Here is a 57,671-nt window from a genome sequence, read left to right as displayed (position 1 = left end):
CAAATACATGTCCAAGATGACCGTTTGTGTTCTTTGTTCTAACCTCAGTTCTTATCATACCGTGAGATCTGTCTATTTTCTCTACAATCAACTCTTCATGCACAGGCTTTGTAAAACTTGGCCATCCTGTACCAGAGTCAAACTTGTCAAGGGATGAAAAAAGGACATCACCATTTACAATGTCCACATAGAGTCCATGCTCTTTGTTGTTCCAGTAGGCATTCTGAAAGGGCTTTTCAGTTCCACCCTGTCTGAAAACATAATACTGCTCTGGAGTTAATTTTTCATCTTTCATGACTCCTCTCCAATTTTTTCAACTTTACAGTAAAAGCTTCTTCCTGAAGGCGTACATGTAATAGGGTCTCTTTCAAAATCATCGGTAAGAAAGTTAAGATTCCATTCATCAGAAACTTCGCCCCATCCCCATGCTATTCTTATTACTCCTTCGGCAGTTACATCCGATATTCTTGCTTTCATCTCAATTTTACCCCTCGGTGTGGATACTCTAATAAGGTCACCATTTTTTAATTTGAGCTTTTCTGCATCCAGAGGATTAACATCCACATAAGGTTCACTCTCCATTTTTCTCAATTCAGGGATATTTCTGAACTGACTGTGTGTAAAGGCATTAACTCTTTCACCGCTTATTCCAATAAATTTGAATTCATCTTCATCTGAAAAGCTTATTACTCTCTCTGGAAAACCGTTTATAAAAGGTAATGGATCAAAATCAGTGTCTGCCAGAATCTCTGAGAAAATCTCAACTTTTTTTGATGGGGTTTTAAAGCCTTCTTTTTCGTATTTTCTGAATCTTGGCTGTTCATACCAGATACCACGGGGATTTTTCCTTAAGTCTTCAATTGTTATCCCGGTAGAAGAAAGTTGAAAATCAAGGGCTTCTTCAACAGTCCTCCAGGGGAAGTATTCACCAAGACCTACTGCCCTTGCAAGCTCAAATATTATCTCAATGTCAGATTTACTCTCACCCAATGGCTCTATAACCTTTTTCTGTAACATTATAAAACAGTTCCTTATGTATGCCCTGTTAATCTGGGTTTTCTCAAAACAGCTTGTAGCAGGTAAAATTACATGGGCATACTGGGAAGTTTTATTTCTGAACATATCAATCATTACGAGACAGTCAAGCTTTTCAAAAGCCTTCCGAACTCTCGCAGAATCCATCATTGTAACTGCCGGATTTCCTGACTGGACAAAGAGAAATTTAACAGGATAGGGTTTTTCATCAAGTATGGAGTCAATAAGACAGGACTGACCATGCAATCCCCATGTGGGATGGAACTTTTCAAAATGAGGGTAATTGAGCATAACCGAAGGAACAGTAGCTACTTTTTCTCTTAACTGTATATTTTTTAACGGCACAGGCTGGGGGATAAAATCTCCGCCCTGAACATCAATATTGCCGGTGAGAGCTCTCAGGATACATACTGCACGGGTTGCCTGGAAAACCTGTGTTTGCATATCTATTCCATTACCATCAATAATACAGGCAGGCTTTGTACTGGCATAAATTCGGGCAGCCTCTCTAATCTGTTCTATGGGAACCCACGAAATTTCAGATAAATGATTAAGATTCAATTTTGATAATAACTCACAGAGTGCATCAAATCCTTTACAGAATTTTTCAACAAATTCTCTCTCATAGAGCTTTTCTTCCACAATAACCTTCATCATCGCCATTGCCAGAACTCCGTCATGGGCTGGCTTTACCCTTAGCCATAAATCTGCCATATCGGTAAAGAATGTCTTTACTGGATCAATGACTACTAATTTTGCACCCTTTTCCTTTGCATGAATTATAGCCTCTGCCATGCCCGGAGCAGTGTTTCTATCATTTTTACCCCATACAACTATGCACTTTGAGTCTCTTATCTGCGGAATTGTTATGGCACCATAAGTATAGGTATGTGCCATCTCTCTTGCGACAAAACATACAGAACCATTACCAATGGCATTGGGTGAGCCAAGAGCACTCATCAATCTTACTGCATAATCCCAGGGAGTACCCCAGTCAGCAGCCATTCCCCTTAAAAGTGCTATTGATTGAGGAGAGTATTTTTGCCTTGTAACATTGATTTTTTCTGCAATAAAATCGAGGGCTTCCTGCCATGTGACCTCTTTAAAATCGTCTTTAAGAGTCTCTCTCAAAAGTGGTTTCAAAACTCTATCCTTTGAGTAAATAATACTCTTCGCATTAGCTAATTTAGGACAGATAATCGTTTTTTCAAAGGGAGTAATTCTTTTTGCTGAAATAAACTGCCCCTCATGGACATCAACCTCTACAGGGCAACAGGCTGAACAGAGTCTACAAACTGTAATATCTTTCATAAAACCTCCAGCTATCTTATTGCCTTTATATAAAGACTTTTTATCAACTCTGAATGGTTTCTGTGATTTCTTATCTTCCAGTCAACTTTTCCTCTTTCTATGATTTTCCATGGTGGGATTATGTGCTCTCCATATCCTTCAAGTATTCTTGCCACATTATCATGACCAAATCCGCTGAAATCTCCTTCATTCTTTCCCCCAAGCCATTCACTAACTGACGCTACCTCTTCAGACCAAGAAAAAGGATCAGATATAAGAATTTCTGCATCCTTATCCCTGCATACTCTATTCATCTCTTTTAGATGTTTCATTGGATTTGGAACTTTATCAAGGATATTAAGTGAGGCTACCTTTGTGAAAAAACTCTTTGGAAAAGGTACATTCAAAGCATCTGCTACGATGAATTCAACATTTTGAAGATTCATAGTCTCTGGAAGTCTTATCTGGGCAGTTGAAGTTATGTAACCCTCTTCAGTAAGCTCAAAGGTTAAACCTCTCTTTTTCATCAACTCTCTTGCAGTTTTTATGAATGTAAAAGATAAGTCAAAGCCTATGGAGTAATCACTTTTCCCAGTCATTTCAAAGGTAAATCTTCCGACAGCACAGCCTATGTCAAGAAAGTAGCCTTTATTCTTGCTCATTAATTTTGACCAGTTGGGATAGGCAGGAAGCCAGTCTCTGTCACCTAAAAGATCACCGTAGTGAGACCATAAATAGGAAGATACAACCCTTGGATTTTCATATTTGTTTTTAATATCAGGTTGCCAGTCTGGATAAGGAGTGAGTACCGCCACTCCTTCTTCAATTCTGTATTTCAATCTACATTTTTTGCAAATTAAAAAACCAGATGTTACATCCTCATCCTCTGATTCATTGACTTCTAAATTTAACCCTATCTCCTTCGGCAAACAGGCTGGACATATAAGAAAGTCGGCTAAAAAATTTTTCATAGATCCTCCTATTTAAGTTATTGATTTTGATTATAAAAAATTAAGGCATTGACAATCAAAATTTTATTTGCTAATATTGATTATAAAAAATTTTTAGGAGGTCAAGATGACCTATCAAGCAAAGGATTACTCAAAATTAATCGGGATGGAAGGTTTCAGCGAGACACTTCTCAAAAATCACTTTACTCTCTATCAGGGTTATGTTACGAATGCAAACAAACTTCTTGATACTCTCAAAGCGATGCTCAATGAAGGGAAAACAGCAATACCTGAGTATGCTGAACTAAAAAGAAGGCTTGGATGGGAGTGGAACGGAGTAAGACTTCATGAACTATATTTTGAAAATCTTGGTGGTGATGGAAAATTCCCTGAAAGTGGCAAACTGGCAAGTCTAATCAAAGAAAACTTTGGAAGCTTTGAAAACTGGCTTAAGGACTTCAAGGCAACCGGTACAATGAGAGGAATTGGTTGGGTAGTTCTCTATCAGGATACTTTAACCGGAAATCTTATTAATTTTTGGATTAATGAACACGATGTAGGACATCCTGCAGGTTGTAATCCTCTTCTTATAATGGATGTTTTTGAACATGCATTCATGATTGACTATGGACTTAAACGTGCTGACTACATTGAAGCATTCTTTAAAAATATCAACTGGCAGGAAGTAGAAAAAAGATTAAAATAGGAGGATTCAATGGCTTACACAATTGATGATTTAAAAAACAAAATTCTTGAGATGTATCCTGAGGTTAAAGCACAGGGATTTACTGTTAATATTTATTACAGTGAAGAAAAACAGGCATACATAATAAGATTTCAGAAAGGCACATCAGAACTAATAACCCATCTTGACAAGCAGGATGCCGATGATTGTATGAACAATGTGAAATGCGTTTATCTTGGTGTTCAAATAGGACAGTTTATTAAGAATTTCACCGAAAGAGAAAGATTTGAAAGAGAAAAACCTGAAGAAGTCTCTGAATATAAGGCAGTTGAAAAATCAGTTGCCTTTGATGAAGAGGGTTATCTTAAAAACATAAATGACTGGAATGAGAAAGTTGCTCAGGCAATTGCTCTTAGGGAAGGACTTGGAGTTCTAACCAAAGATCAGCTTGAGATAGTAAAATTCATAAACGAATATTACAAAAAATACAATTACTTCCCTGTATTAAACTTTGTATGTAAAAATTTAAATCAGCCAAAGGAGTGTGTGGCAGAAAAATTAATAGATCCTCTTGTTGCATGGAAGATTGCAGGACTTCCAAAACCTGATGATACTCTGATTAATATCGTTAAATACGGTGTGACTCCAACATAATGGACTACACTATTAAAATTGGTGGTGAGGCAGGCCAGGGTATCCAGACAGTAGGTGATACCCTGGCTCATATTTTTGCCCGAGCTGGCTACTATGTATTTACACATCAGGACTATGAGTCCCGCATAAGAGGGGGGCATAACTTTTATCAAATAAGAATATCAGACAAACCTGTATCAGCATCAAGAAGCAAAGTTAACATACTTGTTGCCCTTGACAGAGAAAGCATCACCCAGCATGAAATTGAACTCGCCGATGATGGTCATGTACTTTACGATGCTGACTTTTTAAAGGAAACCTTTGATAGGCCAAACTTTCTCAATGTTCCCCTATTTGAGCTTGCATTGTCTCATGGTGGAAGCAAAATAATGGCAAATACTGTTGCTGTAGGTGCTGTCATAGGAATGCTTGGAATGAATCCTGAGATTATGTATGAATTGGTGAGAAAAACCTTTAAGAAAAAGGGCGAAGAAGTCATAATTTCCAATCTTAAATCAGCACAGGCTGGCTATGAATATGCCCGTAAACATTGTCTAACCTGTTCTTTTATGGTTTCAGGCTTTGTCTCTCCAAAACTACTCATCACAGGAAATGAAGCAATAGGATTTGGCGCTATTGCCTCTGGTCTTAAATTTTACTCAGCCTATCCAATGACGCCATCAACAGGCATATTCAACTTCGTTGCTGAAAATGCAAAGGACTTTGGAATTGTTGTTGAGCAGGCAGAGGATGAGATCGCTGCAGTAAATATGGCAATTGGCGCATCCTATGCTGGAGTAAGAGCTATGACTGGAACTTCTGGTGGCGGCTTTGCTTTAATGGTTGAAGGAGTATCTCTCGCTGCCATGACCGAGACACCCCTTGTAATTGCTCTTGCCCAGAGACCGGGTCCTGCCACAGGACTTCCCACAAGAACAGAACAGGCAGACCTGCTTTTTGCTCTTTTTGCAGGACATGGAGAGTTTCCGAGGGTTCTTTTTGCACCGGGAACACCTGAACAGGCTATTTATCTTACCAATAAAGCCTTTGATATGGCTGAAAAATATCAAATTACAGCTATAATACTTACTGATCAATATCTTGCAGACTCTCAATGGAGTTATGAAAGCATTGATTTGAACAAACTTAAATACAGTGATTATCGTCTGAGAGGCGAATCCCTCAAGGCTTTAAAACAATACCTTCGTCACTCTTTTACAGACACAGGAGTTTCACCTCTTGCAGTACCTGGTGAATCAAATCATCTTGTTGTCACAGACTCTGATGAGCATGATGAAGAAGGACACATAATTGAGGACGCAGAAACAAGGATTAAAATGGTCGAAAAGAGACTTTTCAAAAAGTTACCTCTTATAAAGAGAGAAATTGAGCCTCCCCTTATATATGGAGAAAAATCAGCTGATATTGTTCTTTTATGCTGGGGGTCAAACTACGGAATTGTAAGGGAAGTTGTAGATGAACTATCAGATAAATTCAAAATTGCAATGCTTCATTTCAGTGAGCTCTATCCATTTCCTGAAGATATGAAGTGGTTTGAGATGTTGAAAAATGCAAAAATTTGTATAAACATTGAACAGAACGCAACAAGCCAGTTTGCTAAACTGCTAAGAATGGAGACAGGTTTTAGCATCAATCATCACATAAATCGTTTTGATGGAAGACCCTTTACTGTTGATGAATTAAAGGAGAAAGTATATGGCTACATTGGAAGACTATAGAGGAAGAAAACCTGCCTGGTGTCCGGGCTGTGGAAATTTCATGATTCTTAAAGCTTTTAATGAGGCAATGGTTGAAATGGGGATTGAACCCTATGAGTTCGTAATAGTCTCAGGAATTGGACAGGCAGGAAAGTTTCCTCACTATACAAAATGTAACACCTTCAATGGACTTCACGGAAGAACCCTTCCTGTGGCAACGGGAATAAAACTCGCAAATCACAAACTAAAAGTTTTTGCTGTAGCCGGTGATGGCGATTGCTATGGTGAAGGAGGAAATCATCTTATGCATGCAATAAGGCGAAACATTGACATAAAGCTATTTGTACATGACAACCAGATTTACGGACTCACCAAAGGACAGGCATCACCAACCTCAATGAAGGGAATTGTTACAAAAACTCAGCCCTTTGGAGTTTTTTCAGAGCAGTTTAATCCCCTTGCTATGGCAGTAGCTTTAAACTGCTCTTTTGTTGCAAGAGCCTTTGCAGGAGATATAGAGCATCTGAAATCTATAATAAAAGAAGCTGTCAATCACAAAGGCTTTGCCCTTGTTGATATACTTCAGCCCTGTGTGAGTTTCAATAAAATTAACACCTTTGAATGGTATCGTCAGAGAGTGTATAAACTTGAAAATGATTATGATCCATCTGATAGAACCAGAGCCTTTGAGAAAGCCCTTGAATGGGGAGACAGAATTCCCACAGGTATCATATATAAATCAGAAAGACCCACCTTTGAGGAACATATACCTGTAATTAGAGAAAAATCTCTTGTGGAACAGGAGTTTCAGTTTAATGTTAAAAAATTAATTGAAAAATTTTTATAAGTAAAAAGCTTTCAATTAATTTTTTAACAGGAATTTGCTATTTTTAAAAATAAAATTCAACATTTTCAATAAGTTAAAAAATTTAATTGATAAACTCAGGAAAAATATTTCAAGATTGAAAAAATCAGGATAAAGCTTCCTCAAAAAGATGAACAACAGGAAATTGTTGAATGCACTGAATGTGGAGAGCTTCAACCCAAGAACTTTACTGTTGCTGTAAATGGAAAAATTCTATGCCAATTATGTTCCAGAAAAAGTTATTTTGAAAAAATTTAGTTTTTTCCTCTAAAAATACTTAAATAATTTATAAATACTTGAAAAATCCTCCTCTGAAAGGTGTTTTGCAATAGCCATTGCAAAAAGCTCCTTAACAATGCTTCCAGTAAAAATTGGTTTTTTCATGTAATAACAGAGTTCCTGCAGATACTGTAAATCTTTGTAAATAAGAGAGTTTGAAAAATGAGGAGAAAAATCCTCATCAAGAAGTTTTTGCTTCTTCACATTGAGAATCATTGAATTACCAGCACCTGATTGAAGTATTTCTATTACCTGAGCTTTGCTTATTCCGCAGTGCTCTCCTATGGCAATGGCTTCAGAGAGAGTTGCCATGAAAGAACCGAGAACAAGGTTATTTATTAACTTCATTTTAGTTGCAAGCCCTTGTTTTTCAAGATAGAAAATGTTCTTGCCTATTTTTTCAAGTAAGGGTTTTACCTTTTCAAAAGCTTCTCTGTCTGCACTCACTAAAACAGTAAGAAGTCCCTGTAATGCAGGAATAACGCTTCCAAGAACAGGTGCTTCCACATAGTATGCTCCACTTTCTTTTACAAGACTGTGAAACTGAGTCACCTTTTCAAAATGATTTGTTGTTGTATCAATTATTAATTTGCCTGTGCAGTTGCCTTTTAAAACTCCTTTTTCATCTGTTAGAACCTTCATTACCGCATCACTGTCAGTAAGATTTAGAAAAAGTGCTTCCACTTCAGATATAAGTTCTGCAGGGTCTTTTGCTGTTTTTACTCCGAGATCCTTTGCCTTTTCTAATGTTCTATTCCAAACAATCAGCTCAACTCCTTCGCCAATTAATCTTTTTGCCATAGCTTTACCAAGATTTCCTAACCCTATAAATCCTGTTTTCATATAAAGTTCCTCCTAATTTTTATTTGAATGCTACATCGAGAATCATCATTAGAGTAAAACCAATAATTAAACCTGCGGTTGCAATATCAGAATTACCACCTCTTTGAGACTCAGGAATCAACTCCTCAACTGTAACAAAAATCATTGCACCAGCAGCAAATCCTAAGGCATAAGGTAAAAGACTATGCATTATATCAAGAACAAGAACACCTATCAGAGCAAACACAGGCTCAACAAGCCCTGAAAACTGTCCAATTAAAAAACTCTTTTTTCTTGATAATCCCTCACTTCTTAGAGGCATTGATATGGCAAATCCTTCCGGAATATTCTGAATTCCTATACCAATCGCTAACATTATAGAAGACAAAAGTGTTACAGATTCCGGATCAGTTCCGTGAGCACCAAAGGAAACTCCAATAGCAAGTCCTTCTGGAATATTATGAAGTGTTACTGCAAGAACAAGAAGTGTTGTTCTTTTAAAAGATGTCTTTATTCCCTCTGCCTCATTTATGGGTGCTTGAAGATGAAGATGAGGAAGAATTATGTCAATTAATCTGAGAAATAACGCACCAATCACAAAACCAGTTGCTGGAGGTATCCATGGTGGAATATTCATTCTCTGAGACATCTCAATTGCAGGTTCAAGCAAGGACCAAAAACTTGCTGCAATCATTACACCTGCAGCAAAACCCAAAGCAACATCAAGAAGCTTTTTATTTACAGCTCTTACAAATAAAACAAATGAAGCTCCAAAGGCAGTTAATCCCCATGTTAACATTCCCGCAACAAGTGCTTGAATAGGAGGCGATAGAGATTGAATGTAAGTTTCTATCATTTTTAAATTATAATATAAAAATGGCAAAGCCCAAAATAGTCATTAGCAGATGTTTTTTTCAACCAGTTAGATATAATGGAGGAATTGTTATTGATCAATTTGTTGAAAAATTAAAACCCTATATTGAATATTTAGATTTCTGTCCTGAATCTGACATAGGGTTAGGAGTTCCCCGGCAAAGACTAATTATCGTTGAAGATGGATTATCAAAGAGATTAATTCAGCCTGAAACAGGAAAGGATTTTACTGAACCAATGATTGATTATGCTAATAAAACTGTTTCTTCAATAGATGAGATTGATGGCTTTATCTTAAAGGCAAAATCTCCTTCCTGTGGAGTTGGGTCTACAAAGCTCTACAGAGATGGTAGCATAGCAGGAAAAACTGACGGTTTTTTTGCTGAGGCAATAAAGAAAAGCTTTCCCCATCTACCGGTTGAAGACGAAGGAAGACTCAGAGATGAAGGAATAAGAAAACATTTTCTTACAAGAGTATTTGCTTTTTCTGAATTAAGACAGTTGTGTAAAGATCCAAAACCAAAGTATCTTGTAGATTTTCACTCAAAATATAAGTTTTTAATCATGTCTTATAGTCAGAAACATCTACAAGAACTCGGACAAATAGTGGCAGATGGAAAGATGTCTATTGAGGATAAAATAGACAAATACAAAGAGAAGTTTTATCAGGCTTTTGCAAAAAAAACAAACAGAAAAAGAAATGTAAACGTGTTTATGCACATCCTTGGATATGTGTCTAAAAATCTTAATGAAAGAGAAAAGAAACATATTCTTCAATTAATTGATAGATACAGCAAAGGTAACATAGAAATGAAGGTGATAACAGAGCTTTTTAAAAGTCTTGCTTATAGATTTGAAAATAAGTATATTCTCTTACAGAAGTTTCTTGAACCCTATCCGCCAGAGTTAGAGAGCTAGTTCATCAATAGAGAAAACATCTGACTTTCCTATTTTTCACAATCTTCAACTCTGGAATACTGTTTTCACAGATAGCCATTTTATAATTACATCTATCAAAAAATCTGCAACCTTTCAGATTCCATGCGAGATTTTGTTCTGCCGATATCTTCAGAGTTTTTTTTCTATTCCTTCTGTGAAATCCTGGAATACTACTTATTAGAAGGCGTGTATAAGGATGAAGAGGCTCTGTAAAGACTTCATCTGTCTGCCCCTCCTCAACTATTCTTCCAAGATGCATTACTGCTACTTTATCACTTACTGTCTTAACAATATTTAAGTCATGAGTAATTAATAAAATTCCCATTTTCTTGTTTTCTTTCACTTTAAGCAGTAACTGCAAAAGAGAAGCCTGTAAAGAAATATCAAGAGCTGAGAGTGGTTCATCAGCTATTAAAATCTCTGGATTAAGTATCAAAGCCCTTCCGATTGCCACTCTCTGCCTTTGTCCACCACTAAGTTGATGGGGGTATCTGTCAAGAATGCTCTCATCAAACCCCATTTCTTTTACAATTTCAATAACTTTTGTTTTTATTTCATCTAAGGCGTATTGGTTATGAATTTTTAAAGGTTCCTCTATAATACTCTGAATTTTCATCCTTGGATTCAAAGATGCATAGGGATCCTGAAATATTATGCCTATTGACTTTCTGAAGTTTAATAGTTCTGGATTTTTCATCTGCCATATGTCATAATCTTTAAAAAGAATATACCCTGAATCTGGTTTTATCAATTTAGTTAGAAGTTTTGCTACTGTGGATTTTCCTGAACCACTCTCTCCAACAAGAGCGAATATCTGATTTTTTGTGATTTCTATGTTTAAATTGTCTACTGCAGATATGTTTAAATTTTTAGTTTTGAAAGTCTTGTTTAAATTGACTGATTTTAAAATGACCAACTATGTCTCCCAGATACTGAACTCTTCAACTATTCTGATGCCTGTGTAATAGCAACACATTTCATGATCAAGATTATTGATAAAGGACCTTTCTATTCCATCTTCAAAAATAATCCTTACAAGGCATAATCCGCCAGGCAGGTGTGAATTTTTTTCCTCAATAACCTCTCCTATGCCCCACCATGTATAAGTGAGATGTCTAACTTTATCACCAAGCTTTAAGTAAGTTCTGGCACGCATTTTTTAATTATATCCCATTTGCAATGGGAGAACAAATACCTTTAAAATACCTGTATGGATAATATCCTGATTCGTGGTGTCAACTGGCTCGGAGATACTGTAATGAGTTTGCCAGCAATAAGAGGGATTAGAAAGCTTCATCCAGACTCATCCATATCAATCCTTGTAAAAGAAAAACTTGCTGATTTATTTAAATGGGAAAATTCTGTTAATGAAGTAATTATCTATAAAGAAGGCTTTACCGGAAAAATAAAGACTATAAGGGAATTAAAAAAGAAAAAATTTAAAAGAGCTTACCTTCTTCAAAATGCCATAGATGCTGCTCTGATAAGCTTTCTTGCAGGGGTTCCAGAGAGAGTTGGATGGAACAGAGATATGAGAGGACTGCTTCTTACCCATCCTGTGCCCTATCATGGAGAGGACAGAAAAATCCATCATATTGATTATTTTTTTGAAATCCCAAAAAGATTTAATCCGTCTCTTACACCAGATTATCCATGGATAAATCCGCCCCTTGAGGAAAGATTAAAAGCAAGAGAAGAATTAAAATATCTTAAAAGACCTATTCTGGCAGTTGCTCCTGGTGCAAAATATGGACCTACAAAAAAATGGGAAACTGAGAAATTCATTGAAATAGTCTTAAGATTTACTGAAATAGGGTCAGTGGTTATTTTTGGCAATGACCAGGAAGGATTAAACATAGATAATCCCTATATTTATGACTTTACAGGAAAAACTTCTCTAAGTGAACTAATTTGTCTTCTTTCAGAATGTGACTTACTTTTATGCAATGACTCGGGAATTATGCATCTTGGATATGCCTTGGGAGTTCCTCTTGTTGCCATATTTGGTTCTACATCTCCACAGCTTACAGGACCTCCAAGATTGGCAGGAAAAATTATGAAGGCAAATTTAGAGTGCAGTCCATGTTTTAAGAGTAAATGCGATGAAATAAAATGTATGAAGTCCATTGATGTAGATGAGGTCTGGCATGCTATTTTAGAACTTTTACCTTTAAATCGGGCAGTTTTTTTTGACAGAGATGGAACACTCTGTAAAGATGCTCACTACCTTAGCAAATGGGAAGATTTTGAAGTATTCCCGGAGATTGAAAGCATTAAGGAGTTGAAAGATTCAGGATTTCTTCTAATTGGAGTTACAAATCAATCTGGAATTAAAAGAGGAATTGTTGATGAAGAGTTTGTAAAGGAAGTTAACAAATTTTTTATTGAAAAATACGGGTTTGATGATTTTCTTTACTGTCCTCATCATCCAGATGATGGATGCTTTTGCAGAAAACCAAATCCTGCAATGCCTTTGATTGCAAGATATAAATATAAAATCGATTTTAAAAAATCCTATGTTGTGGGAGACAAACAGATAGATATTGAACTTGCACAGATGATTGGTGCTAAGGGTATTCTTCTTGGAAAAGATGTAAAAGACTTGAAAGAAGTGGTAGAGATTATAAAAAGGGATGTAGATGCTTGAAAAAACAAAAAAACTTCTTCTTGTTAAACCAAGCTCTCTTGGAGATATTGTCCATAGCTTAGCCTTTTTAAAGACAGTAAAAGAAAATTTTCCAGATATCAAAATTCACTGGGTTGTTTCAAAGGAATTTGAAGAGCTTTTGACTGAACATCCCTTGATTGATAAAGTTATTACAGTTAATAAAAACAGATGGAAGGAACTGAAAAACATTGCAATCACTGTTAGAGAATTTCAAAGTTTAAGAAGGCTGTTGAAAAATGAAAACTATGATATTGTTGTTGATCTTCAGGGACTTCTTAGAAGTGCAGTTATAACATGGCTAAGTGGTGCTCCGGTTAGAGTAGGCTTTAAGGAAGCAAGAGAGCTAAGTCCAATTTTTTACAATAAAAAAATCTCTGTTTCGCCTGACATACATGCTGTTCTGCGTTATCTTGAAGTGGCAAAAGAGCTTGGATGTAAAATCAACTCTATAGACTTTCCCCTTCCTCATGGCAGAAAGCCTGAATGGCTTAATGAGTTTGAGGATTATGTTGTAATAATTCCTTCAACAAGATGGCAATCAAAAAATTGGCCTACACCTTACTTTGTTGAACTTATAAGGATGTTACCCTATAAATTTCTGATTGTTGGTTCTAAATCTGATGAAGAGGAAGCAGCTAAAATTGAAGAATATACCAGAGGTAAGGCAAAATCTGTAGCAGGAAAAACAACACTTAAAGAGCTAATTGCTGTATTTGAAAAGTCTCTTTTTGTAATAACTCCTGATACTGGAACCATGCATCTTGCTGTGGCATGTGGCAGGAAAGTTGTTGCCCTTTTTGGTCCAACATCGCCTCAAAGAACCGGACCTTTTGGCGATGGACATTTGATTATAAAATCAGATCTGCCATGTAGTCCCTGTTTTAAGAAAAAATGCGAGGAGGTAAAATGCATGAGAGAGATAACACCTGAATTTGTATATAACAGAATAATTGAATGGAGGAAAGCATGAGATATCAAAAAGGCAACACAGGAAGAGTTTTTATAGCAAAATTTGAAGATGGCGAAAATCCTCTCAGTGAGCTAATTGAAATGGCAAAAAAGGAAAAAATATTTTCTGCTGTATTCTGGTTAATAGGTGGATTGAAAAATGGAAGATTTGTTGTAGGTCCTGAAAGTGATGCTTTACCGCCTGTTCCTATATGGCGTGAAATAAAAGGAAATCACGAAATAGTTGGAATTGGAACAATTTTCTGGTATAAGGATGAGCCCAAAATTCATCTACATGGTGTTTATGGCAGAGAAGACTCTGTTAAGATGGGATGCTTGAGAGAAAATCCTGAGGTATTTCTCATTGTTGAAGCAGTAATAATGGAAATTATTGATGTAAATGTTGCAAGAGATTTTGATGAAAAATCAAAGATGATTCTTCTTAATATATGATTAGAGTGAAGATCTGCGGGATAACTAATCTTGAAGATGCTTTGTGGGCAGCAGAATGTGGAGCTGATGCAATTGGATTTATTTTTTACAAAAAAAGTCCGAGATACATAGAACCTCAAAAGGCAAAGGAGATAATAAAAACCCTTCCACCATTTATAAATGTAGTTGGCGTATTTGTAAATGAAACAGTTGAAAAAATTCAAGAAATCATAGAAATTACAGGAATTGACACAGTACAGCTTCACGGAGAAGAACCTCCTCAGATCTGTGAAAACTTTCATAGAGTGATAAAAGCATTTAGAGTTAATGAGTCTGGAAACTTGCCAGATGGAAGATCCTTAGAAGAAGTATTACCAATTTACAGAGTTTCTGCTTTTCTTCTTGACAGTTTCAGTAAAGATGCGTATGGGGGTACAGGAAAAACTTTCAATTGGGAATTTGTAAAAGTAGCAAAAAATTTCGGTAAAGTCATACTCTCTGGCGGATTGAATGTTTTTAATGTAGAAGAAGCAATAAGAAAAACCTCTCCATACGGAGTTGATGTATCAAGTGGTGTAGAACTCTATAAGGGCAAAAAAGACCATGAACTTGTAAAAAAGTTCATTGAAAAAGCAAAATATAAAAAATCATAAGGAGTGAAAAATGATTGAATGGTTACCTTACGAAGAAAGCTCATTTAAAAAGGCAGAAATTGAAGACAAACCAATTTTTCTTCACATAACAGCAAAGTGGTGTAACTACTGTAAAAGCATGAAAGAGCAAATCCTTGATGATTACGAATTAGCAGATATAATAAACAAAAACTTTATACCAATTCACATTGACAGGGATGAAAGACCTGATCTCGATATGTTCTATCAAAAAGCCTCCTACATTATTGGACAGGGAAGTGGCTGGCCCCTTAATCTTTTCTTAACTCCAGATGGTAAACCCTTTTCTGGTGTTAGTTACAAAATTAATGAAGGAAAAAATTATTTTAAAACAATGATAGAGAAAGCTCTTGATCTTTATAAAATGAACAGAGAAAACATTTTAACCCGTTCTCAGACAATAATTGATGCAATAAAGCCGACATTGTCTGTCCCATCTGAAATTAGAGAAGAACTACTTCAAAATCCTGAAGAAGACATAGTCAGAGAAATTGATTTTGAATTTGGTGGACTTAGTAAAACTCCTAAATTTCCAATTTATGCCCATATTGATTTGCTTTTATGGAGATACTGGATAAGACCAAAACCATGGGTTAAAAATGCAATTGAGTTAACTCTTAAAAGCATGGTATCTGGAGGCATTTATGATAATGTAGAAGGCGGTTTTCATAGATACTCAACTGACAGAGCATGGTTATTACCGCATTTTGAAAAATTAGCAGTAGATAATGCATGGCACATCATAAACTATCTTGATGCATACAATATCTTGAAAGACTCTTTTTATCTGGATATAGTAATGGAAATAGTTGACTATATGAAGAATAATCTTTTTTCAAAAGAAGGTTACTTCTATTCAAGTCAATTTGCTGATTCATTTTACTATACATGGCAGGAAAACGAACTCAGAGAAATTTCTGATATGACAATTGCTCTTGTAGATGGGAAGGCAATGGTTGATGAAAGATTTGTTCTTATAGGCAGAGATAGAGAACTTATTAAACAATTAAGAGATAAACTCATTTCAAAAAGAAAACAAAGGCAGGCACCTCAAATAGATAAATCAATATATTGTTTTGTAAACGGAGTTTGTGCTGAAGCATTTATCAAAACATGGAGAGTTATTAAAGATAAAAAATTGCTTACTATAGCTTTGTCAGCCATTGATAAAACTTTTGAAACCCTGTATGATGGAGAACACCTGTATAGAACAACAAAAAAAATAAATGCTTTACTTGACGACTATGCCTATATCACTTCAGCTTTGATTTCAGCATATGAGGCTACTTCAAACAATGATTATTTGGATAAAGCAGTTTCTATTACAGAAATGGCAATAAATAAGTTGTGGGATGAAGAAAATGGCGGATTTTATGATTCTGAAGAGCCAATTCTATCAAACAGATTTAAAAACATTTATGATACACCCTACCCTTCAGCAAATTCAATAATGATAATTAATCTGTTAAAACTACATGCTATAACGGAAAATGAGAGATATTTTGAGCTTGCAACTTCGTCTTTAAAAGCCTTTTCAAACTTAGCTTCAGCATATCTTTCACCTTACTATGTGAGAGCATTACTCAGTTATTTTGATTTACTGACATTGAACTTCTATACCTCTTTAGAGTCTAATCTTGGAAAAGCAGCGATTCATCAGATAACTCCATTTATAGTTATTGCTCATAGAAAAAAAGACAGCAATTACATAGTTCCTTCAGTTCTTTCAAAACAATTCGAACCAATTTATAAGCCAGAGGAATTGACAAAATTTCTGAGATTGTAGTAATTTAAATAAAAAAATTTTTATGGGAGGGTATTATGGAAATAAAAATTCTTGGACCTGGATGTGCAAACTGTTACAAAGTTGAAGAGACAGTAAAGAAAGTTGTCTCTCAACTTGGAATTCAGGCTGAAATCAGTCATATCAAAGATATAAAGGAAATTTTTAAATACACTCAGGTTACACCTGGCTTGCTTGTTAATGGAAAGCTTAAGCACGCCGGTTTTCCTCTCCCTTCAGAAGATAAAATTAGAAATATACTGATTGAAGAGCTCAGTTCAAAATAATTTTATTTGATAATAAGAATTTTTAATTTGTCATATGTGAGGAAATTTAATAAAATTAAGTATGTTAGATTTCCTCACATATACATTTCCCATATCAGGTGTTACGACCAATATTCTTATTCCACCCATTGTTGCTTTTATTGTTTCTTTTTTTACATCAATGGGAGGAGTCTCAGGTGCCTTTCTTCTGTTACCCTTTCAAGTAAGTTTTCTTAACTACACCTCTCCAGGAGTAAGTGGAACTAATTTTATTTTTAATGTAGTTGCCATTCCTTCTGGAGTTTATAGATATCATAAAGAAAAGAGAATTCCCTGGCCTCTTGCATGGGTAATTATGGTAGGGACAGTTCCTGGAATAATCATCGGATATTATATAAGAATAAAAATTCTTCCAGACCCAAAATCTTTTAAATTTTTTGTTGGGCTTGTACTTCTATACATTGGTGTAAGGCTTTTTTTTGATGTTATTAAGAAGAAAAAAGCAGCCGCACAGAAAAAGTTTGATCAGAAGCTCACAAAAGAAGCTGTAGTGAAAACAATCTCTTTTTCATTGAAAAAAACTGTTTATGAATTCTGGGGTGAGCAATTTTCATTCAGCACTATAGGGGTTTTTACTCTTGCCTTTATCATAGGAGTAATAGGTGGTGCCTATGGTATTGGTGGTGGAGCAATTATGTCTCCATTTCTGGTAACATTCTTTAAACTTCCTGTTCACAGCATAGCAGGTGCCTGTCTTATGGGAACTGCTACAGCTTCTGTTTTTGGCGTTCTTTACTATGCAATAATACCCTCACCTCCAGGTCTTCAGACAGGACCTGACTGGTTGCTTGGTATTCTCTTTGGAATTGGTGGTGCTTTTGGAATATATCTTGGAGCAAGGATGCAGAAACATGTTCCTCAAAAACACATAAAGCTTATTTTAAGTATTTTAATAGTCTATATTGCTTTACGATATATTACTCAGTTTTTTTACTAAGCTCTTGCCAGTGTTATGGCATGAATCTCCTTTGCTCCTGCTTTTTTAAGTACCTTTGCACACTCCATTAAAGTGGCTCCAGTTGTGGTAACATCATCAATAAGTCCTATTTTTAAGCCATTAATCGACTCTTTTACTATATATGCATCTTTTACATTATTAAACCTATCTTTTGCCTCAAGTGAAGCCTGATCAAGAGTATGTTTAATTTTATATAGAATTTTAAGTGATAGAGAGATTTTCCATGCCTTTGAACATTCCTTTGCAAGAATTGCTGATTGATTAAACTCTCTTTGGCGTAGTTTATTTATGTGCAAAGGTACAGGGATTAATATATCAATTTCTGGTGGTTTAACTGAGCTGAGAAGTCTTCCAAGTTCTTTGCCAATTCTTTTTATACCACCATATTTAAAACAATGTATTGCATCTTTGAGTACTCCTTCATATGCTCCAAAGCAAGTTAATGAATCAACAAACTTCCAGAAATCTCTATGAAAATTTCCTGTGGTAATTTGGTGTAAATTGAAAACCTCTATACTGTTCCAGCAGTCTTCACAAAAGGGAGAATACTTCCAGTATGACTTTTTCTTACATATAGGACAACTTTCAAAAAAGACTAAATCATAGAGGAGACTCCTTAATGATAATTTCATCTCTTTTCTGTCCCGTTGAAATAATCTGAATCTTAACCTTTAAACTTTTTTCTATAAACTCTAGATATTTTTTTGCATTCCCGGGTAATTCTTCATAGTTTTTTATACCTTTTGTGCTATCCTTCCAGCCTGGAAGTTCCTCATATATGGGTATACAGTTTTCAAGAATTTCTATCTCCTTTGGAAATTCTTCCAAAACTGTATTTCCATATCTATATCCAACACATACTTTTAATTTTTCAATTCCATCAAGAATATCAAGTTTTGTTATTGCAATCCCTGTAAATCCATTAACTCTTACAGAATGTTTTAATCCAACAAGATCAAGCCAACCACATCTACGAGGTCTTCCTGTGGTTGCACCATACTCGCCACCTTTTTGTCTTATGGATTCACCAAGTTCATCTTTCATTTCTGTAGGGAAAGGTCCTCCGCCCACTCTTGTAGTGTAAGCCTTTACAATTCCGATAATGCTATCAATTTTTTTAGGACTTACTCCTGCTCCTGTGCATGCACCTCCAGCCACTGTGTTTGAAGAAGTAACATAAGGATATGTTCCGTGGTCAATATCAAGAAGAGTACCCTGTGCACCTTCAAATAAAACATTCTTACCGCTGTCAATTGCTTCATTTATCAAAATATCAGTATCGGCAATGTATTTTTTAAGTTTGTCTGCATAAATCATATATTGATTGAATATCTCCTCCCCATTCAATGGCTCAGTGTGATATAAATTTTCGAGTAAGAAATTGATTATTTCAAGATTTGCATGAATTTTACTTTTCAGTACCGCTGGATACAAAAGATCAACCATTCTAACACCATTACGGGCAATTTTATCAGTGTAACATGGTCCTATACCCTTTTTTGTCGTACCGATTTTTTTACTTTTTTCAAGTTGTTCCTCTATGGCAATGTGATATGCCATAATAATATGACAGTGTTTTGCAATGAAAAGATTATCGTTGATTTCTACTCCTTTATTTATTAATGTCTCTATCTCTTTTAATAAACTTTCTGGATTAACAACAACGCCGTTTCCAATAATGCATTTCTTATTTTTATGGAGAATACCTGAAGGAATCTGATGTAGTATATACTTTTCATCTCCTACAACAACAGTATGACCCGCATTGCATCCACCCTGAAATCTTACAACATAATCAAAATTAAACTCTTCTGTTAAAAAATCAACTATTTTACCTTTTCCTTCATCTCCCCATTGTGCTCCTACGATGACAGCTGTTGGCATTTTCTCTCTCCCTGATTAATCTTAATTATTAGAAATATAAACTGGTTTTACTTCCAGAATATTTGGAAGTTTCTTTATTGTCTCAATTATTTCTTCTGTAAGTGGTGCATCAATACTTATAACAGAAAACGCAATTCCACCAACTTCCTTTCTTCCAAAATGCATGTGTCCAATATTGATGTTGTTCTGTCCGAGCAGAGTTCCAATATTACCAATAACACCAGGGCGATCCCAGTTTCTCATAAATATCATATTGCCTTCAGGAATAATTTCCATTGAGACATCATTAATCTGAACTATTCTTGGATCTCTTCTACTTAAAAGAGTGCCTGCTATAATAGCTCTGTCATCTTTACCGATAAGAATTATCTTTACAAGGCTTTGATAATCTCCAGCTTCTTTCCCCTTTATTTCTCTAACTTCTATACCTCTTTCTTTTGCAATAAATGGAGCATTAACATAATTTACAGGTTCTCCAAGAATAGGATCTAAAATTCCCTTTAGTGCTGCAGCTGTCAATGCCTGTGTATTAACGCTGGAAATTTCGCCAAGATATTCAATCTGAATCTGTTTAATACTTTTTGTAAATATTTGAGAGGCAAAACTACCCATTCTTTCAAGAAGTACAAGATATGGACGAATAAGAGGAACTTGATCAAAAGGAATTGATGGAAAGTTAACAGCATTACGAATTGTACCATTTATCAAATAATCTATAATCTGTTCTGCTATTGCAACAGCCACATTTTCCTGAGCCTCTAATGTGGAAGCACCGAGATGGGGGGTGCATATTACTCTTTCATCTGCTATAAGTGGATAACCCTCTTCTGGAGGTTCCTTTTCAAAGACATCAAGGGCAGCACCAGCAACTTTTCCTGATTTTATTGCTTCGTAGAGATCCTTTTCATTTACTATTCCACCTCGGGCACAATTAATTATGTAAACTCCGTCTTTCATTTTTGCAATTGTATCTTTGTTGATTAAATACTTTGTCTCAGGTGTGAGAGGAGTATGGACTGTAATAAAATCTGATTCAGCAAGGAGGCTATCAAGATCAACTTTTTTAATTCCCAGTTCCTCTGCCCTCTCATCACTTAAGAAAGGATCAAAGGCTAAAACATTCATTCCCATGCACTGCATTCTTTTTGCTACTTCAGAGCCAATTCTACCAAGACCGATTATTCCAAGAGTTTTATTGTAAAGTTCAACTCCCATGAATTTTTTCTTTTCCCATTTTCCTGCCTTCGTAGAAGCTACTGCTTGAGGAATTCTTCTTGCCAGTGCAAAAAGCATTGCAATAGCGTGTTCAGCAGTTGTTATAGTGTTGCCACCAGGAGTATTCATAACAACGATTCCTTTTTTCGTGGCAGCAACTTTATCTACATTGTCCACCCCTGTTCCTGCTCTACCTATTACTTTAAGCTTATCTGCAGCTTCAATAATTTCAGCAGTTACCTTGGTAGCGCTTCTTATAATCAAAGCATCGTATTCACCTATTATTGCTTTAAGTTCTTCAGGTTTTAATCCTGTCTTAACATCAACCTGAAGTCCTGCCTTTTTTAGAATTTCAACTCCTTTTGGAGAAATGCTATCACTGACAAGAACTTTCACTTTCTTTCTTCCTCCTTTGAAAAAATTTCTTCTAATTTGGCAACTCCTTTACCAAAAGTAACTGGATATCCAAGTTCTTTAAGAGTCATTTCAAGTGCTGAAATACCAACAATTACATCAAATTTATCAGCATATCCGAGATGGGCAAAACGAAACACTTTACCTTTAAGTTTGTCCTGTCCACCAGCTGCTGTAACTCCGTATTTTTCTCTTAAAGTTTTATAAATAACCTGTCCATCAATTCCCTGTGGTGCTTCAATTGCTGTAACAGCATTGCTTGGCGTACCTTTGGCAAACAAATTTAATCCTATTTCTTTGACAGCCTCTCTTGTTGCGCGAGCTAAAAGAGCGTGTCTACGGAATATATTTTCAAGTCCTTCTTTTTGCATGAGTTTCAGTGCCTCGTTGAGTCCGATAATAAGAGATACGGCAGATGTAAAGTTGGTTTGATTCTTGGCAAGATTCTCTCTTTCTTTTTTGAGATTAAAGTAAAATCTCGGCATTTTTGATTTCTCATTTCTTTTCCATGCTTTCTCGCTTACACTCACAAATGCAAGCCCTGGAGGAAGCATGAATCCTTTCTGGGAACCACTCACCATAACATCAATTCCCCACTCATCAGTTTTTATGTCATGAGCAACAAGTGCTGAAATTGAATCAACTATAAACAGAGTATCTTCATAATTCTTTACTATTTTCCCAACTGCTTCAACATCGTGATATACACCAGTGGAAGTCTCACTTGCCTGAATAAAAACTCCTTTTATATCAGGATGTTTCCTTAATTCTTCTTCAACTCTATTAACATCAATTGAGAATCCCCATTCAACAGGAATTTCAATTACATTTAAACCATATGCCTGGGCTATTTTTACCCATCTTTCGCCAAATTTACCACCATTTATTACAAGAACCTTCTCGCCGGGTGAAAAAAAGTTATTTACTGAAGCTACCATTCCACCTGTGCCAGTGGAGCAAAGTATTAAAACATCGTTTTTAGTCTGATAAATCCACTGTAAACCTTTTTTAGCTGAATCAAGAATCGGTAAAAAATCTGGACTACGATGATGAATTACTGGCATTGCCATACTAAGTAGAACCTCTGGTGGGACAGGCGTTGGTCCCGGTGCAAGTAGGTATCTTTTTAAGAGCATTTTTGCCTCCTTTTTATAGTTTGATAATAAATATATTACCATAACTCAAGCTTTTAAAAATACTGTATCATAATGTTTTATTGACAGCTAATGGACTATTGAGAGTTGACAATATTTTGATAACAATTTATGATAAAAATCTATGAACAAATTGAAAGTAGAGTCTCTTGCAAGAAAAAATATTCAAAAGCTCAAACCATATCAGGCAAAGGAAATTTCCTGTAAAATAAAGCTCGATGCGAACGAGTCTCCATTTGCTGTTAAAATATCGGATTTTATTTCAGAAATTAATATTCCACTAAACAGATATCCTGATCCTGAGGCTATTGTATTGAGAAAAGCTCTTTCAAAGAAAATAAAACTCAGCTATGAAAACATAATGCTTGGTAATGGTTCTGATGAATTAATCTATTACTTAATCCTTACATTCGGAGGTCCTGTTCTCTATCCTGTTCCCACCTTTGCAATGTATGGAATAATAGCTCAATCTGTTGGAGTCGAAGCAATTGAATGCAAACTTGATAAAGATTTTGATATAGATGATGAAAAATTTTTAAAACTCGTTAAATTAAAAAAACCTCGTTTAATTTTTCTCAGCTCTCCAAACAATCCAACAGGCAACACATTTTCAACAGATAAAATTTTAAAAATTATTGAATTTGCACAAAAAAACTCATCAATTGTGGTCATTGATGAAGCCTATCAACCTTTTTCAAGTGAAAAGGGATTTTTACCATTTCTTAAAGATTATGAAAATCTTTTAATCTTAAGAACACTGAGTAAAATCGGATTTGCTGGATTAAGATTGGGATATCTTATTGGGAAAAAAGAATTCTTGCATGAAATAAACAAAGTGAGACTGCCATATAATATAGATTCAATTACACAGTATGTGGCAACTGAAGCTCTTAATAAATTTTATCCACAGATAAAAAAATTTATTTCAGAAATTATAAAAGAAAGACAAAGAGTTTACAAAAGACTACTAAAGATTAAAAAACTGAAAGTTTATCCATCAGAGGCAAACTTTATATTATTGAAATTAAAGAATAGTAAAGAAGTTTACAAGAAACTCCTAAAGGCTGGAATTTTAGTGAGAGACCTTTCTTCAATGATAGATAATGCTTTAAGAGTAACAATTGGAACGAAGGAAGAGAATGAAGAATTTTTAAAAGCATTAGAAACAATACTAGAGGAAAAGGGATGAGAAAGGCATCACTAAGCAGAACAACAAAAGAAACAGATATTAAAGTAGAGTTTAATCTTGATGGAAATGGACAGGCTAATATAAAAACTTCTGTGGGATTTTTAGACCACATGTTTGAACTCTTTGCTTTTCATGGAAACTTTGACTTAAAAATTGAAGCAAAAGGTGATATACATGTGGATTATCATCATTTAGTTGAAGATTTAGGGATTGTTTTAGGCAAATGTATTGATAAAGCCTTAGAAGACAGAAAGGGTATTAAAAGATATGGTTTCGCATCAATTCCAATGGATGAAGCTCTCACTCAAGTATCTTTAGACCTTGGCGGCAGAGCTTTTCTTATTTACAATGTTTCTGTTGAAGGATACATTAAGGATATTGATATAAGACTTTTTGAAGAGTTTTTTAGAGCAGTCGCAAATAATGCAAAGATAAATCTCCATGTCAATCTTGTTTATGGAAAGGATTTGCATCATATTGTCGAATCAATATTTAAAGCCTTTGCAAAATCCCTTAATGAAGCAAGTAGAATAATCGGAGAAAATGTACCTTCTACAAAAGGGATTATATGAAAGAGGTCTCTCTTAAAGTATCAATTCTTACTTATACCCCAGAGCCAGAAAATGTGGTAGCTCTTTCTGCAAGACTTTGTTATAGTCCTGTGGGAATTAAGGAGTTAAAAGAAAAATTAACTGAAGATGAAAAAGACAGATTAATAAATCTTTTACGAGATAGTGGACATCTCAGCCCCTTTGAACATGTGAGTTTCACTTTTGCTGTTGAAGGTATTTCAAGAGCCTGTTCTCACCAACTTGTAAGACATAGAATTGCCTCATACAGTCAGCAATCTCAAAGATATGTGAGCAAACAAAAGGGTTTTGATTTTATAATTCCTCCAATTATTAATCAAAATAATGAAATTAGAGAGATCTTTCTTGAAGCAATGGAAAAAGCACATGAATACTACTGCAGAATTCTTCAACAACTTGAAAGCAAAGGGATAAAAGGAGAACTTGCACAACAGGATGCAAGATTCGTTCTTCCAAATGCTGCAGAAACAAAGATAGTAATCACAATGAATGCAAGAGAGTTACTTCATTTTTTCAGGGTTCGTTGCTGCAACAGAGCTCAATGGGAGATAAGAGAACTTGCAACAGAGATGCTCAAGCTTGTTAAAGGAATTGCACCAAAACTTTTTAAAGATGCAGGACCTGGATGCCTTAAAGGTTCATGTCCTGAAGGTAAATTCAGTTGTGGACAAATTGAAGAAGTAAGGAAAAAGTTTAAAAGCTTGTGATATAATTAACTCTATGAGTGTAATAGATATTATAGGAAACACTCCACTTATAAGACTTGACAGAATTAATCCAAACCCGAGAGTTATTCTCTATGGAAAATTTGAAGGAGCAAATCCAGGCGGTTCTGTTAAGGACAGAACTGCCCTCTATTTAATAAAAGAAGCTGAGGAAAAAGGCTTACTCACAAAAGATAAAATAATACTTGAACCAACCTCAGGGAATACGGGTATTGGACTGGCAATGATAGCTGCAGCTAAAGGATACAGAATTAAACTTGTGATGCCTGCATGTGTAAGTGTAGAGAGGAGAAGAGTTCTTGAAGCACTTGGTGCAGAACTAATTATAAGCCCTGCTGAAGAAAGTACAGATGGAGCAATAAGACTTGCTCATCAAATTTATGAAGATGCTCCTGAACTGTATTTTATGCCAAATCAATTTGATAATGAAGCCAATGTGAGAGCTCATTATGAAACCACAGGAAAAGAAATTATAGAGCAAACAAATGGAGAAGTCACTCATTTTGTGGCAGGTATGGGCACAACAGGAACAATTATGGGAGTGAGTAAACGACTTAAAGAATTTAACAGCAATATCAAAATCGTAGGAGTTGAACCTGTTCCAGGGCACAGAATTCAAGGCTTGAAAAATATGTCGGAAGCAATAGTGCCTAAAATTTTTGATCCTTCAAGGCTTGATGAAAGATTCTTCGTTAATGATGAAGAGGCATTTGATACAACAAGAAAATTAGCGATAAGAGAAGGTGTATTTGTTGGAATGTCATCAGGAGCTGCAATGCATATAGCACTTAAAAAAGCAAGTGAGTTGAGAAGCGGTGTTATTGTTGTAATTTTACCTGACCGAGGAGATAGATATCTTTCAACATCCCTTTTTGCATCAATCTGCAGTAAGTGCCCTCCATAACCTAATAAGGCTAAATATTTTGTAGTTTCGTCTTTATCTCTTCAGATTTCTTAAGAACCTTGTTGTACATCTCTTTTCTTTTTTCTTTTAGTTTATTCCTTAATTCAGAGTATTTTATAGAAATAATCTCACATGCTAAGTATGCTGCATTTTCAGAGGCATTTATTCCAACTGTTGCGACAGGAACTCCCGGTGGCATCTGAACTGTTGAAAGCAAGGCATCAAATCCGTTTAAAGCTCCAGAAGCTATAGGCACTCCGATAACAGGAATAGTTGTATGAGCTGCTAAAAATCCTGCAAGATGAGCAGCCATTCCAGCTGCAGCTATTATAACTTCAACTCCTCTTTCTTCTGCCTCTTCTGCGTATTTTTTTGCTCTATCCGGTGTTCTGTGAGCTGAACAAACATCAAGTTCAAATGGAACATCCATATCAGATAAAACCTTTGCTGCCTTTTTCATCACCTCAAAATCACTGTCACTTCCCATCAAGATTAATACCTTTGAACTTTGATTCTTAAACTTTGAATTCATAACTAATATCTCCTTGCCATTGCTTCAAGTCTTGCAATTCTCTCTTCAATTGGTGGATGAGTACTAAATAACTTCATCAAGCTACGACCTGAAAGAGGATTTACTATGAATAGATGAGCTGTTCCAGGATTTGCCTCCATTGGTATTGCCTGAGAGGCATGATGAAGTTTCCTTAGAGCATTTGCAAGATAAAGAGGATTTCCTGCAATTTTTGCACCACCTTCGTCTGCTGCATACTCACGAGCTCTGCTGATTGCAAGTTGTATAATCATTGCAATAATTGGAGCAAGGATCATCATAATCAGTGCTACTATTGGATTTCCTCCCTCCTCATCATCATGTCTTCCACCAAATATCATTGCCCATTGAGCCATCTGAGCAAGATAGGATATAGCTCCAGCAATAGTTGCAGCAATTGTGCTTATTAAAATATCTCTGTGTTTAATATGAGCAAGTTCATGTCCAATAACTCCTTCAAGTTCTTCACGGGAGAGAATTCTCATAATTCCTGTTGTAACTGCAACTACTCCATGTTTTGGTGATCTCCCTGTTGCAAATGCATTTGGCTGTTCAGACTCAATGATATAAACTTTTGGCATTGGAAGTCCTGCTCTTTGAGAAAGTGTCCTTACAATACTGTAAAGTTCAGGAGCTTCAGCCTCTGAAACTTCCTTTGCTCCATACATAGCAAGAACAATTTTATGACTGAAGAAGTAGGCAAAGAAATTCATGCCAAGTGCAATTATTAGAGCAATAGTAGCTCCATGCTTTCCGCCAATCAGAGAACCAATAAAGATAAAAAATACTGTAAGAAAAACCATTAAAACCATCGTTTTCAATGTATGCATACTCTAACCTCCTCTAATTTTCTTATTTTTCAGGTTTTATAATAAAAATTAACATAAAAAACAGAGGAAAGTCAAAGCTTGAGACTGACTTAGAGAGTTCATCTTCTCTTTCTTCTTAACCATTTATCAATTTCAACAACTACTATGACTGAGAGTGCTATCAGAATAATATTTTGCCAGTCCTCTGCTGAGATTGGCTTTGTCCTGAATACCCACTGAAGTGCCGGCAGATATATGAAAGCAATCTGGGCAAGTGTTGCCACAATAAGACTCAGGAAAAGAAACATATTGCTGAAAGGGTTTATTCTAAATATGGATTCATACTCAGAGCGGCTGTTCCATGCCTGAAAGAACTGGAAGAAAACCATTGTGGTTACTGCTACTGTTCTTGCTGTCTCTAAAGACTCTCCCTGTTCAAGAGCTTTCATGAAAGTATAAGCTACTCCCAGGGATATTAAAAATCCAACAATTATTGTTCTTTCAATCATAAGCCTTGACATTATTCCTTCTTCCGGAGGTCTTGGTGATCTTTCAATAACTCCCTTTTCTCCAGGCTCAAAGGCAAGTGAGATAACCTGAAGTCCATTTGTTACAAGGTTTATCCAGAGTATCTGAGCTGGAAAGTAGGGAATTGGAAGTCCAGTTACAACTGCACCAATTATGGAAAGAATTGAGGCAAGACCTGTGGGAATAAGGAAAAAGACTACCTTTCTTATGTTATCAAAAACAACCCTTCCCTCTTTTACTGCATTGAAGATGCTTGCAAAGTTGTCATCAGTGAGCACCATATCTGATGCTTCCTTTGCCACATCGGTTCCACTCTTGCCCATTGCAATTCCTATGTGAGCTGCCTTAAGTGCAGGTGCATCATTAACTCCGTCTCCAGTTACTGCTACAATCTGTCCCTGAGCCATGAGTTGTTTTACTATTTTTAATTTATGCTCTGGCGAGACTCTTGCAAAGATATTTACTCTTTTTACCTTTTCAAAGAGTTCCTCATCCGTCATCTTCTCTAAATCTTTTCCTGTGAGAACCTCTGATTTTTCATCTCCAATTCCAAGCATATTTCCTATTGCCTTGGCTGTAACTGCGTGATCTCCTGTAATCATTACAACTCTAATGCCTGCCTTTTTACATCCCTTTATAGCCTCAATCGCCTCAGGTCTTGGTGGGTCAATCATTGCCTGAAGTCCTGTAAATACTAAACCCTCTGCAGCGTAACACTGCTCAATCTCTTTGCATGATATTTCTTCTGTTTCTTTTGGAACCTTTACATAGGCAAAGGCAAGCACTCTCATTCCCTCTTTTGCAAATCTGTTTATGATTGAGTGAATCTCTTTTTTATTAAGCTCTTCTCCCCAAAAATTTTTCCTGCATAGGTCAACTATCTTTTCCGGTGCACCCTTGATAAAGACTAATTTTTCACCTCTATGCTTATGTAAAGTAGCCATATAGCCTCTTTCTGATTCAAAGGGTATGGTTTCAATAAGTTCATATCTTTTTTCTTCTTCAGCTTTATTTAAACCTGCTTTCAATGCCGAAACAATCAATGCACCTTCAGTGGGATCTCCTTCCAGTTTGAACTCTCCGTCTTCTTCATATATGTTAGACTCATTGCATAATAGTCCTATTCTCAACGTTTCTATCAAAGCTTCGTAGTCCTTTTTAAGGTCAACCTCCAAGCCATTATGAAGAATCCTTCCCTTTGGTTCATATCCGCTTCCTTCTACTTCGTATATTTTTTTCCCATCGTAAATTAGCTTTACAGTCATCTCATTTTTTGTGAGTGTGCCTGTTTTATCTGTACATATAACTGTGGTGCTTCCAAGTGTCTCAACAGCATGAAGTCTTCGCACTATGGCATTTCTTTTTGCCATGCGTATAACACCAACTGCTAATGTGACCGTTACAACCATAGGAAGCCCCTCTGGTATGGCAGCAACAGCTGCAGCAACAGCAGTCATGAACATCTCTTTGATGCCTTCACCAATTATCAGTCCCATAACAAAAAGCAATACAGAGGCAACTACAACAAATATCCCTACCAGATTTGCAAATTTTTGAATTTTATCCTGAAGAGGTGCCTTAACTGCCTCTGCTTCCCTTATTCCCTTAGCAATCTTGCCAAATACAGTGTTCATTCCTGTTTCAACAACTATGCCCTTTGCTCTTCCACTTACCACAATTGTTCCCATAAATGCCATATTTTTCTGATCACCGTAGGTCAGATTTTCATCCTTTATTGTATGATGATGCTTTTCAACAGGAAGGGATTCCCCTGTAAGTATGGATTCATCAATTTTAAGCTCTACTGTGTGAACAAGCCTTATATCAGCAGGAACACGAATACCAGAATAAAGAAGCACAATATCTCCAGGAACAAGCTCTTCACTATTTACCTCCTTTTCAATGCCATCTCTCAAGACCTTTGCCTTTGGAACAAGCATTTTCTTTAAAGCTCTCACACTCTGTTCAGCTTTATATTCCTGTATGTAGCCGATCACTGCATTGAGAATGACCACAGCAAAGATGACACCAGAGTCTATGTATTCTTTGAGCACTAATGTGATTGCTCCAGCAATAATCAAAATATAGATAAGAGGGCTTGCAAACTGATGTAGAAATATTTTTAGCTTATTTATGTCCTTTTCTTCTGCAAGCTTGTTAGCTCCATATTTTTCAAGCCTTCTTTTTACCTCTTCGGAAGTAAGACCTCTTTCTGATGTGTTTAACCTTTGATAAATCTCTTTAAGGTTTATCTGATACCAATGCATATTATTTCTTCCTTAAATAGTCACATAGACTAATTCTACTATTACGAGAGGAAAAACAAAGTCAGGAAGAAAACTTACCAGAACAAGGATTTTTTTGAATTTCATGATATAATCAAACATTGTCAAATATTATAATTTAATTTAATTCCCTAAGTCTATTGATGTTGAAATTGAAGCATAGACCAAAATTTTCTAAGATAAGAAATCTCCCTTACCAAAAGACTGTCTAAGTCTTTAAAGAATGCTGTCCTGAGTTTATCAATTAAATTTTATAACTCATTGAAAATATTGAACTTTATTTTTAAAAATGGCAATTTTTTGTACAACAAAAATCGCAATCTTTTGATTATTAGACAGTTTATATCTTGAAATCTTCTCTAACTGTCATATTGGCTGCTCTTTTACTCTCGATGCTCTGAATAGGGACTTAGCTACTCTGTCTGTCTAGTGATGTACCAGTCCTATGCTGTGTTTCATTATCCTGAAAGACTCCTCTGTCCTCCCGAGGCTGTGATAGGCTTTGAAAAATTGCTGTGCTGACAGATTTTTCTCTGCCCTGTGAACGCATTAATATTTATTTTAAGGAGCTTTAATGTAGATACACTCAAACTTAACTGCATCCTCTTATGAAGATAACAAAAATATTTCCACAACATTTCAATCATGAAAATAGTGCCTAATTCTTGTATAATTTAACTAATAAAAAGGAGAGGTGTGTTATGGCACTTAAGATTTTGCATACTTCTGACTGGCATCTTGGGAAAAACTTCAGGGAGACAAACTTTGACCTGCTCCCAATACAGAAGAAAATAATGGCAGAAATCATAGACATCACCAAATCAGAGAGACCACAACTGATACTTGTAGCTGGTGATATTTTTGATACCTATAATCCCTCTTTTGACGCTGAAAGACTTTTTTATGAAACAATCACTTCTCTTTCACAGGAAGGTTCTCTAATTGTTGCTGTTGCTGGCAATCATGATTCACCTGACAAACTCAGGATTTCAAAGCCTCTTATCTACGGTAAACATTCTATAGTAATCTCTGGAACTCCTAATGACATATTTGAGGAATATATTTTTGAAAACGAACACTATAAAGTTACTATTGAGAATAGCTTCTTAAAATTAAAGCTTAAAGATGAAAATTTGACCGTCGCTATAAAAGCAGTTGCCTATTTATCAGAGGTAAGAATGGGTTTAAGCGGAGATGATTTTGTAAAAAGTTTAGAGGATTATCTATCAAAGGAACCACAATTTAGCTGTGATTACTTTGTCTTTGTCTCCCATTTATATCTTCATGGTGCTCAAAAATCTGGCTCTGAAAGAATTTTTCAGGTAGGTGGAATTGAACATGTACCCTACGAGGCACTTCCAAAGAGTGCTGACTACATCGCTCTTGGACATCTACACAAATTTCAGAAAATCAATAATGCCGTATATTCAGGCTCCATATATCCCTTTGATGCTGGAGAAATTGAGCATAAAAAGGGAGTCTGCCTCTGGCAGGAAGGTTCTATTAGATTTATTGAATTTGAAAAAATTCCGAGAATAATCAAGTTAAAGTTTAACTCAATAAGTGATGCCATCAAAAACATCCCCAATGATGAAAATTTTTACTATCTTCTAATGGAGTCAAATGAGCCCTATACGCCGGGGCAGATAGAAAATCTCATTAAAGCATACAAAGACAAACTCGTTGGCTGGCAGTTTCAGTCTGAGATAATTGAGAAAACCGATACAAATATTGATATATCCTCTCTCAGTGATGAGCAGCTTTTTGTAACATTTTATAGATCAAAATTTAATGAAGAACCTGACGAAGAGTTGCTCAAACTCTTTATTGAATGCCTTGAGGAGGCAAGAAATGCTACCGATTAAAATTTATATTGAAGGTCTTAACAGCTATGCAGAACCTGTAGAGATAGATTTTACGAGATTTTACAGAAACAGAATCTTTGGTATCTTTGGCGACACAGGTGCAGGAAAATCAACCATACTTGATGCCATAATTCTATCAATTTATGGAAAAACTCCAAGACTTGGCTCAAATATAAGGGAAGCCATAAATCCACGCAAGCAGGAGATGTGTCTTAAATTTCAATTCAGCATAGCAGGAGATAAGTATCTTATAGAGAGAAACATCGGGAAACAGAATAAGATAAAACTTTACAGAGTAGAACATGATAATTTGGTTCCACTCGCAGAAAAGGAAAGAGAGTTCAGAGAAAAAATAAGGGATATCATCGGGCTTTCAGAGGATGAATTTTGCAAAGTTGTTATTCTTCCACAGAATCAGTTTGCTGAAATACTAAAGCTTGAGCCTGCAAAAAGAGCTGAACTTATCGGAAATCTCTTTGATCTTAATGTCTTTGGTGCACCTCTTTATGATGTAGTTGTTTCTAAATTAAGTGAACTGAAGGCTTCAAAGGAAGAAAGAGAAAAGAGGCTAAAAGAACTTGAAAGCATCACAGAGCAGTCAATAGAAAGCAAAGAAAAAGAGCTTAAGCAAGTCCATAATAATCTTGAGAAATTACAAAAAGAGCAAAAGACACTTTCAGAGAAACTTAAGATTTTTCAGTCTTTCATACAGCTAAACGATAGGAAAAAAGCTTTAGAGAGAGAAATCACTGAAATTATAAAGAAAACTTCGGAGATTGAAAAACTTAAAGAAAGGCTAAAAATTGATGAAGAACTGAGTCTGTATAAAGGATTTTATGATGAATGGCTTAGAGTTGAAAAATCAATAGCTGAGGGTGAGAGTCAAAAAAGTAGTTTTGACGAAACTTTAAAAGAACTTGATATAAAACTTGAAAGAAAAAGAAAAGAAAAAGAAGATTTTGAAGCACATTACAACAAAAAACAACCAGAGTTAATAAAGAAGCTCGCAGAGATTGAACAGCTTATTGAACTAAACAAAAGTTTAAGACAACAGGAAGAAAATCAGCGAAAAATAAACGATGAGATTACAACCTTAAAGAAGAATAAAACAAAAATTGAAAGAGAAATAGAAAAAACAAAATCCGAGATAGACAAACACTGGATAGAAATAGAGTTACATAAAAAAGATTTAAAACAACATGAACTATCAAAGGAAGAGGAAAGTCTTTATAAAACTCTTCAGAGTAATCTGCATCAGATAAAAAGACTTGAAGATTTGCAAAAGGAGATTCAGAATATAGACAAAAAAATAAACAAGGAAATCAAAGAGTTTGATGAAATTTTTGAAAAATTAAAAAAACTTCTTCAGTTAAAAATTGCTTTAAAAGTAAAAACATATGATGAGATAGAAAATAGACTGATTGAAGAGATAAATCGATTAAGAACTGAAAAAGAGCAAAAGGAAGCTGAACTTAAAGAGCTTGAGATAAAAAATCTTGCAGCAACTCTGAGCAAAAAACTTTCACCGGGTATGCCCTGCCCTGTTTGTGGAAGCAAGGAGCATCCCTCTCCTGCAAAAACGCCATTAGACAAAGAGATTAACAAAATTGAAATGGAGATAAGCGCTCTTGAGGAAATGCTCAAAAATTCTGAAAATCTTCACAATGAGATAAGGGGTGATTTAAACAAACTAAATAGCAAAAAAACTAAAATAGAAGAGTTTAAAACACAGCTTGAGGAAAAAACAAACCAAACAAAAGTTCTTGAAGAAGAGTTATCAAATAAAATCTCTCCCGAATACTGGAAAAAAGCTGAAGACACCTTTTTAAAGCTCAAAGAAAAAAGTGACAAATACGGTGCTATACTCAAAAGACTTACAGAGTTGAACAATATTTTCACAGAGAAGAACTCCTCTCTCAATGAGAAAAATAATGAATTGGCAAAGATAAATGCAGAGATTGATGCTCAAACAAAAAGACTTGAAGAATTGACAAAGCAAATCGACGAGCAAAGAATAAACTTATTTGAAAAAACTCAGGGAAGGCAGCCCGAGGAAATAAAGACAGAGACTGAGAAAGAACTTGAAACACTCAAGAAAAAAAGAGAACAAATAGAAAAAACACTCAAGGAATTGGAAGAAAATAAAAACAAGCTAAGCCTTAAACTTCAGGCAATAAACACTTCACTTGAAAAAGATAAAAAAAGAAAAGAAGAACTTTTTACCGCTCTAAATAAAAAAGCAGTGGAAAAGGGTGTTAAAGTTGATGAATTGAAGCAGTTTTTCATTGAAGAGAAGGAAAGAGCAAAGATTAAAAAAGAAATTGACGAATTTGAAAATACTTTAAAAACAAAGAAAGGTGAGTATGAAGGAATAGTAAAACAACTTGAAGAGCTACCAATAAAGAGCTTACCACCAGATGAGCCATCAAAGACAGAGACATTTCTCAATGAAATGAATAAAAAAATAGCAGAATCAAATCAAAGAATAGGAGCACTCAACGAACAAATAGAGAAAGAAAAACAGCAACTTATAGAAAAACAGGAGCTTACTAAAGAGATGGAAGAGATAAATAAAAAATTTCTCTACACAGAGTTACTTAAAAAACTCACCACAGGCAAGGAAATGGTCAAATTCCTTTCTTGGTATCTCTTAAAAGACATAGTAGTTGTAACCAATGAACTACTAAAAGAACTTATAGGGAAGAGATTTTTAGTAAATGTTCTTCCAAATCTTGAATTTACAATAACAGACCTTCTATACAACAAAGAAAGACCGGTGGCAACTCTTTCAGGTGGAGAAACATTTATACTTTCCTTTGCATTAGCTCTTTCCCTGTCTCATTACATTCAGAGCAGAAGAAAAAAATCCATTGAATTTTTCTTTATTGATGAGGGATTCAGCTCTCTTGACCGTGACCTTCTTGACTCTTTATGTAATGTTCTTGACAGGCTGAGGTCACAGGACAGACTTGTTGGACTAATATCTCATCTTGACGATTTAAAACAAATTATACCCGAATACATCAACGTTTACAGAGACAGAATAGGCAGTAGTAAAGTAGCAATAGTTTAGATAAAAGAACCAGACAGAAACAATATAGAGAACAGATGAATTAATATCATCAGACAAAATAAGAAAAGCAATCAATAACATGAACTATGTAGAGAGATCAAATTAGAATGAGGTCAAACTGATTCACTCTCATAAGCTTTAATTAAAGACAACCAGACATGTCTTTCAAGAAAACTTCCTTCAATATTTTCCTCCATCTGAAGAAACATCTTAAAAGGAACTGTAAAAGTAAAGATATAATCTCCAAGCTGTTTTTTTATAGCCTTTCTTGCAGAGAGATCTGTGAGCCCAACCACTGCTCTCTGTTTTTCCGATGCTGTCTCTCTATATGCATATATTCCTATCGTTTGACAGCCAGCACCCCATGGAATTATAACATTTTCAAAGCCTTCTCTTTCATAATTAGCAAGCACAACCAATGCTGAAAGCTGATGTGGATTCACAGGAAAAACAATAACTACAGGTTCTTCATCAGGATTAACATCTTTTAAAGGCTTGAAAATAACATACTTTGCAGGAATTTCCATCATTGGAAGTTGTTCAACAAACTTCATGACTCTTTCAGGTGATTTTAAGTATCTTTCTCCTTCAAGAAAGTCATCATAGAATTCTTTTGTTATATAAGATTTAATTTGTTCAGCAACATTTTTACCTTTATCCCATTCTTTATTACCATTAGAAAGAAAATAGGAGAAACACTCTAAACCTCCTGGAAAATCCAGATATTTGTTTCCAAAACCAAGCCCAACTCCTCCACCCCAGCAGCCATAGGTATTTCTATCAAATACCGCAACTTTTCCCTTTGCTGCACTGGCAAACATCCACATCACGCATCCCCATTTACCTTCCTTAAATTGCAGGGCATTTTCCGGTTTTTTATCAGACCATATTATTGCAACAGGATTTAGCTCCATTTTTAAGGATTTAGCTATCCTGCTATCCATCCTGTACCCCTTTCTTATTTAATTTTCTCTTAGTAACAATCTGATGAGCTTTTTCGGCTTTAAAAATGCCCCCTGCAGGGATCGAACCTGCGACACCAGGTTTAGGAAACCTGTGCTCTATCCTACTGAGCTAAGGGGGCTAAAAAGATTATATCAAAATCAAAATACCGATTTCTACCTGAAAAAATCCGTTTATGCCATTTCACTTTTCTGGAACTCTTATCCAAAATCCATAAAATCGCTCGAAGCAGCATTTTTCATCAGTCACTTCAATACTTGACAAAATTTTTAAAAGTGGATAAAATTAGTCAACAATTAATAAATTGAGGAGGAGTGATTATGGATACCGTATTATTAAGCAGGATTCAGTTTGCGGCAACCGCAGCCTTCCATTTCATCTTTGTTCCTCTGACTTTAGGACTTTCAATTCTTATAGCCTACATGGAGACTAAGTATTTGAGGACAGGTGACAGAGATTACCTGAGGATGGCTAAGTTCTGGGGAAGGCTGTTTATTATTAACTTTGCCTTAGGAGTTGTAACAGGTATTACAATGGAGTTTCAGTTTGGAATGAACTGGGCTGAATACTCCCGTTATGTGGGAGATATCTTTGGCTCACCTCTCGCTATTGAAGCAACTGTAGCATTCTTCCTTGAGTCAACCTTTCTTGGTGTATGGATTTTCGGCTGGAACAGAATCTCTCCGAAACTTCATGCACTATCTATCTGGCTTGTAGCTCTGGCAACAAATCTTTCGGCATTATGGATTTTGATTGCCAATGGATGGATGCAACATCCTGTCGGATATGTTATCAACAATGGACGGGCTGAAATGGTTGATTTCTGGGCAGTTGTAACAAATCCGTATGGACTTTTAAAGTTTGCTCACACAGTGCTTTCAGGATGGGTTGTTGCAGGATTTTTTGTGCTCGGTATTTCAGCCTATCATCTCTTAAAGAAAAATGAGACTGAATTTTTCAAAAAATCACTTAAAATTGGAGCAGTTTTTGCCCTTTTAAGTTCTATACTTGTTGCTGGAGTTGGTGATTTCCATGCAAAGGAAGTAGCACACACCCAGCCAACAAAACTTGCAGCAATGGAGTCTTTGTGGGAGACGACTAAAGATGCACCAATGTATTTAATTATTGTACCAGACCCTGCCAATGAGAAAAACTCTGTTGAGGTAATCGGAATTCCTTCTATGCTTAGCATACTTGCAGGTCAGAAGGAAGTTAAAGGTTTAAAAGAGTTTCCGCCTTCTGAAAGACCACCTGTTACACTTACTTTTTTTAGCTTCAGACTGATGGTTGGATTGGGCTTTCTTTTTATAATACTTGCACTGTGGGCACTGGTTAAGTTTAAAACCATTGAAAACAGAACTACTTTGCTGAGAATTCTTCTATGGTCAATCCCTCTTCCCTATATCGCAGGGCAGCTTGGCTGGATTGTGGCAGAAGTAGGAAGACAGCCATGGATAGTTTACGGATTGCTTAAGACAGCGGATGCTGTATCAAAGGCAGTTGAACCCTCACAGGTTGTTGTATCTCTAATTGGCTTTACTCTGTTTTATGGTGCCCTTGGACTAATTGATATTTACCTTCTTGCAAAATATGCAAGAAAAGGTCCTGAGGAGGTGTAATCATGGAGTTTCAAATTATATGGTTTGTATTATGGGGATTACTCTGGGCAGTTTACTTTGCCCTTGATGGATTTGACTTTGGAGCAGGCATTCTTTATCCTTTTATTGCAAAGGATGAAATTGAACGGAAAGCAGTAATACATGCAATTGGTCCTGTGTGGAATGGAAATGAAGTCTGGCTCATTACAGCAGGAGGTGCAACTTTTGCTGCCTTTCCAACCACTTATGCTTACATGTTTAGCTATCTTTATACGCCCCTTTTAATTATCCTTTTTGCACTGATATTAAGAGGAGTTGCAGTTGAGTTCAGACCAAAGGCTACATCAGAGACACAGAAAAAGTTATGGGATGCGGGTATATTTATCGGTAGTCTCATTCCTGCTTTGCTTTTTGGCGTTGCCTTTGGAAACATATTCATGGGACTTAAATTTGATGATGCCGGTTACTATGGAACACTTTTCAGCCTTATTAATCCCTATGGTTTGCTTGTAGGTTTGCTGTTTCTCTTTACTTTTATAGTGCACGGTGGATTGTGGGTTTCACTGAGAGTTCCTGAGACTCTCGCTGAAAAATCCGTGAGGACAGCTAAAAAATTCTGGTATCTTCAGGCAATCTGTGCGGTTTTATTTTTAGCTTTGACTGCGGTGTTCACAAATCTCTATGATAACTTCATAAAACTTCCATTCTGGTTTATAGTGCCTGCACTGGCTGTATTGTGTTTGCTTGGAACAGGATTTTATCTCATGAAAAACAAAAGAGGCAGGGCTTTCATCTCTTCAGCACTCTTCATCATAACCCTTGTATTCAGCGGAATTATTGGGCTTTATCCAAATCTCATTCCCTCTTCCATTGACCCTAAATACAGCCTGACCATCTTTAACTCTTCATCAAGTCCTTATACTTTAAAGATAATGACCATAGTTGTTGCTATCTTTGTTCCAATTGTTCTTTTCTATCAAGCATGGGCATATAAAACATTCACATATAAACTTACGGAAAAAGAGATTAAGGAGGAAGGCTATTAAGGGGCTTCAGATTACAAGAGAAACAGACTATGCAATTAGAACTATTCTATATCTGGCAGGGAGAGAATTCTATACTGCAAAGGCGGAGGATATTTCAAGGGATATGCAGATACCAAAGAGTTTTCTTATAAAAATACTGAAACAGCTTGAAAAGGCAGGACTTCTTAAACTTAAAAGAGGAGTAAGTGGTGGTGTGAGCCTTAAAAAGAAACCAGAAGATATAACTTTATATGATGTGATTGTTGCGATGGAAAAAACTGTAGCTCTCAATAGATGCGTAATTAATAAAAATGCATGTGGTTTTGTAAATCATTGTCCGGTGCATCCTGTATGGTTCAAAGTAAGAGAGAGGTTAATTCAGGCATTAAAAGATATTAATTTTTCAGGATTACTAACTCAGGGAGTTGCATAAGCAACTCCCTCAAATATCTTTAGCCACTCTTTAAATATCTTTACTTTTTCTTCACCGTATCTTGAGAGATCTTGGATTATTTCCTCTATAGTTCTTATCCTAACAGTTCCATCGGACTCTTTTGAGAAAAATTTATCCGCGTAAGCAATTATTTTTTCTTCCTTACTAACAGGTATCATATCGCGCTCTGGCAGAGGAAGTTTTTTATTTATAATCTCTTCCCTCGTAATTCCAACTCCTGTGTGTCTTTCGCAGACAAGTGCATGCAAAGGGAAACCTTCCTTTTCAAGAATCTGTCTTCCCAGATATCCATGAGCAATGTATGGAAATTTTCCATAGCAGTCAAGTTTTGGTGTGTTGGTCATAAAGATTCCAATATCATGTAGCATTGCTGCTTCGTAAATGAAACGATGGTCAACATCAAATTTTTCTGCAATTTTTAAGGCTTTTTCTGCAACCGCCTTAGAGTGATTTACAAGGATTATAAATGCTCTGCTTTTAGGGTCATAGTACTTTTTTATGACATCCAAAGGTTCCATTTTTTAATTATATCACAGTCTCCTCTTGACTGAAGGTAGAATTTTGAGAAATAGTACCCCTCCTGCAAGACATATTAATGAGTAAATCTCGAGTACTGCCTTAACACCAAATTTTTCAACTAAAACTCCGACAAGAAGATTGCCTATTGGCGTAAATCCTAGAAAAACAAAAGCGAAAAAGCTCATTACTCTTCCTCTGAGTCTTTGCTCTGTTTGATGTTGAATAAAGCTATTGCTGACAGTATAGAAATTAACAAAGGCAACACCGAGTAAAAAAGCAAATAACATTGTTAGATAAATATTATCTGAAAAAGCAATTCCAGAGAGTCCAATTGGAAACACCAAAGAAGCTCTAAAAATATGATTCAATTTTTCCTTTATATCTCTCTTTAAAGCTATAAAAATACCTGAAAGAAGAGAACCAACTCCTACTGAGGAGACAATCATGCTAAAGCCTTTTGCTTCAACTTTTAATATTTCTCCAGCTATTATTGGTAGCACTGTCATAAAGGAAAGTCCAAATAATGTAAAAACTCCCACAGAGCAAATTATATATAGAATTTGTCTGTTTTTAAGAATGAACTGAAATCCCTCTTTCAGGCTCTCTTTAAAGGAAACATGATTTGAGGTAGTTGAAAAATTTAATTTAATACTGAAAAGAATAAAAATAAGTGGCAGAAAGCTTAAAGCATTTAAATAAAAACACATGTGAAAACTTAAATGGGTTACAATAAATCCTGCAAGCATCGGTCCTACAATTCTTGCAATATTAAAAGAGATGGACTGCATTGCTATAGCTGAAGTAATCATGTCCTGATAGACTATTTCAGTTATAAAAGCCTGCCTTGCTGGCATGTCAAAAGCCGTAGCTATTCCGAGAACAAAAGAAGCAATGGCAATGTGCCAGATATTTATGAGATTTAAGTGGATTAAAACTCCAACTACCACAGCAGGTAAAGCTGAAAAAGTTTGAGTTGCTATTAAAATGTTTCTTCTTGGATATCTATCAGCTACCACACCTCCGAATAAAGTAAAAAGAAGTGTGGGGAATGAAGCAAGAAAGGAAATCAAACCAAGATAGAAAGCAGATTTTGTAAGAACATAAACAAGCCAGCTCTGTGCTATATGCTGCATCCATGTTCCACAGAGAGATATGATCTGACCTATCCAGTATGCCCTGAATTCTTTGATTTTCAAAGGATGGGACATTTTTTATTATATCATTGAATAATATGTTTAAAGAAAAAAGAGTTTCCTTTTATATGACTCGTCCTGCTTAAGAGATCATATAGCGATGGCAGCCTAAATTACATTAAGCTGCTGTTTTATTATTTCAATGGCACTGTTGACTTCCTCAAAGGTGGTAAATTTTCCGGTACTTATTCTAATTGAGGAAAGAGCTTCCTCTGAAGAGACACCCATTGAAAGCAACACATGACTTGGTTTTCTTATGCCTGCATGGCAGGCTGAACCTGCTGAGATTGCCACTCTGTCGGAAAGCTTTTTAACAAACTCAGTAGCTTCAATACCTTTTATTGAAATGTTTATCGTATTTGGAAGTCTTGGGGCTTTTGCTCCATTTAGCTTAATATCTGGAATTTCAAGAAGTCCTTTTAACAAAAGCTCTGTTACCTGATTCAGATGCTCTGTTATTTCATCAAACTCTTCATGAATTATCTCTGCTGACTTTCCCAAGCCTGCAATATAAGGAGTGTTTTCTGTACCTGGTCTTAATCCCTTTTCATGGGATGCACCAAAGAGCAATGGCTTTATGAAAAAATCTTTCCTGATGTATAGAGCTCCGATTCCTTTTGGTGCATAAAACTTATGTCCAGCTAAAGTAAGCATCGTAACAGGGATTTCTTTAACAGAAACCCTTACTTTTCCTATACTCTGAGCGCAGTCTGTATGAAAAGGGATTTGTCTTTCTTTAAGGATTTCAGCTATCTCCTTAATTGGCTGAATTACTCCAGTTTCGTTATTTGAGTGCATTATTGTAACAAGAATCGTGTCTTTTCTAATCGCCTTTTTAACATCATCAGGATCAACAAATCCATTGCTGTTTACAGGTAAAAAAGTAACATCATAGCCCATGCGTGCCAGCTGTCTGCATGGATTTAGAACTGACGGATGCTCAATTGAAGATGTAATAACATGACCTGAGTTGAAACAAAGAGCCCTTCCAAATATGGCAAGATTGTTTGACTCTGTTCCTCCTGAAGTAAAAATTATCTCCTCAGGCTCTGCATCAATGAGCCTTGCTACTTTTGCTCTTGCAGACTCAATAATCTCTCTTGCCCTTTTACCAGCAATATGAGAACTTGAGGGATTTCCGAATTCTTCAAAACTCTTTATTATTTCTTCCTTTACTCTCGGGTCTAACGGAGTTGTTGCATTGTAGTCAAGATAGATCATGCTATAAATTTATCAAAAAATATCCCTTTTATGCTATTATTTATTTCATGAAAATTCATTTTTTTGGAGCTACGAAAACTGTTACGGGTTCCTGTTTTCTAATTGAAAATGAGAAAGATACTATCCTCGTTGACTGCGGACTCTTTCAGGAAGATGAAAAAGAGTATCTGAACTATGAACCTTTTCCTTTTAATCCAAGAAAAATAAATATTGTAATTCTCACCCATGCCCATCTTGACCACTCTGCTCTTCTGCCAAAACTTGTTAAAGAAGGCTTAAGATGCAAAATTATAACCACTCCTGCCACAAAAGACCTTCTTGAAATAATGCTTTTTGACGCATTGAAAGTACAAAAAAATGAAAACTACAAACAGCCACTTTATGATGAGGAAAACATATACAGAGTTTTAAAACAAATCGAAACTCTACCATATCAAAAAACATTAAATTTCAATGGAATAGAGATAAAACTTTATGATGCAGGACATATTCTCGGTTCAGCCACTGTTCAGTTGAATTTTAACGGTAAAAAAATTGTATTTTCAGGAGACATCGGAAGAACCGGTTATCCTATTTTGCGAGACCCTGAACCTCCTCAAGAAGCAGACTACCTTGTTTTAGAGTCAACCTATGGAAACAGAGTTCATAAAGGACTTGAGGAAAGTATTAAAGAACTCATTCAGGCAATAAAGGATACCTTTAATAAGGGGGGAAATGTAATAATTCCAGCCTTTGCTGTAGGAAGAACTCAAGACTTGCTCTATATTCTCAACAGAGCTGTAAGACAGGGGCTTCTTCAACCAGTAAATGTTTATCTTGACAGCCCTCTTGCAGAGGAAGCCACAAAAATATATCTTTCCCATCCAGAACTCTTTGATGATGAAGCACTCAGAGAAATGAGAAATCCATCCCGTACATCCATAAAGCTTCACTTTGTTAAAACTGTAGATGAATCAAAAAAGCTAAATTCAATTAAATCAAATGCAATCATTATTGCAGGCAGTGGAATGTGTCAGGGAGGAAGAGTCATATATCATCTCTATCATAACATTGATAGAGAGGAATGCAGCATCATATTTGTAGGATTTCAAGCAAAAGGCACCCTTGGAAGAAAAATTGTAGATGGAGAGAAAGAAGTTTCAATTCTTGGCAGACTCATTCCTGTAAGGGCAAAGATTTACACAATAGGAGGTTTTTCAGCTCATGCTGATAGGGATGAACTCTTAAAATGGCTTGCAGCATTGAGGTCAAAACCAGAAATCTTTCTCGTTCACGGTGAGCCAGAGGTCATTGAGAGTTTTAAAGGAGCAATAGAAGAAAAGTATGGATTTAAATGCCAGATTCCAGAAAGGCTTTCTACCTATGAAATTGGCTGAGTACTATCTTAATGAAAACTTTTTTATAAAACTTATTGAGTTTCCAGCACTTTATAACATCAAAACAGACGAACTCTACAGTCTCAATGAAAAAGGATTAGAGATAATTCAGAACATTGAAGAGGGCAAAACTTTAAATATCAAAGATAAAGAGGAAAAGGAGTTTATAAACTACTGTCTGAATGAGGGAATATTAACAACAGAACCGCAAAAAAGAATTAAAACTCTTTTGAGACAATCGCCAATTCCTTCACTAAGATATCTTGAACTGCAGATTACAAATCAATGTAATCTTAGATGTAAACACTGTTTTGTTGATAGAGATACAGTACATAATCTCAGGTTTGAAAAAATTCAAAAAATCCTTAAAGAATTTGAACAGATGCAGGGATTGAGAGTTTTAATTACCGGTGGAGAACCTCTTATGCATCCTGAATTTGAAAAGATTAACGATTTTATAAAAGAGCTTCCAATAAGAAAAATTCTCTTTACTAATGGAGTTTTGCTCAATGACAATATATTGAAAAAACTGAATGTAGAAGAAATTCAGATAAGTCTCGATGGAATGAAAAAAGGACATGAAATCTTAAGAGGAAAAGGAACATTTGATAAAACAATTGAGGCAATAAAAAAAGCAGCAGATTACGGATTTCAGGTATCTGTTGCAACAGTTATTCATAAAGGCAATGTAGCAGAATTTGATGAGCTTGAAAACCTCATTAAGACGATGAAAATCCGAGAATGGACGGTTGATGCTCTTACAGTAACAGGTAGCCTGAAACTACATCAGCAACTTTGGGTATCACCTGATGAGGCTTACAAAATCATGCAAAGTTATGGATTTTCTGTAGAAGATCATCCACGATTAGAAGGCTTTGGATGCGGAACTCATCTACTTGCTGTGCTTGCTACAGGTCAGGCAGCTTTTTGCTCTTTTTATGAAGATGAACCAATAGGAAACATTGATGAGGGACTGGAAAATGTATGGAAAAGGAAAAAACAGATAGTGCTCAAAGAGCTTGAGTGTGCAGAGCTTAACTGTCCCTTTCTTGAGGAATGCAGGGGAGGATGCAGATTCAGAGCAACTGTTCTAAATAGAAAAGAAAAAGCACCTGATCTTTTTAAATGTTATCAGTTTGGCAGGCTAAAGCCTTAGCCTTCTCATACTCCTTCCATAAGGACTCTTTGGTTAATCCTTCATGTTCAATAAAATCCCAGGGCAGATAGTCTTCAAATGACTTTGTTTCATAGAGTCTGTACTTTACCTCATCAAGAATTTTCCCAAAGTTTTCTCCCTCTGAAATCTTCTCAATCACTGAAATTGCCTGCCTTGACCCCCTTGCAAAATATCCTTCCATATAAGAGTATTTTGGAACTTCATGAACAAGCTTAAATCCTTTAATAGCCAGGGTATCCCTTTTCAATTTTTTCAGTTTCTCTTTTACTCTTTCATAGTCCTCCATTCTGTGCCACTGAAAAGGAGTAAAAGGCTTTGGAACAAATACGCTCACACTTGCCGTTATTCTGCGAGGAAAAATTACACGAATTTTTTTAATAAGTTTAACTATATCATCAACATCTTCATCTTTTTCAAAGGGAAGTCCGATCATAAAGTAAAGTTTGAGAGTTTCAATGTTAATCTTTTTAAGTTCTTCAACTATCAATAGAAGATTATCTTCAGTGATTTCTTTTTTTATTATCTTTCTTAATCTTTCAGAACCTGCTTCAGGAGCCAATGTAATAGTTCTTTGCGATGAAATATCTTTAAGTATATTAAAAGTTAATTTATCTGCTCTCAAGGAAGTAAAAGATAACTCAACTCCGTCAATTTTTAGTAATTCCTTTAAATCACTGTAAGCGGTTAGTGATGGTGCTATTATTCCTATTTTAGAGGGTTTTAATCTTTCAATGGTTTCTTTTAATTTTTCAAAAGAGGCTTTTCTTACAGGTCTATAAATATGTCCAACAAGACAGAAGCGACAACTGAAAGGACACCCCCGCATACTCTCTAAAAGAAACATATTTGAAAAAACAGCTTCGTCTGTAATTATCTGGGAAAAATTGAATTTTTCTGAAAATTCCTTACAGTAAACTTTTTTAATCTTTTCTGGAGCATTATTCCATAAAATCCTTCTTCCTGTTAACTTTTCTTCAAAATATACTTCTTTGTATGCTTCTGGTATATAGACCCCCTCAAGATTAATAAGTTGTTTCTTTAGATTTATCTTGAATTCCTCTTCATAGGAACCTTCTTTAACAGATTTGTAAGTTTCTATAAATTTATCGACTACTTCTTCAGCCTCACCAATAAAGACAACATCAAAGATATTTGCAACGGGCTCGGGATTACTGAAACATAAAACTCCACCAGCAACTAAAAGAGGATAATTAAAATCTCTTTCTGAGACATTATAAGGAATTTTACTAAGTTTTAGTATTTTTAATATATTCGGATAGTCATTTTCAAAGCAAAGGCTAAACGCAAGAACATCAAAGTCATAAAGAGGTTTTTTTGATTCAAAAGATACAAGGGGATTATTTACAAAATCCTCTTCTTTCTCTGGGAGAAAAGCTCTCTCGCAGACAACATCTTTTCTTTCATTGAAAAGTCTATAAACACTCTGAAATCCTAAGTTTGATATGCCTACCTGATAGTAATTTGGATATATGAGACATATCTTTACTCTGCCACCATGCTCTTTAAAAATTGTGCCCTTTTCTTTTTCTAATAAAGCATCAATTCTATCAAATATTTTTCTCATTCAGTATCTTGTATTTCTTTCTCAAATAAGCTGGAATGTCGAGCTCATCTTCTATATCTGAAGGAATCTCTTTTGAAGGCTCTTTAAGAGTTATTGAAGTTTCGGAGTCTTGATTTTTTGGTTTTTCTTCATTTGAACTTTGAACTTTGAACTTTGAATTTCCAGAGAGGGACTCTGTGCTGGCTTCAAAATTAACAATTTCCGTATTCTCAGAAGAAGTGGTTAATGACTTCTCTGAATCAGATTGATTTTCAGAACTCTTGGTGATTGAATCAATATTTAATGAAGAGAGAGAATTGATGTTTTTTGAAATAATTCTCTTTGTCTCTTTTAATTGTATATTGTTATTTTTTGGCATCCATTTCTCAGTTGAGCTTATGTTTATATCCTCAGTTTTATCCTCAAAACCAGTTGCAATAACTGTAACATATATTTCATTCTCTATATCAGACTTAATTACAGTCCCAAAAATAATGTTTGCCTCTTCATGGGCAACATCATATATAGTTCCTGCAATTTCCTGCACCTCATCAAGAGTAAGGTCAAAGCCTCCTGTAATATTAATTAGAATTCTCTTCGCACCTTCTATGGATGTTTCTTCAAGTAGTGGATTATTTATTGCTCTGCGGGCTGCTTCAGATGCTCCCTCCTGCTTTGTGCATGTTCCAAGACCTATTACAGCTTTACCAGAGTTCTCAATAATAGTTCTTACATCTGCAAAGTCTCTATTTATAAATCCAGGGCTTAAAATAAGATCTGAAATTCCCTGTACAGCCTGTCTTAAAATATCATTAGCAATTGCAAAAGACTTTACAAGAGGAGTTCCCTTTTCAACAACCATGTGAATTCTGTCATTGGGAATTACGATTATTGTATCTACATACTTTTTCAATTCTTTTATTCCAACAACTGCATTGTGAAGTCTTTTCTTACCTTCAAAATAAAAGGGCTTTGTAACAACCGCAACAGTTAGTATTCCAAGTTCCTTTGCTAAAGAAGCAATAACTGGTGCAGCACCTGTTCCTGTTCCTCCTCCCATGCCAGCAGTTATAAAAATTAAGTCTGAACCTTCAATACAGGAAAGAAGTGTATCCCTGTCTTCTAATGCTGATTTTTTACCGAGTTCAGGGTCAGAGCCTGCTCCAAGACCTTTTGTCAATTCCTTTCCAATCTGAACTTTCACAGGAGCTAACGATATTTCAAGATGCTGTATATCTGTATTTACTGCAATGAATTCAACTCCGTAAACACCTGCAGAAATCATTGTATTTACAGCATTTGTTCCAGCACCACCAACTCCTATAACTTTTATCTTTGCTATAGGTCTTTCAACTTCCTCAAGTTCAAACATTTTCATCCTCCTCTTTTATGTAATTTTTTTAATTTTTCTCTCAAACCATGTAGCAATTTTATCAAAAACTTTTTCAATGCCAGTTGATGATTCATTAAGGGTACCTGTTCTAATTGCATAGATTATTGTTCCTATAGTTGAAGAAAATTGAGGATTGTAAATCTCTTCTAATTCTTCATATCCAGCAGGATTTTCATTTAAACCAAGTTCATTAGCCATTGCTATAATTCCTGCATCTGGCTTTCCCACTCTAACAGGCATTGATAAAAATCCCTCAGCCAGAGAAACAAAACCCTGCATAAGAGCTGTTCCACCTGTAAACACTGCGGAAGATATAGAAATATCCTCAGAGATTAAATCAACCTCTTTTTTAATGATTTCCAATATTTCCTCGCATCGTGCATAAACTATTTCTTTTATTACATTAAATGGAATTTTAATAGTTTGTTTATCCAATCCAACAATTTCTATCTCATGTTGATTTCCATTAAATTTCAAACTACCAAAACTTATATCAGGTATTGCAACTCCAAATTGAGTTTTTATTCTCTCTGCTTCTTTAAATGGTATTTTTAAACCTATTGCTAAATCGTTTGTAATGTGATTCCCTCCAATTCCGTATGTGGCAATATGTCTTAAATAGCCATCGTAAAATATTGCAATATCAGTACTGCCTCCGCCAATATCAACAACTAAAGTTCCGACTTCTCTATCATGTTCTGTAAGAATAGCTTCAGATGAAGCTATGTTCTGTAAAACAATCTCTTCAACATCAATACCTGCCTTATTGCAACAGGTAACAAGATTTTGAATATGAGAGGATGAAGCTGTTATGATGTATACTTTAGCTTCAAGTCTTAATGCTTTCATTCCCACAGGATCTTTTATTCCATTTACTCCATCTACGATGAACTCAACAGGTAAAATATGAACTGCCTGAACATCAGAGGGAATTTTCATAGCAGTTGCTGCTTCAATTGCCAAATCAACATCCTGCTCTGTTATTTCTCTTTTTTTTACTTTGATTGCTGCATCACTGTACATACCTCTTGTGTCACTTCCTGATGCACAAACATAAGCTTTTCTTACCTTTAACCCCATGTTACTTTGTATATCCTGTAAAGCTCTCTTAATAGAACTAATCATTGCCTCCATGTCAACTATCTTACCTTTTTTTAAACCAGCAGAGGGATAACTTCTTATAAAACCAATTTCAAGTCTTCCGCCTACAATTCTTGCAAGGGCAAGAGCAATTTTTGTTGTTCCTATATCAATTACTAAAATCTCACTCATATTTCAAATCCTGCTGCACTGGTTTTACTATTACTTTGTCAGGAAATCTTAAATCAATGTATTGCACCTTTAAACCTCTTTTTTCAATTTCCGAGTTAACGACAAGATATTTAGCAAACTTTGTCTCAAAGTCTCCTTTACCAACGATAATTGGAAAATCATTAATATGAAGAGTAAGACTCTCAGGATTACTACCTGATATGATTATCTCTTCTTCAGGTTTTACAAAACCTTTATTATGAATGAAATTCAATAATTTAACAGCTTCTTCAAGAGTTTCCCTGTTTTTAAAGGGGTCAATATTTTTTATTAAGGGCAAAAATAAAGGCTTTTGATTTTCTGATACCTGAATCTGTTGAGTAAAATCCTCAAGAACTTGAGCTTCGTAATCAATCAGATAGGCTTTATCATTAAATATAGCAATAGCAACTGGAGAAGATTCTTTTATGTAGATAGTAACAGTACCATTCAAGTCCTTTCTTATTATCGCATCCTTTATCCATGCTATTTTTTTCAATCTCTCATATAAAGTCTTTGAAGATGGATAAATTATTGAACTTCCCTCCTTGATAGCTATAACTGCTCTGATCTCTTTTTCAGTAAGATGTTTGTTTCCAATTATCACGATATTCTTTACAGTAAATCCCTTAAGGACTAAAAACAATAACACTAAAACAAAAAAAGCTATGGTGAAAATTATCCACTTTTTACTTTTCATCTTTTAATGCAAGTTCCAGAATCTCTTTAACAAGAGTTTTAAAATCATAACCAGCAAGAGATGCTATTTTGGGCAAAAGGGAAGTCTCTGTCATTCCAGGTATTGTATTTACTTCAAGTACATAAGCATTACCTGCATAATCAACGATCATATCAACTCTTGTAGCACCCTTACATCCAAGTGCCTGATGAGCTTTAAGTCCAAGTTCCTTAAGTTTTTCATAAAGATTATCATCTATCTCTGGAGGAAGTATATAATCAGTCATACCCTTTGTATATTTTGCTTCATAGCTATAAAAGCCCTTTTTAGGTCTTACCTCAACTCCTCCAAGAGCTCTGTTTTCAAGCACTCCAATGTGAATCTCTTTCCCTTCAATGTATTTTTCAACAATTACTCTATTTCCATATGAGAAAGCATTATTAAGAGCTTCATTCAACTGTTTTTCATCTTTTACAATATTTACTCCCACTGAAGAACCTTCGTGAGCAGGTTTTACAACACATGGAAAACCAATAGATTCAAGGTTGAAGTTTGAGGTTAAATAATCTCTTTTATGAATTACTTTAAAAGGAGGCACGGGAATATTGTGATAGATAAAAACTTTCTTTGTTACTTCCTTATCCATTGCTATAGCTGAAGCAAGAACATCTGAACCTGTATAGGGAATTCCCATAACTTCAAGCATTCCCTGAATTCCACCATTTTCTCCCCAACCACCATGAAGCACTAGAAAAGCAACATCAATTTTTTCCTCTTTTATCTTTTCACAGAGGTCATTTCCTGCATCTATAAATACCACATTAAATCCAAGTTCCTTTAAAGCATTAAATACTGCCTGACCACTTCTAAGAGATACCTCTCTCTCTGATGATATACCTCCTGCTATTACACCAACCTTCATAAATGCCTCCTAAGACCCTTCGGGTTATTCAAATGCCCTTCGGGCAATTAATAATTCAAAATTCAAAGTTCAAAATTCAGGGTTCAAAATTTTTATCTCAGGCTCTAACTCAATAGAAAAAAGTTTGAACACTTTTTCTCTTACAATATCCATAAGCTTTAAAAAATCAGCCGATTTGCCCCTGCCAGCATTAATAAAATAATTAGCATGAACGGGACTTATCATTATATCTCCAACTCTCATTCCTTTTAATCCTGCCTTATCTATTAAAGCACCTGCCGAGTATCCTTCAGGATTTTTAAATACACAACCTGCTGATTTTTCTCTGAGAGGTTGAGTCTGCCTTTTCCTCATCAAAAAATCCCTCATTTTTTTAAAATTTTCATTACTTCCCTCTACCAAACCGAATACGGCAGATTTAATAATCCAAGAATCAGGCAGTCCTGAACTCCTGTATTTAAAATTGATATCTTGCTTTTTCATAACTTTAGTTTCCAAACTATCATTAATAACTTCCACTTCTTCAAGAGCATCTTTAATTTCATATCCAAAAGAGCCTGCATTACCTCTTATTGCACCACCAACAGTTCCAGGAATACCAATAAGACCCTCCATGCCAGATAGATTTTTCTTTAAACAAAAAGCAATAAGCCTTTGAAGTCTCACACCTGCTGAAACCTTAATCTTAGAAAATTTCATCTCTATTCTGTTCATTCTCTTTGTATTGATGATCACTCCTCTAAATCCATTATCACTTACAAGTAAGTTACTACCTCCTCCTATAATATAGTAGGCTAATCCTTCGTTTTTTATTACCTCCATCAATTCCTGAATAATATCTTCTTCCAAAAATATCAATAAATCTGCCAATCCTCCTATTCTGAGCGTTGTATATTCAGCAAGAGGCTCATTTTTTCTATAAATAATCCCTTTTTCTTTACAGAAAATCTCTATATTTTTCATAGTCTCTCTAAAAGAGTTTCGCCAATTTTATAAACATCTCCTGCTCCAATTGTGAAAACAATATCCCCTTCTTTTAACTCTCTCAAAATATCATTTTTAATTTCTTCTTTGTCGGGATTAAACCTAACATTAACACCAGCTGTCTTAAGTTTTTCATACAAAATCTCTCCAGTTACACCTTCAATCGGTAGCTCACTGGCAGGATATATATCCATAAGAAATAAAACATCAGTGCTTCTTAAAGTGCTCTTAAATACTTTTATGAAATGTTCCATCAGATCTCTTGTTCTTGTATATCTGTGAGGTTGAAAAACTACACAAAGTCTCTCTGGTTTCAACCATAAAGCTGTTTTAAGCACTGCTTTTATCTCTGTAGGATGATGTCCATAGTCATCGTAAAACTTTATACCTCTTTTTTCTCCCTTAAATTCAAATCTTCTGCCAATTCCTTTAAAGTTTTCTAAGGACTCCCTAACTTTTTCTAAGGGTATAGACAGTTCTTTTGCCACCACTATAGTTGCCAGAGCATTCAAAACATTATGCTTTCCTAAAACAGTAATAGTAAATCTTCCAAGAGATTTATCTTTATAAAATGCTTCAAAGGAAACCTTTGGAAGTAAATACTCAATATTTTTTGCATAAAAATCAAAATTGCTATCAAATCCGTATGTTACATATCTTCTTGTCAAATGAGGAATCAAATCTCTTATGTGCCTGCATTCTCCACAGAGAATTGAAAGACCATAAAAGGGAACTTTATTTGCAAATTCAAGAAAGGCTTTTTTAATTCTTCTAAGATTTTTGAAATAATCAAGATGTTCTCTATCAATGTTTGTTATAACAGAAATAGCAGGATTGAGCTTTAAAAAACTTCCATCACTTTCATCGGCCTCAGCAACTAAAAACTCACCACTGCCAAGCTTTGCATTACTTCCAATTGACTTTAGCTTTCCTCCTACCACAACTGTAGGATCAAATCCTGCATCATTTAAAACAGTTGCAATCAGGGATGTAGTGGTTGTTTTTCCATGAGCCCCTGCAACCAGAATAGAGTATTTTAGCCTGCAAAGCTCAGCAAGCATCTCAGCTCTTGGAATAACAGGAATACCAAGTTGCTTTGCCTTTATAATTTCTGGATTATCAGGCTTTACTGCAGAAGAAAATACAACCACATCACTTTCATCAATATTATCTTTATTATGTCCAATAAATATTTTTAATCCCATACTTCTTAATCTTCTCACCGTATCAGACTCTCTTATATCAGAGCCTGTTACAGTATACCCCATATTGTGAAGAACTTCTGCAATACCACTCATTCCAATCCCGCCAATACCAACAAAGTGAATTTTTTTATACTGATACATCTTTCCTCCTCATCAAACTTTCAGCAATTTCTACGATTTTTTCTCCTGCTTTTGGTTTCCCAAAGGCAATGCTTGCTCTTTGCATATCCTTTATAATGTCTGGATTATTTAAAACCTCAATAATCTTTTTTGCAAGACTCTGTCCACTGAGGTCTCTGTCAAGAATAAGTTCACAGGCTCCGCGACTGAGAAGTCTGCGAGCGTTTATTTCCTGATGATTATATGCAGCATAGGGATAGGGAATTAAGATTGATGCTTTACCAATAGCTGTAATCTCTGCTAAAGTAGAAGCTCCTGCCCTTGAAATCACTAAATCTGCCACACTGTAAGCTTCTGCCATTTCATATATAAATGGCAAAATTGTTGCTTTAAATTGAAAATTTCTATACTCAGTAGAAACCCAGTTATAATCATGCTCACCTGTCTGATGAATAATCTGAATCCTATCTTTAATAGAGAGCAAGTATGGAAGAGCTTCTGTCATGGCTTTATTTATTTTTCTTGCCCCAAGACTTCCTCCAAAAACAAGTATAGTAATTTTTCCATCTTCTAAGCTGAAAAGCCTTTTTGCTTTTTCTGTATCTGCCTGTAAGATTTCTTTTCTGATTGGTGTCCCTGTAAGATAAACCTTTTGTTTTGGAAAGTAATCCATTGTTTCAGGATAGGTTATGGCAATTGCTGAAACGAATCTTCCAAGTATTTTATTTGCAAGTCCTGGAACAGTATTCTGTTCAAGAATAATCGTAGGAATTCTTCTGAAAGAGGCTGTTAAAACAACAGGAAATGAAGCATATCCACCTACACCAAAAATAACATCAGGAGAAAAAGAGTTTATTATACTTTTTGACTCATTCATTGATCTGAGTAGACTAATTAAAGTCTTAATTTTCTGTCCTGCAGACTTTCCAATAAATCCTTGAATTGATATAAATTTCAACTCATATTTTGTTTTAGGAATAATCTTTGCTTCCAGTCCTTTTTGTGTTCCTACAAAAAGAATCTTTGCTTCAGGATATCTCTGACTAATACAGTCTGCAAGAGCTAATCCAGGAAAAAGATGTCCACCTGTGCCACCACCAGCTATTATAACTTTCATGAATATCTTCTACCTCTCCAGTATCTGTATGTTCTTGGTTTTGTTTTTCTCTGAGGAACAACTTCTGGCACACTTACAGTTGAACTGTATCTTGAGAGATTAAGTAAAATTCCCACACCCATAAGATTGACAACCAGAGAAGAACCTCCATAACTGATAAAAGGAAGTGGAAGCCCTTTTGTTGGTGCCATACCAGTAACAACTGCAAAGTTTATCAATGCCTGAATTGAAATCATTATTGTAATTCCTAATGCAAGAAAATAATTAAAAGGCTCTGACTGTCTTGTAGCAATACTAAATCCTCTCACACATATCAAAAAAAACAAAATAACCACAGAAACAGCGCCAATAAATCCCATTTCTTCTCCAATGTGAGCAAATATAAAATCTGTGTGTATCTCAGGTAAAAAAGCAAGCTTTTGCTTACCTTCTCCAAGTCCCTGTCCTGTAAGTCCTCCACTTCCAAGAGCAATTAATGACTGAACAAGCTGAAATCCGCTACCCTGAGGGTCAGCCCAAGGGTCAAGAAAGGAAGTAATTCTTTTCCATCTATAAGGTTCCCTAGCAAGATAAATTACAACCGGAATCGCTAATAAAGATGTAGCCAGAAGATAATGTAATCTCACACCTCCAATAAAAAGCATTACAAAAGTAATTATTCCAAGTGTCATAGCTGCCCCAAAATCAGGTTGCTTTAAAAAAATCAGTTGAAAAATACCCATCAAAGCTATGGGAATAATAAAATGCTTAATACTGTCTTTGTTATAGCTCTCTCTACTCATGTACCAGGCAAGAAAAAAAACCATTGCAAGCTTTACAAGTTCTGAAGGTTGAAAAGAACTGGGCCAGAGCCTGATCCACCGCCGAGCTCCTCCTGCGGTAACTCCCAAGGAGGTAAAAACTGCTAAAAGCATTAAAAAAGAAATAATAAGCAATGGAAAAACAAGTTTTCTTAGTTTTTCCGGTGATAAAAAAATAAACAGGATCATAAAGAAAAAACCTACGATTAATGTGAAAAGCTGTCTCTGTAAATAAATCATTCCCCCTTTATCTGCATATTTTGCTTTAATAGAGGATAAAACAGAAGTTGAGCTGTAAACTGCAATAAGTCCAATTACGATAAGTAAAATGACTATAACTATAAGTGTTTTATCAATAGAGTTTTTTTTCATGACTACCTTCATAAAGACTTCACAATCTCTTTAAATACTTCACCTCTATGTTCAAAGTTTTTAAACATATCAAAGCTTGCACATCCAGGAGAAAGAAGTACAATATCATTAGGTTCAGCAATCTCCTTTGCTTTAAGCACAGCAGATCTCATATCCTTTTCAAAATAATAAGGAACAAGATCACCTAAAGCATTAGCTATCTTTTCCTTTGCCTCACCAATAAGCACCAAAGACTTTACTTTTTCCTTTACAATCTCTCTTAATCTTGTAAAATCTCCATCTTTATCTCTACCACCGGCAATTAAAATGACATTTCCAGGAAAACTCTCAAGAGATTTTACTACTGCATCAACATTGGTTCCTTTTGAATCATTCACATAAAGCACTCCATCTATTTCTCTAACATACTCCATCCTGTGTGGAAGTCCTGGGAATTCTTTAACCACCTCTTTAATGCTTTCTCCCTTGCAGCCAGCACAGAGAGCTAAAAGAGATGCTGCCATTATGTTTTCAATGTTGTGAACGCCCTTTATTCTGAAAGTATCTACAGAGAGTACTGTCTTTTCCATCTCTGAAAATACACTCTCTGGAAACTCCTCTCTTGGATTGAATCTAACCTGATTATCTATTAAATAAGCTCCGTAAACCTTTTGATATCTGCTGAAATAGAGAATATGGGGAAGTCTACCTTTTCTTAAATAAACACCTCTTAAATACTCAATTACAGAAACTGTATTTTTATCATCCATATTAAGGATGAGATAGCTATCTTTATCATGATTCTGAAAGATTTTTGCTTTAGCTTCAATGTATTCCCTCATTCCTGAATACCTATCCATATGATCTGGAGTGATGTTAAGGATCGCTGCAAAGTCTGGTTTAAAGCTTTTTATACCTTCAAGCTGAAAACTTGACAGTTCCAGAACAAAGTAGTCAAAATCAACCTCTTTGTTTAAAACTCTAAAAACAGCATCTGCCATTGGATATCCAATATTTCCTGATAAACAAACTTTTTTACCGTCTTTTTTTAAAAATTCATACACCAGCGTAGAGGTTGTAGATTTTCCATTAGACCCTGTAATTCCTATTATCTTCACATCTGGCTTTATTAAATTTAGTATCTGCCAGCTAATCTCTATATCACCTATAACTGGAATTCCTTTATATATCGCTGAAACAATTGATGGAGTGTTTAAAGGAACTCCCGGACTTACTACGACAAAGTCAACGCCCTCAAGAACATCTGGTGGATGTCCACCTCCTGCTACTCTTTTTATAGAACCCCTTATTGAGGCTAAATCATCTAAAATCTCTTCTTCCCTTTTTTTATCGTTTATCACCAATTCTGCTCCCAGATAGGATAGTAGATGAGCTACTGCTAATCCACTTTTTCCAAGACCTACAATTGCTATATTTTTATTTTTTACCTCAGATAGTTCTTTTATTAGCCTTTGCATTTTTTGTCACCTTTTTAGAAGTTTTTTTCAACTTAGTTGTTTTTGCTTTTTTTGTTAATTTTTGCTTACTCTTATAAGAAACAGGAACTACTGACTCTGAAGAAAGCTTTACAACAGGCTCCTGCTTCCCTGTAAGAACATCCTCTGCCTGAGCTATCAGCTGTTGAGTATCCCTCCATAGGTTTTCCCTATTGCTGTCTCCGAGAATTGCTGTATAGATAACTCTTCCATTTACTCTATTGGCACTGACAAAACAATGTTTTGCACTTCTTGTGTATCCTGTTTTACCACCTATCATATTATCCTCTGACCACAACAAATGATTTGTATTCTGAATGAAATGTTCTTTCCCATCCTGGGATCTTACTAAATAAACCCTGGTATTTACAGCTTCCTTTATCAATGGATAAGCAAGTGCATGAGATATTATTTTTGTCAGATCATAAACTGTTGTGTACTGCCCTTTACCTGGTAATCCACTGGCATTAATAAATTTCGTATCTTTTGCTCCAATTTTCTGAACTTTTATATTCATTAATTTAACAAAATCTTGTTCACTTCCTGCTGAAGCTTCTGCCAATGCAACTGCCGCAGAGTTTACGGAACGCATTAAAGCAAGATAGATAAGATCTCTAACGGTATAAACTTCTCCTTCCATTAGTCTTGGTGATACACTTTGGGTTTTAGCTGCTTTTTTTGATATGGTTACTTTTTTTTCAGGATCAAGATGCTCAAGAGCAACCATAGCTGTTACAAGTTTTGTTGTACTTGCTGGAGGAAGTTTTAAGTGAGGGTTTTTACCATAAAGAATTCTTCCTGTTTGTGCATCTACTGCAACCGCACTGGGAGCATTAATCTCATTAGTCTGAGAATAGGAATTAGAAACAAATAAACAAAAGATAAATATAAAAATTATAAATCCTAACTTTTTAGACTTAATTTTCATTGGCTCACCTCAGTTTTAAAGTTAAAAGACTTAAAAGAGCAAGTATAATTCCTATTATCCAGAATCTTACAATAACCTTAGGTTCTGGCCATTTTTTCAATTCAAAATGATGGTGTAGTGGTGCCATACGAAAGATTCTCTTTCCATTGGTCAGTTTAAAATAGCCAACCTGAAGAATAACAGATAGAGCTTCAACGACAAATATACCACCAACCAGAGCAAGAACTATCTCATGT

52 protein-coding genes, 1 tRNA gene and 1 pseudogene (2 of these 54 cut by a window edge) are annotated in these 57,671 nt (G+C 35.4%); 23 read left to right on the top strand and 31 right to left on the bottom strand.

The features are described from left to right. The 3 genes in view from TAGGR_RS00555 to TAGGR_RS00545 are tightly spaced (at most 11 nt apart) and all read right to left on the bottom strand, a layout consistent with a single transcriptional unit that may run on beyond the window. A protein-coding gene (locus TAGGR_RS00555; protein ID WP_059175435.1) for a bifunctional methionine sulfoxide reductase B/A protein crosses the window boundary here: on the bottom strand, nucleotides 1-295 show its beginning. 617 nt of this gene lie to the left of the window's left edge; the window shows 295 of its 912 coding nt (coding positions 1-295); it begins with the start codon at nucleotides 293-295; the stop codon falls past the left edge of the window. After that, nucleotides 292-2,346, bottom strand: a complete 2,055-nt coding sequence (locus TAGGR_RS00550; RefSeq protein ID WP_059175434.1) for a molybdopterin-containing oxidoreductase family protein — start codon at nucleotides 2,344-2,346, stop codon at nucleotides 292-294. Before TAGGR_RS00550 ends, TAGGR_RS00555 begins: the two co-directional genes overlap by 4 nt. 11 nt (nucleotides 2,347-2,357) lie before the next feature. After that, nucleotides 2,358-3,296: a class I SAM-dependent methyltransferase gene (locus TAGGR_RS00545; protein ID WP_059175433.1), complete on the bottom strand. Its 939-nt coding sequence runs from the start codon at nucleotides 3,294-3,296 to the stop codon at nucleotides 2,358-2,360. A gap of 106 nt (nucleotides 3,297-3,402) precedes the next feature. Here TAGGR_RS00545 and TAGGR_RS00540 point away from each other — a divergent pair, with 106 nt between their 5' ends. From TAGGR_RS00540 to TAGGR_RS00525, 4 genes are read left to right on the top strand one after another with little or no spacing between them, the layout of a single operon-like run. Beyond that, the gene (locus TAGGR_RS00540) at nucleotides 3,403-3,981 is read left to right on the top strand and encodes a superoxide dismutase (protein ID WP_059175432.1); all 579 of its coding nucleotides are present in this window, start codon (nucleotides 3,403-3,405) and stop codon (nucleotides 3,979-3,981) included. Nucleotides 3,982-3,990: 9 nt separating this feature from the next. Then, entirely contained in the window at nucleotides 3,991-4,614 is a 624-nt protein-coding gene (locus tag TAGGR_RS10180; protein WP_082673499.1) for a TusE/DsrC/DsvC family sulfur relay protein, read from the top strand. Beyond that, the gene (locus tag TAGGR_RS00530) at nucleotides 4,614-6,332 is read left to right on the top strand and encodes a 2-oxoacid:acceptor oxidoreductase subunit alpha (RefSeq protein ID WP_059175431.1); all 1,719 of its coding nucleotides are present in this window, start codon (nucleotides 4,614-4,616) and stop codon (nucleotides 6,330-6,332) included. Before TAGGR_RS10180 ends, TAGGR_RS00530 begins: the two co-directional genes overlap by 1 nt. After that, a complete protein-coding gene (locus TAGGR_RS00525; protein WP_059175430.1) occupies nucleotides 6,310-7,158 on the top strand; it encodes a 2-oxoacid:ferredoxin oxidoreductase subunit beta in 849 nt (282 codons plus the stop codon). The genes TAGGR_RS00530 and TAGGR_RS00525 overlap by 23 nt, the downstream gene beginning before the upstream one ends. Nucleotides 7,159-7,443: 285 nt before the next feature. Here the strand turns inward: TAGGR_RS00525 and TAGGR_RS00520 are convergent, their stop codons facing one another. Further along, on the bottom strand, nucleotides 7,444-8,298 hold the full coding sequence (locus TAGGR_RS00520; RefSeq protein WP_059175429.1) for an NAD(P)-dependent oxidoreductase: 855 nt from the start codon (nucleotides 8,296-8,298) through the stop codon (nucleotides 7,444-7,446). Nucleotides 8,299-8,317: 19 nt separating this feature from the next. Next, nucleotides 8,318-9,133: a ZIP family metal transporter gene (locus TAGGR_RS00515; RefSeq protein WP_082673498.1), complete on the bottom strand. Its 816-nt coding sequence runs from the start codon at nucleotides 9,131-9,133 to the stop codon at nucleotides 8,318-8,320. A gap of 20 nt (nucleotides 9,134-9,153) precedes the next feature. Between TAGGR_RS00515 and TAGGR_RS00510 the strand changes: the two genes are divergently transcribed. Continuing rightward, entirely contained in the window at nucleotides 9,154-10,068 is a 915-nt protein-coding gene (locus TAGGR_RS00510) for a YbgA family protein (RefSeq protein WP_059175428.1), read from the top strand. Between the two features lie 4 nt (nucleotides 10,069-10,072). Here TAGGR_RS00510 and TAGGR_RS00505 read toward each other — a convergent pair whose 3' ends face one another. Both TAGGR_RS00505 and TAGGR_RS00500 read right to left on the bottom strand, forming a co-directional pair. Next, nucleotides 10,073-11,005, bottom strand: coding sequence for an ABC transporter ATP-binding protein (locus tag TAGGR_RS00505; protein WP_059175427.1), 933 nt, complete (start codon nucleotides 11,003-11,005; stop codon nucleotides 10,073-10,075). Then, nucleotides 11,006-11,245 (bottom strand): hypothetical protein, encoded by a 240-nt coding sequence (locus TAGGR_RS00500; RefSeq protein WP_059175426.1) that lies wholly within the window; start codon nucleotides 11,243-11,245, stop codon nucleotides 11,006-11,008. Between the two features lie 54 nt (nucleotides 11,246-11,299). On the opposite strand from TAGGR_RS00500, the gene waaF reads away from it, so the two are divergent. The 7 genes from waaF (at nucleotide 11,300) to TAGGR_RS00465 (ending at nucleotide 17,854) form a co-directional block, all read left to right on the top strand. Next, a complete protein-coding gene (gene waaF, locus TAGGR_RS00495; protein ID WP_059175425.1) occupies nucleotides 11,300-12,736 on the top strand; it encodes a lipopolysaccharide heptosyltransferase II in 1,437 nt (478 codons plus the stop codon). Then, on the top strand, nucleotides 12,729-13,727 hold the full coding sequence (waaC, locus tag TAGGR_RS00490; protein WP_059175424.1) for a lipopolysaccharide heptosyltransferase I: 999 nt from the start codon (nucleotides 12,729-12,731) through the stop codon (nucleotides 13,725-13,727). Before waaF ends, waaC begins: the two co-directional genes overlap by 8 nt. Continuing rightward, on the top strand, nucleotides 13,724-14,158 hold the full coding sequence (locus tag TAGGR_RS00485) for a PPC domain-containing DNA-binding protein (protein WP_059175423.1): 435 nt from the start codon (nucleotides 13,724-13,726) through the stop codon (nucleotides 14,156-14,158). The genes waaC and TAGGR_RS00485 overlap by 4 nt, the downstream gene beginning before the upstream one ends. After that, the gene (locus TAGGR_RS00480) at nucleotides 14,155-14,790 is read left to right on the top strand and encodes a phosphoribosylanthranilate isomerase (RefSeq protein WP_059175422.1); all 636 of its coding nucleotides are present in this window, start codon (nucleotides 14,155-14,157) and stop codon (nucleotides 14,788-14,790) included. The genes TAGGR_RS00485 and TAGGR_RS00480 overlap by 4 nt, the downstream gene beginning before the upstream one ends. 10 nt (nucleotides 14,791-14,800) lie before the next feature. Further along, nucleotides 14,801-16,594 carry a thioredoxin domain-containing protein gene (locus TAGGR_RS00475; RefSeq protein WP_059175421.1) on the top strand — a complete coding sequence of 598 codons (1,794 nt, stop codon included), beginning with the start codon at nucleotides 14,801-14,803 and terminating at the stop codon, nucleotides 16,592-16,594. Nucleotides 16,595-16,629: 35 nt separating this feature from the next. After that, entirely contained in the window at nucleotides 16,630-16,878 is a 249-nt protein-coding gene (locus TAGGR_RS00470) for a thioredoxin family protein (protein WP_059175420.1), read from the top strand. Nucleotides 16,879-16,939: 61 nt separating this feature from the next. After that, nucleotides 16,940-17,854, top strand: coding sequence for a sulfite exporter TauE/SafE family protein (locus TAGGR_RS00465; protein ID WP_059175419.1), 915 nt, complete (start codon nucleotides 16,940-16,942; stop codon nucleotides 17,852-17,854). Here TAGGR_RS00465 and TAGGR_RS00460 read toward each other — a convergent pair. The 4 genes from TAGGR_RS00460 to TAGGR_RS00445 are packed head-to-tail and all read right to left on the bottom strand — an operon-like array spanning nucleotide 17,851 to nucleotide 22,524. Continuing rightward, nucleotides 17,851-18,507: a ComF family protein gene (locus TAGGR_RS00460; protein WP_059175418.1), complete on the bottom strand. Its 657-nt coding sequence runs from the start codon at nucleotides 18,505-18,507 to the stop codon at nucleotides 17,851-17,853. The two genes, TAGGR_RS00465 and TAGGR_RS00460, sit on opposite strands and share 4 nt — an antisense overlap. Beyond that, on the bottom strand, nucleotides 18,476-19,759 hold the full coding sequence (locus TAGGR_RS00455; RefSeq protein WP_059175417.1) for an adenylosuccinate synthase: 1,284 nt from the start codon (nucleotides 19,757-19,759) through the stop codon (nucleotides 18,476-18,478). The genes TAGGR_RS00460 and TAGGR_RS00455 overlap by 32 nt, the downstream gene beginning before the upstream one ends. A gap of 21 nt (nucleotides 19,760-19,780) precedes the next feature. Next, entirely contained in the window at nucleotides 19,781-21,370 is a 1,590-nt protein-coding gene (serA, locus tag TAGGR_RS00450) for a phosphoglycerate dehydrogenase (RefSeq protein WP_059175416.1), read from the bottom strand. Then, nucleotides 21,367-22,524, bottom strand: a complete 1,158-nt coding sequence (locus TAGGR_RS00445; protein WP_059175415.1) for a pyridoxal-phosphate-dependent aminotransferase family protein — start codon at nucleotides 22,522-22,524, stop codon at nucleotides 21,367-21,369. Before TAGGR_RS00445 ends, serA begins: the two co-directional genes overlap by 4 nt. 142 nt (nucleotides 22,525-22,666) lie before the next feature. Between TAGGR_RS00445 and hisC the strand changes: the two genes are divergently transcribed. The 4 genes from hisC to TAGGR_RS00425 are packed head-to-tail and all read left to right on the top strand — an operon-like array spanning nucleotide 22,667 to nucleotide 25,950. Next, complete coding sequence (gene hisC, locus TAGGR_RS00440) at nucleotides 22,667-23,731, top strand: histidinol-phosphate transaminase (RefSeq protein WP_059175414.1); 1,065 nt, start codon at nucleotides 22,667-22,669, stop codon at nucleotides 23,729-23,731. Beyond that, nucleotides 23,728-24,303, top strand: coding sequence for an imidazoleglycerol-phosphate dehydratase HisB (gene hisB, locus TAGGR_RS00435; RefSeq protein ID WP_059175413.1), 576 nt, complete (start codon nucleotides 23,728-23,730; stop codon nucleotides 24,301-24,303). Before hisC ends, hisB begins: the two co-directional genes overlap by 4 nt. Continuing rightward, nucleotides 24,300-25,028 (top strand): FAD-dependent thymidylate synthase, encoded by a 729-nt coding sequence (gene thyX, locus TAGGR_RS00430; protein ID WP_059175412.1) that lies wholly within the window; start codon nucleotides 24,300-24,302, stop codon nucleotides 25,026-25,028. The genes hisB and thyX overlap by 4 nt, the downstream gene beginning before the upstream one ends. Nucleotides 25,029-25,041: 13 nt before the next feature. Then, nucleotides 25,042-25,950 carry a PLP-dependent cysteine synthase family protein gene (locus TAGGR_RS00425; RefSeq protein WP_059175411.1) on the top strand — a complete coding sequence of 303 codons (909 nt, stop codon included), beginning with the start codon at nucleotides 25,042-25,044 and terminating at the stop codon, nucleotides 25,948-25,950. A 10-nt stretch (nucleotides 25,951-25,960) separates the two neighbouring features. Here the strand turns inward: TAGGR_RS00425 and purE are convergent, their stop codons facing one another. The 3 genes from purE to TAGGR_RS00410 all read right to left on the bottom strand — a co-directional run bounded on the left by purE (nucleotide 25,961) and on the right by TAGGR_RS00410 (nucleotide 30,104). Then, the gene (purE, locus tag TAGGR_RS00420) at nucleotides 25,961-26,482 is read right to left on the bottom strand and encodes a 5-(carboxyamino)imidazole ribonucleotide mutase (protein WP_059175410.1); all 522 of its coding nucleotides are present in this window, start codon (nucleotides 26,480-26,482) and stop codon (nucleotides 25,961-25,963) included. A gap of 2 nt (nucleotides 26,483-26,484) precedes the next feature. Continuing rightward, complete coding sequence (gene htpX, locus TAGGR_RS00415) at nucleotides 26,485-27,330, bottom strand: zinc metalloprotease HtpX (protein ID WP_059175409.1); 846 nt, start codon at nucleotides 27,328-27,330, stop codon at nucleotides 26,485-26,487. 98 nt (nucleotides 27,331-27,428) lie between these two features. Next, nucleotides 27,429-30,104 (bottom strand): cation-translocating P-type ATPase, encoded by a 2,676-nt coding sequence (locus TAGGR_RS00410; RefSeq protein WP_059175408.1) that lies wholly within the window; start codon nucleotides 30,102-30,104, stop codon nucleotides 27,429-27,431. Between the two features lie 719 nt (nucleotides 30,105-30,823). Here TAGGR_RS00410 and TAGGR_RS00405 point away from each other — a divergent pair. Further along, nucleotides 30,824-31,987 carry a metallophosphoesterase family protein gene (locus TAGGR_RS00405; RefSeq protein ID WP_059175407.1) on the top strand — a complete coding sequence of 388 codons (1,164 nt, stop codon included), beginning with the start codon at nucleotides 30,824-30,826 and terminating at the stop codon, nucleotides 31,985-31,987. Further along, complete coding sequence (locus tag TAGGR_RS00400) at nucleotides 31,974-35,060, top strand: AAA family ATPase (protein ID WP_059175406.1); 3,087 nt, start codon at nucleotides 31,974-31,976, stop codon at nucleotides 35,058-35,060. The genes TAGGR_RS00405 and TAGGR_RS00400 overlap by 14 nt, the downstream gene beginning before the upstream one ends. A 113-nt stretch (nucleotides 35,061-35,173) precedes the next feature. On the opposite strand, the gene TAGGR_RS00395 is transcribed toward TAGGR_RS00400, so the two are convergent. Both TAGGR_RS00395 and TAGGR_RS00390 read right to left on the bottom strand, forming a co-directional pair. Beyond that, complete coding sequence (locus tag TAGGR_RS00395) at nucleotides 35,174-36,004, bottom strand: DUF169 domain-containing protein (RefSeq protein ID WP_059175405.1); 831 nt, start codon at nucleotides 36,002-36,004, stop codon at nucleotides 35,174-35,176. A gap of 66 nt (nucleotides 36,005-36,070) precedes the next feature. After that, nucleotides 36,071-36,144, bottom strand: a tRNA-Arg gene (locus TAGGR_RS00390). A gap of 199 nt (nucleotides 36,145-36,343) precedes the next feature. Here TAGGR_RS00390 and TAGGR_RS00385 point away from each other — a divergent pair. From TAGGR_RS00385 to TAGGR_RS00375, 3 genes are read left to right on the top strand one after another with little or no spacing between them, the layout of a single operon-like run. After that, nucleotides 36,344-37,642, top strand: a complete 1,299-nt coding sequence (locus tag TAGGR_RS00385; protein WP_059175404.1) for a cytochrome ubiquinol oxidase subunit I — start codon at nucleotides 36,344-36,346, stop codon at nucleotides 37,640-37,642. Nucleotides 37,643-37,644: 2 nt separating this feature from the next. Next, entirely contained in the window at nucleotides 37,645-38,667 is a 1,023-nt protein-coding gene (gene cydB, locus TAGGR_RS00380; protein ID WP_059175403.1) for a cytochrome d ubiquinol oxidase subunit II, read from the top strand. Beyond that, entirely contained in the window at nucleotides 38,564-39,079 is a 516-nt protein-coding gene (locus TAGGR_RS00375) for an RrF2 family transcriptional regulator (protein WP_369688445.1), read from the top strand. Before cydB ends, TAGGR_RS00375 begins: the two co-directional genes overlap by 104 nt. On the opposite strand, the gene TAGGR_RS00370 is transcribed toward TAGGR_RS00375, so the two are convergent. From TAGGR_RS00370 to TAGGR_RS00360, 3 genes are all read right to left on the bottom strand, one after another. Next, nucleotides 39,064-39,618 (bottom strand): HD domain-containing protein, encoded by a 555-nt coding sequence (locus TAGGR_RS00370; RefSeq protein ID WP_059175401.1) that lies wholly within the window; start codon nucleotides 39,616-39,618, stop codon nucleotides 39,064-39,066. The genes TAGGR_RS00375 and TAGGR_RS00370 overlap by 16 nt on opposite strands. Nucleotides 39,619-39,630: 12 nt before the next feature. After that, a complete protein-coding gene (locus TAGGR_RS00365; protein ID WP_059175400.1) occupies nucleotides 39,631-40,827 on the bottom strand; it encodes an MFS transporter in 1,197 nt (398 codons plus the stop codon). A gap of 93 nt (nucleotides 40,828-40,920) precedes the next feature. Beyond that, nucleotides 40,921-42,033 (bottom strand): cysteine desulfurase family protein, encoded by a 1,113-nt coding sequence (locus TAGGR_RS00360; RefSeq protein WP_059175399.1) that lies wholly within the window; start codon nucleotides 42,031-42,033, stop codon nucleotides 40,921-40,923. A gap of 47 nt (nucleotides 42,034-42,080) precedes the next feature. Between TAGGR_RS00360 and TAGGR_RS00355 the strand changes: the two genes are divergently transcribed. Both TAGGR_RS00355 and TAGGR_RS00350 read left to right on the top strand, forming a co-directional pair. Next, nucleotides 42,081-43,409 (top strand): MBL fold metallo-hydrolase RNA specificity domain-containing protein, encoded by a 1,329-nt coding sequence (locus TAGGR_RS00355; protein ID WP_059175398.1) that lies wholly within the window; start codon nucleotides 42,081-42,083, stop codon nucleotides 43,407-43,409. Beyond that, nucleotides 43,357-44,565, top strand: coding sequence for a radical SAM/SPASM domain-containing protein (locus TAGGR_RS00350; RefSeq protein ID WP_059175397.1), 1,209 nt, complete (start codon nucleotides 43,357-43,359; stop codon nucleotides 44,563-44,565). Before TAGGR_RS00355 ends, TAGGR_RS00350 begins: the two co-directional genes overlap by 53 nt. Here the strand turns inward: TAGGR_RS00350 and TAGGR_RS00345 are convergent. The 12 genes and pseudogenes from TAGGR_RS00345 to mraY form a co-directional block, all read right to left on the bottom strand. Beyond that, entirely contained in the window at nucleotides 44,531-46,171 is a 1,641-nt protein-coding gene (locus TAGGR_RS00345) for a radical SAM protein (protein WP_059175396.1), read from the bottom strand. The genes TAGGR_RS00350 and TAGGR_RS00345 overlap by 35 nt on opposite strands. A gap of 388 nt (nucleotides 46,172-46,559) precedes the next feature. Continuing rightward, nucleotides 46,560-47,522: pseudogene (ftsZ, locus tag TAGGR_RS00340) on the bottom strand (cell division protein FtsZ); the annotation flags it as partial. A 15-nt stretch (nucleotides 47,523-47,537) separates the two neighbouring features. After that, complete coding sequence (ftsA, locus tag TAGGR_RS00335) at nucleotides 47,538-48,815, bottom strand: cell division protein FtsA (protein WP_059175394.1); 1,278 nt, start codon at nucleotides 48,813-48,815, stop codon at nucleotides 47,538-47,540. Further along, complete coding sequence (locus tag TAGGR_RS00330; protein ID WP_059175393.1) at nucleotides 48,808-49,533, bottom strand: cell division protein FtsQ/DivIB; 726 nt, start codon at nucleotides 49,531-49,533, stop codon at nucleotides 48,808-48,810. The genes ftsA and TAGGR_RS00330 overlap by 8 nt, the downstream gene beginning before the upstream one ends. After that, the gene (locus TAGGR_RS00325) at nucleotides 49,523-50,434 is read right to left on the bottom strand and encodes a D-alanine--D-alanine ligase (protein ID WP_059175392.1); all 912 of its coding nucleotides are present in this window, start codon (nucleotides 50,432-50,434) and stop codon (nucleotides 49,523-49,525) included. Before TAGGR_RS00325 ends, TAGGR_RS00330 begins: the two co-directional genes overlap by 11 nt. Before the next feature lie 69 nt (nucleotides 50,435-50,503). Next, nucleotides 50,504-51,397 carry a UDP-N-acetylmuramate dehydrogenase gene (murB, locus tag TAGGR_RS00320; protein ID WP_059175391.1) on the bottom strand — a complete coding sequence of 298 codons (894 nt, stop codon included), beginning with the start codon at nucleotides 51,395-51,397 and terminating at the stop codon, nucleotides 50,504-50,506. Then, nucleotides 51,394-52,764, bottom strand: a complete 1,371-nt coding sequence (murC, locus tag TAGGR_RS00315) for a UDP-N-acetylmuramate--L-alanine ligase (protein WP_059175390.1) — start codon at nucleotides 52,762-52,764, stop codon at nucleotides 51,394-51,396. The genes murB and murC overlap by 4 nt, the downstream gene beginning before the upstream one ends. Continuing rightward, complete coding sequence (gene murG, locus TAGGR_RS00310; RefSeq protein ID WP_059175389.1) at nucleotides 52,751-53,860, bottom strand: undecaprenyldiphospho-muramoylpentapeptide beta-N-acetylglucosaminyltransferase; 1,110 nt, start codon at nucleotides 53,858-53,860, stop codon at nucleotides 52,751-52,753. Before murG ends, murC begins: the two co-directional genes overlap by 14 nt. Continuing rightward, nucleotides 53,857-55,032, bottom strand: coding sequence for a putative lipid II flippase FtsW (gene ftsW / locus TAGGR_RS00305; RefSeq protein ID WP_153000401.1), 1,176 nt, complete (start codon nucleotides 55,030-55,032; stop codon nucleotides 53,857-53,859). Before ftsW ends, murG begins: the two co-directional genes overlap by 4 nt. Nucleotides 55,033-55,040: 8 nt before the next feature. Then, nucleotides 55,041-56,489, bottom strand: a complete 1,449-nt coding sequence (gene murD, locus TAGGR_RS00300; protein WP_059175387.1) for a UDP-N-acetylmuramoyl-L-alanine--D-glutamate ligase — start codon at nucleotides 56,487-56,489, stop codon at nucleotides 55,041-55,043. After that, nucleotides 56,461-57,435 (bottom strand): D-alanyl-D-alanine carboxypeptidase family protein, encoded by a 975-nt coding sequence (locus tag TAGGR_RS00295; protein ID WP_059175386.1) that lies wholly within the window; start codon nucleotides 57,433-57,435, stop codon nucleotides 56,461-56,463. Before TAGGR_RS00295 ends, murD begins: the two co-directional genes overlap by 29 nt. Nucleotides 57,436-57,439: 4 nt before the next feature. After that, nucleotides 57,440-57,671, bottom strand: partial view of a phospho-N-acetylmuramoyl-pentapeptide-transferase gene (gene mraY / locus TAGGR_RS00290; RefSeq protein WP_059175385.1) — the 3' portion only. It continues 854 nt past the right edge of the window; only the last 232 of its 1,086 coding nucleotides appear in the window; its start codon lies beyond the right edge, outside the window; its stop codon occupies nucleotides 57,440-57,442.

The organism is Thermodesulfovibrio aggregans (assembly GCF_001514535.1).
In the GTDB taxonomy this organism is placed as follows: Bacteria; Nitrospirota; Thermodesulfovibrionia; order Thermodesulfovibrionales; family Thermodesulfovibrionaceae; genus Thermodesulfovibrio; species Thermodesulfovibrio aggregans.
This window is presented reverse-complemented; position numbering and strand designations above follow the sequence as displayed.

Bases quoted from the DNA above. Each gene is read 5' to 3' on its own strand.
- TAGGR_RS00480 (WP_059175422.1), top strand. From the start codon at position 14,155: ATGATTAGAGTGAAGATCTGCGGGATAACTAATCTTGAAGATGCTTTG.
- TAGGR_RS00530 (WP_059175431.1), top strand. From the start codon at position 4,614: ATGGACTACACTATTAAAATTGGTGGTGAGGCAGGCCAGGGTATCCAG.
- TAGGR_RS00295 (WP_059175386.1), bottom strand. From the start codon at position 57,435: ATGAAAATTAAGTCTAAAAAGTTAGGATTTATAATTTTTATATTTATC.
- murC (WP_059175390.1), bottom strand. From the start codon at position 52,764: ATGTATCAGTATAAAAAAATTCACTTTGTTGGTATTGGCGGGATTGGA.
- TAGGR_RS00385 (WP_059175404.1), top strand. From the start codon at position 36,344: ATGGATACCGTATTATTAAGCAGGATTCAGTTTGCGGCAACCGCAGCC.
- ftsW (WP_153000401.1), bottom strand. From the start codon at position 55,032: ATGAAAAAAAACTCTATTGATAAAACACTTATAGTTATAGTCATTTTA.
- TAGGR_RS00395 (WP_059175405.1), bottom strand. From the start codon at position 36,004: ATGGATAGCAGGATAGCTAAATCCTTAAAAATGGAGCTAAATCCTGTT.
- TAGGR_RS00540 (WP_059175432.1), top strand. From the start codon at position 3,403: ATGACCTATCAAGCAAAGGATTACTCAAAATTAATCGGGATGGAAGGT.
- TAGGR_RS00500 (WP_059175426.1), bottom strand. From the start codon at position 11,245: ATGCGTGCCAGAACTTACTTAAAGCTTGGTGATAAAGTTAGACATCTC.
- TAGGR_RS00460 (WP_059175418.1), bottom strand. From the start codon at position 18,507: ATGAAATTATCATTAAGGAGTCTCCTCTATGATTTAGTCTTTTTTGAA.
- TAGGR_RS00425 (WP_059175411.1), top strand. From the start codon at position 25,042: ATGAGTGTAATAGATATTATAGGAAACACTCCACTTATAAGACTTGAC.
- waaC (WP_059175424.1), top strand. From the start codon at position 12,729: ATGCTTGAAAAAACAAAAAAACTTCTTCTTGTTAAACCAAGCTCTCTT.
- TAGGR_RS00405 (WP_059175407.1), top strand. From the start codon at position 30,824: ATGGCACTTAAGATTTTGCATACTTCTGACTGGCATCTTGGGAAAAAC.
- TAGGR_RS00400 (WP_059175406.1), top strand. From the start codon at position 31,974: ATGCTACCGATTAAAATTTATATTGAAGGTCTTAACAGCTATGCAGAA.
- TAGGR_RS00345 (WP_059175396.1), bottom strand. From the start codon at position 46,171: ATGAGAAAAATATTTGATAGAATTGATGCTTTATTAGAAAAAGAAAAG.
- TAGGR_RS00355 (WP_059175398.1), top strand. From the start codon at position 42,081: ATGAAAATTCATTTTTTTGGAGCTACGAAAACTGTTACGGGTTCCTGT.
- TAGGR_RS00410 (WP_059175408.1), bottom strand. From the start codon at position 30,104: ATGCATTGGTATCAGATAAACCTTAAAGAGATTTATCAAAGGTTAAAC.
- TAGGR_RS00515 (WP_082673498.1), bottom strand. From the start codon at position 9,133: ATGATAGAAACTTACATTCAATCTCTATCGCCTCCTATTCAAGCACTT.
- TAGGR_RS00525 (WP_059175430.1), top strand. From the start codon at position 6,310: ATGGCTACATTGGAAGACTATAGAGGAAGAAAACCTGCCTGGTGTCCG.
- TAGGR_RS00445 (WP_059175415.1), bottom strand. From the start codon at position 22,524: ATGCTCTTAAAAAGATACCTACTTGCACCGGGACCAACGCCTGTCCCA.
- murG (WP_059175389.1), bottom strand. From the start codon at position 53,860: ATGAAAGTTATAATAGCTGGTGGTGGCACAGGTGGACATCTTTTTCCT.
- hisB (WP_059175413.1), top strand. From the start codon at position 23,728: ATGAGAAAGGCATCACTAAGCAGAACAACAAAAGAAACAGATATTAAA.
- TAGGR_RS00330 (WP_059175393.1), bottom strand. From the start codon at position 49,533: ATGAAAAGTAAAAAGTGGATAATTTTCACCATAGCTTTTTTTGTTTTA.
- TAGGR_RS00550 (WP_059175434.1), bottom strand. From the start codon at position 2,346: ATGAAAGATATTACAGTTTGTAGACTCTGTTCAGCCTGTTGCCCTGTA.
- TAGGR_RS00510 (WP_059175428.1), top strand. From the start codon at position 9,154: ATGGCAAAGCCCAAAATAGTCATTAGCAGATGTTTTTTTCAACCAGTT.
- TAGGR_RS00325 (WP_059175392.1), bottom strand. From the start codon at position 50,434: ATGAAGGTTGGTGTAATAGCAGGAGGTATATCATCAGAGAGAGAGGTA.
- purE (WP_059175410.1), bottom strand. From the start codon at position 26,482: ATGAATTCAAAGTTTAAGAATCAAAGTTCAAAGGTATTAATCTTGATG.
- waaF (WP_059175425.1), top strand. From the start codon at position 11,300: ATGGATAATATCCTGATTCGTGGTGTCAACTGGCTCGGAGATACTGTA.
- hisC (WP_059175414.1), top strand. From the start codon at position 22,667: ATGAACAAATTGAAAGTAGAGTCTCTTGCAAGAAAAAATATTCAAAAG.
- TAGGR_RS00520 (WP_059175429.1), bottom strand. From the start codon at position 8,298: ATGAAAACAGGATTTATAGGGTTAGGAAATCTTGGTAAAGCTATGGCA.
- thyX (WP_059175412.1), top strand. From the start codon at position 24,300: ATGAAAGAGGTCTCTCTTAAAGTATCAATTCTTACTTATACCCCAGAG.
- TAGGR_RS00365 (WP_059175400.1), bottom strand. From the start codon at position 40,827: ATGTCCCATCCTTTGAAAATCAAAGAATTCAGGGCATACTGGATAGGT.
- cydB (WP_059175403.1), top strand. From the start codon at position 37,645: ATGGAGTTTCAAATTATATGGTTTGTATTATGGGGATTACTCTGGGCA.
- htpX (WP_059175409.1), bottom strand. From the start codon at position 27,330: ATGCATACATTGAAAACGATGGTTTTAATGGTTTTTCTTACAGTATTT.
- TAGGR_RS00545 (WP_059175433.1), bottom strand. From the start codon at position 3,296: ATGAAAAATTTTTTAGCCGACTTTCTTATATGTCCAGCCTGTTTGCCG.
- TAGGR_RS10180 (WP_082673499.1), top strand. From the start codon at position 3,991: ATGGCTTACACAATTGATGATTTAAAAAACAAAATTCTTGAGATGTAT.
- TAGGR_RS00455 (WP_059175417.1), bottom strand. From the start codon at position 19,759: ATGCCAACAGCTGTCATCGTAGGAGCACAATGGGGAGATGAAGGAAAA.
- TAGGR_RS00485 (WP_059175423.1), top strand. From the start codon at position 13,724: ATGAGATATCAAAAAGGCAACACAGGAAGAGTTTTTATAGCAAAATTT.
- TAGGR_RS00475 (WP_059175421.1), top strand. From the start codon at position 14,801: ATGATTGAATGGTTACCTTACGAAGAAAGCTCATTTAAAAAGGCAGAA.
- ftsA (WP_059175394.1), bottom strand. From the start codon at position 48,815: ATGAGTGAGATTTTAGTAATTGATATAGGAACAACAAAAATTGCTCTT.
- TAGGR_RS00470 (WP_059175420.1), top strand. From the start codon at position 16,630: ATGGAAATAAAAATTCTTGGACCTGGATGTGCAAACTGTTACAAAGTT.
- murD (WP_059175387.1), bottom strand. From the start codon at position 56,489: ATGCAAAGGCTAATAAAAGAACTATCTGAGGTAAAAAATAAAAATATA.
- TAGGR_RS00360 (WP_059175399.1), bottom strand. From the start codon at position 42,033: ATGATCTATCTTGACTACAATGCAACAACTCCGTTAGACCCGAGAGTA.
- TAGGR_RS00465 (WP_059175419.1), top strand. From the start codon at position 16,940: ATGTTAGATTTCCTCACATATACATTTCCCATATCAGGTGTTACGACC.
- TAGGR_RS00350 (WP_059175397.1), top strand. From the start codon at position 43,357: ATGGATTTAAATGCCAGATTCCAGAAAGGCTTTCTACCTATGAAATTG.
- TAGGR_RS00370 (WP_059175401.1), bottom strand. From the start codon at position 39,618: ATGGAACCTTTGGATGTCATAAAAAAGTACTATGACCCTAAAAGCAGA.
- murB (WP_059175391.1), bottom strand. From the start codon at position 51,397: ATGAAAAATATAGAGATTTTCTGTAAAGAAAAAGGGATTATTTATAGA.